At 48.0% G+C, this 57,671-nt stretch carries 51 protein-coding genes and 2 tRNA genes (1 of these 53 cut by a window edge); 15 read left to right on the top strand and 38 right to left on the bottom strand.

What is annotated here, in order from left to right; translation table 11 throughout:
* The 12 genes from pseG to DW096_RS00945 all read right to left on the bottom strand — a co-directional run.
* Positions 1-612: the beginning of a UDP-2,4-diacetamido-2,4,6-trideoxy-beta-L-altropyranose hydrolase gene (gene pseG, locus DW096_RS01000; protein ID WP_118930821.1), read on the bottom strand. It extends 855 nt beyond the left edge of the window; the window shows 612 of its 1,467 coding nt (coding positions 1-612); the start codon lies at positions 610-612; the stop codon falls past the left edge of the window.
* Complete coding sequence (pseF, locus tag DW096_RS00995; RefSeq protein ID WP_118930822.1) at positions 593-1,276, bottom strand: pseudaminic acid cytidylyltransferase; 684 nt, start codon at positions 1,274-1,276, stop codon at positions 593-595. The genes pseG and pseF overlap by 20 nt, the downstream gene beginning before the upstream one ends.
* Positions 1,273-2,436, bottom strand: coding sequence for a UDP-4-amino-4,6-dideoxy-N-acetyl-beta-L-altrosamine transaminase (pseC, locus tag DW096_RS00990; RefSeq protein ID WP_118930823.1), 1,164 nt, complete (start codon positions 2,434-2,436; stop codon positions 1,273-1,275). Before pseC ends, pseF begins: the two co-directional genes overlap by 4 nt.
* On the bottom strand, positions 2,433-3,455 hold the full coding sequence (pseB, locus tag DW096_RS00985; protein ID WP_118930824.1) for a UDP-N-acetylglucosamine 4,6-dehydratase (inverting): 1,023 nt from the start codon (positions 3,453-3,455) through the stop codon (positions 2,433-2,435). The genes pseC and pseB overlap by 4 nt, the downstream gene beginning before the upstream one ends.
* A 14-nt stretch (positions 3,456-3,469) precedes the next feature.
* A complete protein-coding gene (locus DW096_RS00980) occupies positions 3,470-3,958 on the bottom strand; it encodes a UpxZ family transcription anti-terminator antagonist (RefSeq protein WP_117887275.1) in 489 nt (162 codons plus the stop codon).
* A 35-nt stretch (positions 3,959-3,993) separates the two neighbouring features.
* The gene (locus DW096_RS00975; protein WP_118930825.1) at positions 3,994-4,530 is read right to left on the bottom strand and encodes a UpxY family transcription antiterminator; all 537 of its coding nucleotides are present in this window, start codon (positions 4,528-4,530) and stop codon (positions 3,994-3,996) included.
* Positions 4,531-5,071: 541 nt separating this feature from the next.
* Positions 5,072-6,181, bottom strand: coding sequence for a PspC domain-containing protein (locus DW096_RS00970; protein ID WP_044468510.1), 1,110 nt, complete (start codon positions 6,179-6,181; stop codon positions 5,072-5,074).
* Positions 6,182-6,263: 82 nt separating this feature from the next.
* Positions 6,264-6,590, bottom strand: a complete 327-nt coding sequence (locus DW096_RS00965; RefSeq protein WP_005825341.1) for a PadR family transcriptional regulator — start codon at positions 6,588-6,590, stop codon at positions 6,264-6,266.
* A gap of 222 nt (positions 6,591-6,812) precedes the next feature.
* A complete protein-coding gene (hydF, locus tag DW096_RS00960; protein ID WP_118930826.1) occupies positions 6,813-8,003 on the bottom strand; it encodes a [FeFe] hydrogenase H-cluster maturation GTPase HydF in 1,191 nt (396 codons plus the stop codon).
* 11 nt (positions 8,004-8,014) lie between these two features.
* Entirely contained in the window at positions 8,015-9,433 is a 1,419-nt protein-coding gene (gene hydG, locus DW096_RS00955; RefSeq protein ID WP_118930856.1) for a [FeFe] hydrogenase H-cluster radical SAM maturase HydG, read from the bottom strand.
* 52 nt (positions 9,434-9,485) lie between these two features.
* Positions 9,486-10,544 (bottom strand): [FeFe] hydrogenase H-cluster radical SAM maturase HydE, encoded by a 1,059-nt coding sequence (hydE, locus tag DW096_RS00950; RefSeq protein WP_120028636.1) that lies wholly within the window; start codon positions 10,542-10,544, stop codon positions 9,486-9,488.
* Positions 10,541-12,001, bottom strand: coding sequence for a monomeric [FeFe] hydrogenase (locus DW096_RS00945; RefSeq protein ID WP_120028635.1), 1,461 nt, complete (start codon positions 11,999-12,001; stop codon positions 10,541-10,543). Before DW096_RS00945 ends, hydE begins: the two co-directional genes overlap by 4 nt.
* Positions 12,002-12,108: 107 nt before the next feature.
* Here DW096_RS00945 and DW096_RS00940 point away from each other — a divergent pair, with 107 nt between their 5' ends.
* Positions 12,109-12,606 (top strand): GNAT family N-acetyltransferase, encoded by a 498-nt coding sequence (locus tag DW096_RS00940; RefSeq protein WP_008663324.1) that lies wholly within the window; start codon positions 12,109-12,111, stop codon positions 12,604-12,606.
* A gap of 89 nt (positions 12,607-12,695) precedes the next feature.
* Here the strand turns inward: DW096_RS00940 and DW096_RS00935 are convergent, their stop codons facing one another.
* The 3 genes from DW096_RS00935 to uvrA form a co-directional block, all read right to left on the bottom strand.
* Positions 12,696-14,216 (bottom strand): peptide MFS transporter, encoded by a 1,521-nt coding sequence (locus DW096_RS00935; protein ID WP_118930827.1) that lies wholly within the window; start codon positions 14,214-14,216, stop codon positions 12,696-12,698.
* A 117-nt stretch (positions 14,217-14,333) separates the two neighbouring features.
* The gene (gene ybaK, locus DW096_RS00930) at positions 14,334-14,813 is read right to left on the bottom strand and encodes a Cys-tRNA(Pro) deacylase (RefSeq protein ID WP_034523398.1); all 480 of its coding nucleotides are present in this window, start codon (positions 14,811-14,813) and stop codon (positions 14,334-14,336) included.
* Between the two features lie 24 nt (positions 14,814-14,837).
* Positions 14,838-17,672, bottom strand: a complete 2,835-nt coding sequence (uvrA, locus tag DW096_RS00925) for an excinuclease ABC subunit UvrA (RefSeq protein ID WP_120028634.1) — start codon at positions 17,670-17,672, stop codon at positions 14,838-14,840.
* A 189-nt stretch (positions 17,673-17,861) separates the two neighbouring features.
* Here uvrA and DW096_RS00915 point away from each other — a divergent pair, with 189 nt between their 5' ends.
* Both DW096_RS00915 and DW096_RS00910 read left to right on the top strand, forming a co-directional pair.
* A complete protein-coding gene (locus tag DW096_RS00915; protein ID WP_120028633.1) occupies positions 17,862-19,652 on the top strand; it encodes a LysM peptidoglycan-binding domain-containing protein in 1,791 nt (596 codons plus the stop codon).
* A 73-nt stretch (positions 19,653-19,725) separates the two neighbouring features.
* Positions 19,726-20,427 carry a porin family protein gene (locus DW096_RS00910; protein ID WP_016273570.1) on the top strand — a complete coding sequence of 234 codons (702 nt, stop codon included), beginning with the start codon at positions 19,726-19,728 and terminating at the stop codon, positions 20,425-20,427.
* 170 nt (positions 20,428-20,597) lie between these two features.
* Here the strand turns inward: DW096_RS00910 and DW096_RS00905 are convergent, their stop codons facing one another.
* The 5 genes from DW096_RS00905 to DW096_RS00885 all read right to left on the bottom strand — a co-directional run bounded on the left by DW096_RS00905 (position 20,598) and on the right by DW096_RS00885 (position 24,195).
* Positions 20,598-21,059, bottom strand: coding sequence for a DUF4293 domain-containing protein (locus DW096_RS00905; protein WP_005825355.1), 462 nt, complete (start codon positions 21,057-21,059; stop codon positions 20,598-20,600).
* Positions 21,059-21,394 (bottom strand): DNA-directed RNA polymerase subunit omega, encoded by a 336-nt coding sequence (locus DW096_RS00900; protein WP_005825356.1) that lies wholly within the window; start codon positions 21,392-21,394, stop codon positions 21,059-21,061. Before DW096_RS00900 ends, DW096_RS00905 begins: the two co-directional genes overlap by 1 nt.
* Before the next feature lie 24 nt (positions 21,395-21,418).
* Complete coding sequence (locus DW096_RS00895; RefSeq protein WP_005825357.1) at positions 21,419-22,237, bottom strand: outer membrane protein assembly factor BamD; 819 nt, start codon at positions 22,235-22,237, stop codon at positions 21,419-21,421.
* Positions 22,238-22,426: 189 nt separating this feature from the next.
* Complete coding sequence (locus DW096_RS00890; RefSeq protein ID WP_061411883.1) at positions 22,427-22,852, bottom strand: amino acid-binding protein; 426 nt, start codon at positions 22,850-22,852, stop codon at positions 22,427-22,429.
* Between the two features lie 44 nt (positions 22,853-22,896).
* A complete protein-coding gene (locus DW096_RS00885) occupies positions 22,897-24,195 on the bottom strand; it encodes a phenylacetate--CoA ligase family protein (protein ID WP_057087770.1) in 1,299 nt (432 codons plus the stop codon).
* Positions 24,196-24,311: 116 nt separating this feature from the next.
* Between DW096_RS00885 and uvrB the strand changes: the two genes are divergently transcribed.
* The 4 genes from uvrB (at position 24,312) to DW096_RS00860 (ending at position 33,882) form a co-directional block, all read left to right on the top strand.
* The gene (gene uvrB / locus DW096_RS00875; protein ID WP_117962377.1) at positions 24,312-26,372 is read left to right on the top strand and encodes an excinuclease ABC subunit UvrB; all 2,061 of its coding nucleotides are present in this window, start codon (positions 24,312-24,314) and stop codon (positions 26,370-26,372) included.
* Between the two features lie 87 nt (positions 26,373-26,459).
* Positions 26,460-27,515, top strand: a complete 1,056-nt coding sequence (locus DW096_RS00870) for a linear amide C-N hydrolase (RefSeq protein ID WP_044467629.1) — start codon at positions 26,460-26,462, stop codon at positions 27,513-27,515.
* 132 nt (positions 27,516-27,647) lie between these two features.
* Positions 27,648-30,947 (top strand): exodeoxyribonuclease V subunit beta, encoded by a 3,300-nt coding sequence (locus DW096_RS00865; RefSeq protein ID WP_117962376.1) that lies wholly within the window; start codon positions 27,648-27,650, stop codon positions 30,945-30,947.
* Positions 30,948-30,990: 43 nt separating this feature from the next.
* A complete protein-coding gene (locus DW096_RS00860) occupies positions 30,991-33,882 on the top strand; it encodes a PD-(D/E)XK nuclease family protein (RefSeq protein ID WP_005836564.1) in 2,892 nt (963 codons plus the stop codon).
* Between the two features lie 121 nt (positions 33,883-34,003).
* Here DW096_RS00860 and DW096_RS00855 read toward each other — a convergent pair whose 3' ends face one another.
* From DW096_RS00855 to DW096_RS00835, 5 genes are all read right to left on the bottom strand, one after another.
* Positions 34,004-35,131, bottom strand: a complete 1,128-nt coding sequence (locus DW096_RS00855; protein WP_118940785.1) for a response regulator — start codon at positions 35,129-35,131, stop codon at positions 34,004-34,006.
* A 41-nt stretch (positions 35,132-35,172) separates the two neighbouring features.
* Entirely contained in the window at positions 35,173-36,108 is a 936-nt protein-coding gene (locus DW096_RS00850) for a UDP-glucuronic acid decarboxylase family protein (protein ID WP_005825375.1), read from the bottom strand.
* A 165-nt stretch (positions 36,109-36,273) separates the two neighbouring features.
* Positions 36,274-36,807 (bottom strand): ParB/RepB/Spo0J family partition protein, encoded by a 534-nt coding sequence (locus tag DW096_RS00845; RefSeq protein WP_016273566.1) that lies wholly within the window; start codon positions 36,805-36,807, stop codon positions 36,274-36,276.
* Entirely contained in the window at positions 36,804-38,093 is a 1,290-nt protein-coding gene (locus DW096_RS00840) for a DUF3440 domain-containing protein (protein ID WP_087332529.1), read from the bottom strand. Before DW096_RS00840 ends, DW096_RS00845 begins: the two co-directional genes overlap by 4 nt.
* A 5-nt stretch (positions 38,094-38,098) precedes the next feature.
* Positions 38,099-38,491 carry a hypothetical protein gene (locus DW096_RS00835; protein ID WP_087332530.1) on the bottom strand — a complete coding sequence of 131 codons (393 nt, stop codon included), beginning with the start codon at positions 38,489-38,491 and terminating at the stop codon, positions 38,099-38,101.
* Positions 38,492-38,683: 192 nt separating this feature from the next.
* On the opposite strand from DW096_RS00835, the gene DW096_RS00830 reads away from it, so the two are divergent.
* Positions 38,684-39,235, top strand: coding sequence for a chromate transporter (locus tag DW096_RS00830; RefSeq protein WP_005825383.1), 552 nt, complete (start codon positions 38,684-38,686; stop codon positions 39,233-39,235).
* Positions 39,232-39,756 carry a chromate transporter gene (locus DW096_RS00825; RefSeq protein WP_005825387.1) on the top strand — a complete coding sequence of 175 codons (525 nt, stop codon included), beginning with the start codon at positions 39,232-39,234 and terminating at the stop codon, positions 39,754-39,756. Before DW096_RS00830 ends, DW096_RS00825 begins: the two co-directional genes overlap by 4 nt.
* Here DW096_RS00825 and fucP read toward each other — a convergent pair.
* Positions 39,748-40,965 (bottom strand): L-fucose:H+ symporter permease, encoded by a 1,218-nt coding sequence (gene fucP, locus DW096_RS00820; protein WP_057087781.1) that lies wholly within the window; start codon positions 40,963-40,965, stop codon positions 39,748-39,750. The two genes, DW096_RS00825 and fucP, sit on opposite strands and share 9 nt — an antisense overlap.
* Positions 40,966-41,118: 153 nt before the next feature.
* Between fucP and DW096_RS00815 the strand changes: the two genes are divergently transcribed.
* Together DW096_RS00815 and DW096_RS00810 are read left to right on the top strand one after the other, a co-directional pair.
* The gene (locus DW096_RS00815; protein ID WP_005836553.1) at positions 41,119-42,003 is read left to right on the top strand and encodes an AraC family transcriptional regulator; all 885 of its coding nucleotides are present in this window, start codon (positions 41,119-41,121) and stop codon (positions 42,001-42,003) included.
* 94 nt (positions 42,004-42,097) lie between these two features.
* Positions 42,098-42,517 (top strand): pyridoxamine 5'-phosphate oxidase family protein, encoded by a 420-nt coding sequence (locus tag DW096_RS00810; protein ID WP_009038621.1) that lies wholly within the window; start codon positions 42,098-42,100, stop codon positions 42,515-42,517.
* On the opposite strand, the gene DW096_RS00805 is transcribed toward DW096_RS00810, so the two are convergent.
* The 6 genes from DW096_RS00805 to DW096_RS00780 form a co-directional block, all read right to left on the bottom strand.
* Positions 42,494-43,663, bottom strand: coding sequence for a MalY/PatB family protein (locus tag DW096_RS00805; RefSeq protein WP_117866400.1), 1,170 nt, complete (start codon positions 43,661-43,663; stop codon positions 42,494-42,496). The two genes, DW096_RS00810 and DW096_RS00805, sit on opposite strands and share 24 nt — an antisense overlap.
* Positions 43,660-44,526 carry a DUF3737 family protein gene (locus DW096_RS00800; protein WP_009038623.1) on the bottom strand — a complete coding sequence of 289 codons (867 nt, stop codon included), beginning with the start codon at positions 44,524-44,526 and terminating at the stop codon, positions 43,660-43,662. The genes DW096_RS00805 and DW096_RS00800 overlap by 4 nt, the downstream gene beginning before the upstream one ends.
* 16 nt (positions 44,527-44,542) lie before the next feature.
* Positions 44,543-45,106 carry a sugar O-acetyltransferase gene (locus DW096_RS00795; protein WP_009038624.1) on the bottom strand — a complete coding sequence of 188 codons (564 nt, stop codon included), beginning with the start codon at positions 45,104-45,106 and terminating at the stop codon, positions 44,543-44,545.
* Positions 45,107-45,301: 195 nt separating this feature from the next.
* On the bottom strand, positions 45,302-46,117 hold the full coding sequence (locus tag DW096_RS00790; RefSeq protein WP_009038625.1) for a carboxymuconolactone decarboxylase family protein: 816 nt from the start codon (positions 46,115-46,117) through the stop codon (positions 45,302-45,304).
* An 11-nt stretch (positions 46,118-46,128) separates the two neighbouring features.
* Entirely contained in the window at positions 46,129-47,124 is a 996-nt protein-coding gene (locus tag DW096_RS00785) for a flavin reductase (protein WP_009038626.1), read from the bottom strand.
* 283 nt (positions 47,125-47,407) lie between these two features.
* A tRNA-Asp gene (locus DW096_RS00780) sits at positions 47,408-47,481 on the bottom strand.
* 165 nt (positions 47,482-47,646) lie between these two features.
* Here DW096_RS00780 and DW096_RS00775 point away from each other — a divergent pair.
* Complete coding sequence (locus tag DW096_RS00775) at positions 47,647-48,963, top strand: pyridoxal phosphate-dependent aminotransferase (RefSeq protein WP_009036966.1); 1,317 nt, start codon at positions 47,647-47,649, stop codon at positions 48,961-48,963.
* Positions 48,964-48,993: 30 nt separating this feature from the next.
* On the opposite strand, the gene DW096_RS00770 is transcribed toward DW096_RS00775, so the two are convergent.
* Both DW096_RS00770 and DW096_RS00765 read right to left on the bottom strand, forming a co-directional pair.
* Positions 48,994-50,574: a SusD/RagB family nutrient-binding outer membrane lipoprotein gene (locus tag DW096_RS00770; protein ID WP_005824658.1), complete on the bottom strand. Its 1,581-nt coding sequence runs from the start codon at positions 50,572-50,574 to the stop codon at positions 48,994-48,996.
* Positions 50,575-50,594: 20 nt separating this feature from the next.
* Positions 50,595-53,702: a SusC/RagA family TonB-linked outer membrane protein gene (locus DW096_RS00765; RefSeq protein WP_057087852.1), complete on the bottom strand. Its 3,108-nt coding sequence runs from the start codon at positions 53,700-53,702 to the stop codon at positions 50,595-50,597.
* Between the two features lie 125 nt (positions 53,703-53,827).
* On the opposite strand from DW096_RS00765, the gene DW096_RS00760 reads away from it, so the two are divergent.
* On the top strand, positions 53,828-54,436 hold the full coding sequence (locus tag DW096_RS00760; RefSeq protein WP_016272660.1) for a YqgE/AlgH family protein: 609 nt from the start codon (positions 53,828-53,830) through the stop codon (positions 54,434-54,436).
* Here the strand turns inward: DW096_RS00760 and DW096_RS00755 are convergent.
* Genes DW096_RS00755 through recR form a run of 3 tightly spaced genes read right to left on the bottom strand, consistent with a single transcriptional unit; the run spans position 54,429 to position 56,103 of the window.
* Entirely contained in the window at positions 54,429-54,965 is a 537-nt protein-coding gene (locus DW096_RS00755; RefSeq protein WP_057256007.1) for a GNAT family N-acetyltransferase, read from the bottom strand. The genes DW096_RS00760 and DW096_RS00755 overlap by 8 nt on opposite strands.
* 13 nt (positions 54,966-54,978) lie before the next feature.
* Positions 54,979-55,437, bottom strand: coding sequence for a hypothetical protein (locus DW096_RS00750; RefSeq protein ID WP_016272662.1), 459 nt, complete (start codon positions 55,435-55,437; stop codon positions 54,979-54,981).
* Positions 55,438-55,485: 48 nt separating this feature from the next.
* Positions 55,486-56,103 (bottom strand): recombination mediator RecR, encoded by a 618-nt coding sequence (gene recR, locus DW096_RS00745; protein WP_035448317.1) that lies wholly within the window; start codon positions 56,101-56,103, stop codon positions 55,486-55,488.
* 175 nt (positions 56,104-56,278) lie between these two features.
* Here recR and yihA point away from each other — a divergent pair, with 175 nt between their 5' ends.
* Both yihA and DW096_RS00735 read left to right on the top strand, forming a co-directional pair.
* Entirely contained in the window at positions 56,279-56,887 is a 609-nt protein-coding gene (yihA, locus tag DW096_RS00740; RefSeq protein ID WP_009036961.1) for a ribosome biogenesis GTP-binding protein YihA/YsxC, read from the top strand.
* Between the two features lie 11 nt (positions 56,888-56,898).
* Positions 56,899-57,495 carry a DUF4923 family protein gene (locus DW096_RS00735; RefSeq protein ID WP_087332535.1) on the top strand — a complete coding sequence of 199 codons (597 nt, stop codon included), beginning with the start codon at positions 56,899-56,901 and terminating at the stop codon, positions 57,493-57,495.
* Positions 57,496-57,567: 72 nt separating this feature from the next.
* Here the strand turns inward: DW096_RS00735 and DW096_RS00730 are convergent.
* Positions 57,568-57,640: transfer RNA gene (locus tag DW096_RS00730), tRNA-Gly, on the bottom strand.
* Positions 57,641-57,671 lie beyond the last annotated feature (31 nt).

The following is a 57,671-nucleotide window of genomic DNA, read 5'->3' as shown; positions in this document are numbered from 1 at the left end:
TATCGCAATTATCTGTTTCACAGTCTTTTCTTTTTGCAAAAAAGATACAAAGCGAGTGGTCAAATCATTCTTGTCGGAACCACCAAAACAGACAATGGCTTTTTCTATCTTTCTATTTTTCCGCTGTATTTGTGGCAATTGTAGAAACGGCAAGCGCAACAGTGCCCAAGCATAACCCAAACACAACTGCGTGTAAGGTTCTGTACTAAATAAATTTCCATTGGTTATTCCGTGATTAATCACAACATCGGCCACATAGTGCTTGTCGTGCATATCGTCAATGCACACCAGGCGACAACCTTTTTGCTTAATGGCACGCTGGTAATCGGTAGTGAAGAAATAATTGTCGAGCACCACGATTTCATCACCTTGCAGATGGGAAAGGAAATCATCATAATGCGATTCTTCCTGCAAGGGGATGAAAGGACATACCTTCTCCATCTCACTCACCTGATAAGGGGTAGGATGGCAAGTAAAGAAGGTACAATCAAAATCGTCCTTCAACATATCGGCCAAAGCCAGAGTACGGATAAAGTGACCGTAACCGATGGTAGCGCTTGCGTCGGCACGGAAATAGATTTTCTGCATTACATCATCTATGAAGTAACTCATACTTCATTTCCGCCAATGTCCAGTCGGTCAGCGTATCGAGGTCCTGCACTTCGAGTTCGGAAAGTACCAGTCCGGCTGTGTTCTTCCCCCAAAAAGTCCGGCTCTCCACAAAAGGAGCAGTACGAGAGAAATAGAATTGGCCGGCATCATGATAAATCGGCTCTAAATCTTGGGAACGTGCATTCATGTATTCGGGATAAACCATACCGATTCTCCCGTCTACAATATGAAGGCTACGCTGTATAGGATAGGAATAAGCCACACAAGTGAAAACAGAATCAATCTCCGAATTCATTTTTCCGTATGCTTCCCGAAGCCTTTCAGGAGTGACAAAAGGAGCTGTCGAGTAAATGCAACAAACTGTATCAAATTCCCTGCCTCGCTCTTTATACATCTCTAAAACTTCAAGAATTACATCGGCCGTGCCGGCATAATCATTCGAGGTCTCAGCACTGCGCATAAAAGGAACTTTGGCCCCGTATCCGCAAGCTATCTCCGCTATCTCTTCATCATCGGTCGAAACCATTACTTCGTCAAAAAGTCCGCTCTGCAAAGCCGCCTCAATGGAGTATGCAATAATAGGCTTGCCCATAAAGGTTTTGATATTCTTACGCGGAATACGTTTACTGCCGCCACGTGCAGGAATGATTGCTATATTTTTCATTTCGCTACAAATTCTATAACCTTGTTAATCACATACTCCTGTTCCTCGTTCGTCAGCGTGGGATACATCGGAAGACTCAGACAATGTTCGTAATACTCTTCTACTATAGGTAAATCGCCTTTCCTATTGCCCCACTGCTGATAGTAAGGCATCAGATGAAGCGGAGCATAATGAACCTGCGCATAGACATTGTTCTCGTGCAGATAATTATAAAGACCCAAGCGGTCAGCCACTTGAATGATATAAAGGTGATAAGCATGATAGACATCGGCAGCATTGAATGGAGTCTTGATGCCATCTATTCCGGAAAATGCTTCATTATAGCGTCTTACGATTTCATGGCGGCGTTCAAGACCTGCTTTCGCACGCTCCAGCTGAGAAATACCCAGGGCAGCCTGAAAATCAGTCAGACGGTAATTGTAGCCTAACTCCTGCATCTCGTAATACCAGCCACCATGATGCTCGTGCAATAAAGCAGGGTCTTTCGTAATGCCATGCGTACGGTAAAGACAAAGCTTGTCATAGAGCTCCTTGCTGTTGGTGGTCACCATGCCTCCCTCACCCGTAGCGATATGTTTCACGGGATGGAAAGAGAATACGGCACAGTCGGCAAAACAACCGTTACCACAATGTTGTTTCTTGCCTTTACTGTCCATGAAATAGCCGCCGGGAGCATGGCAGGCATCCTCTATAATCCACAAGCCGTACTCGTCGGCAAGCTTTCTGAACTCTTCCAGATCCAAAGGATAGCCTGCAAAATCAACCGGAACAATACCTTTGTAAGTACCGCGGGGAGAAGCTTTAAGCATGGCTTCAAGTTTACGGATATCCATGAGGTAAGTATCCTTGTCAATATCACAGAATACCACCTCGCCGCCACAATAGCGGATGCAGTTGGCACTGGCTGCAAAGGTCATGGGAGTGACAATCACCTTGTCGCCCGGCTTTACATTCAGTGCGGTAGCTGCAAGATGAAGCCCCGAAGTGGCATTGTTCACTGCTACGGCATATTGTGCACCTACATATTCGGCAAATTTCGTTTCAAATTCCCTAATTTTGGGACCTTGTGTCAGGTAATCGCTTTTCAGGGTATCGATGACTGCCCGGATATCCTCATCTGTGATATGCTGACGACCGTATGGAATAGGCTTGCTTATCATTTCACCTCGAAATTAGGGTCAACGTATTTCTTTATATTCTCGCGCATAGTCTCTACTGTCTCCCACTCCGTATTGTTGTCACTGCTGTAGTGGAAACCGTCGGGAACGGGTACTGCATTGTGATGTCTGATGAACTCTTCGCGACTGTGCTTGAAAGATACGGAAGGAAGAATGACATAATATCTGCCCAAATCGATTGTATCAAGAGCATCGGTTACAGTAATCATCTCCTCGTGCAGTTTCTCTCCCGGACGGATGCCCACTTCCACCTGTGGCAGATTGGGTGCAATGGCGGTAGCCACGTCCTTGATATGATAGGAAGGAATCTTTGGAATAAAGATTTCACCACCCAGGTGATGTCCGATGGCATACATGACCAAAGCGACACCGGCTTCCAGTGAGATGTTGAAACGGGTCATGCGCATATCGGTTATGGGAAGTTCCTTCGCCCCGTTGTCACGCTTGTTGATAAAGAAAGGGATTACGGAACCGCGGGAACCCATCACATTGCCATAACGGACCACGGAGAACCTGATGTTCTTGGAACCGCTGATATTGTTGGCGGCAGTAAACAGCTTGTCGGAAGTGAGCTTGGTGGCGCCATAAAGATTGATGGGGGCACAAGCCTTGTCGGTAGAAAGGGCCACCACATGCTGTACACCGGTGGCAAGAGCAGCCTTTATCACATTCTGCGCACCGTGTACATTGGTTTTGATGCACTCTTCGGGATTGTATTCAGCGGTATCCACCTGCTTGATGGCAGCTGCATGGATAATCACGTCCACTCCTTCGCAAGCCCGCGTCAGACGTTCGAGGTCACGGACATCACCGATAAAGAAACGCAGTTGCGGATACTTATGACCGGGATATTTCTGTTTCAGCTCAAATTGCTTCAGCTCATCGCGGGAGTAAATAATGATTTTCTTTACTTGCGGATAATCACGGAGAATGGTTTCCACAAACTTCTTTCCGAAGGAACCCGTTCCTCCGGTAATCAATACGGATTTATTGTTAAGCATTATAATGAAAAGTTTTATTCATCGATATATTCCCACGGATAGGGATTGTCTGTCACATTCTGAAACTCATCAACCGCTTCCTGCTGTTCGGGAGTAAGTGATAAGGAATCCCAAGAGGCGATGATGGAACGGCCTTCGTCGGCCAAAGACTCGTCGAACACTTCACCGTAGCAGGCGGTAAGCAGACGGAGCTTCAGTAAGGAAGCGGGAAGGGCATCGAGCACATCCCAACAACAGTCCAGCACTTTCTGGACATGCCGCTGCTTTTCGCCATGATCCACAAAAGAGGCGCTGTAACCCATAAGAAGGGCAAGACAGACATTTGCCTGCTCGTCGATGGTAGTGCCTTTTACACCCGACCGGTACAAAGCCATGGTAAGACGGTAGACCTCACCGTTCCGCCGTGACAAGTCATCGCTATAGACGGGACTGCCGTCCATACCCAAATACATCAGTTCGTGCGCAGCACGCTGAAGAGTGATTGCTTCTTCGGAAAGAGACATAAGCAATTATAGAATTAAAAATTAAAAATTAAAGTTCAGCCGATTACTTCTATAAGATCGGGATGGATAGTGGCCATGGCAACAGCTATGACACCTTGTATTTCGATAACCACGCGACGGTCACGTGCGCCTTTCACCTTCAGAAATATACCCTCTTGCCCCTCAAATTCACCGCCGGTAATCCGGACTTTGGTACCTTTGGACAAGTTCAATTCATCCGGTTGAAAATAAAGAAGATGATCATCGTAAGTGCCGGACACGGCAATGAAACGCTGCATCTGACTGTCGGGGACAATAATCTTCTGTCCACTGCGGGTATCAGTGATATATTGCAGATAAGTGACTTGAGACTTTACACGCTGCACATCGGAAGGACGGGCATGGACAAAAAGCAGATTATGAACGACCGGAACCAGAGCACGGACTTTTTTTCCTTTTTTTATACTTATCTTGTATTGCATAGGAATGAAACAGCCCAAATTTTCTTTCTTTAGCAGACGCATGGCATCCGGTTCTCTGCGGTAGGTGGCACGCATAGCATACCAGATTTCGGCCTCTTTCTCTATTCCCATTTTATGCTTTTGTTCAGACAAGGGTGTTCTCCTGGGGCTTTGAACCTCTTGCATACACTTGAAATTCAATTACTTGCGGACACTTTATGTAGAATACGACAAGCTTTATGCCCTTCTTGTCAACAGATTTTTTGCAGTCATTCATTACCTGACAGGTAAAATGCTGTAAACGAATCTATTGCAAGCAAAAAGCGTTCAATAGACGTTCGTTTTTTGAACGTCAATATTTAAGAAAATTAAAGAGGGAAGATTACTTAAAAATTAGTAAAAGGAAGAAGTTAGAGAAATACAATGCAATAGGCTTACTGACAAAGTATTATACTCACTAAAAAGAAATTTATAGAATATTTTTATTAAACATTTTGCGAGATTCAAAAATACACGTTATCTTTGCGTTCATTAAACGAACGTTTAAAAAACGCCTTTTCCAAACGCAATATTTCACTGTATAACAACCAATTACACCCAATAAAAAAATATCGTGTTTATAGAAATCTGATTTCCACAAACACGATATCAATTAAAAAAGAAATTACTATTCTCAGAAATTAAAGATACCCAATTCCGGGAAAGTAGCCCCCTGCACTGCAAAACAGATTCCGAAGCAAGCTGCACTTACAATCCAAAGGATAACCAGCGTCCACTTCAAGCCGGAGTTCATCGGCTGCCACTTGAATATCTGGCTAAAGATGGCCCACACAAGGCTGACCAAAGGAATTCCTACCAACAAGATACCTGCAATGTACATCACAATGGCAGACAGCGGAGAAGTAGGCAGTACCACATCAGCCATCGGGAAAAGGGAAATGAGAGCTGCACCACCACCAACAGCCACCGCTATCGCAGCAAACAACAGCGCCACGAATACCACTCCAAACACAAACAGTATCGGACTGCAAATAATGGCGAATATCACCAGACAGATTTTCAAGAACCAGCCGACAATCATCACCAATGCATCTCCCAACTTCTGCAAGAAAGTACGGGGTTTATCCGACCTCATATAATCATTCACCCCATTGGCAACCTTCTCAAAACCGTCCGTCACCGTCTTTCCGATATTCTCCACCGTAACGGCCTCGCCACGCATACTCAACTTCTCGGCTGCTGTGCGGGCTTCCGGTATAACCAGCCAACACACGATATAGACCGGTATCAATGTCCCTACCCCACAAATCAAGATGACAAGCAGTAACAGTCGAAGTAAAGTTACATCCCATCCCAGGTAGGCAGCCATTCCACTGATGACACCACCCAGCATTTTGTCATCCGGATTGCGGTATAGACGACGGCGTGTAGTGCCATAAGCGGTATTGCTGTTCCAAGCACCGGCACCATAGCCGCCCCCGGCACTCGTGCTGCCGGAATCGGCACTAGCACTCTCTCCTTCCGCCTCCATATCTTCCGGCTTTCCCATGCGGGCAATCACCTCTTCCACATCGGCTATCGTGATTACTTGCGAACCGGCCGACAATTTCTCGGCAAAGAGTTCGGAAATACGGCGTTCAATATCATCTACAATCTCGTCGGCACCTGCTTCCTTGCGGAAGTGCATCTTGAGATTACTCAGATAATTATCCAAAAGACGGTATGCGTCATCATCAATATTGAAAACGGTTCCACCTAAATTTACAGTTAATGTCTTTTTCATAACACACTATTTATTTACAATTTGACTATTTACGATTTACTATTTACCATTCGGCGAATGCGGCATATTCTCTGTGGTCATTTCAAGAATTGCTAATGTGATTCACCGTCTCGTTCAACTCTTTCCAGGATGTTTCCAGTTCACCGAGAAAGACTTCTCCTTTTTCCGTCAACCGGTAATATTTACGGGGAGGACCTTGTGTAGACTCAATCCATTCATACCCCAAAAGGTCGTCGTTCTTCAAACGAGTGAGCAACGGATAAAGTGTACCTTCCACCACAATCAGTCTGGCTTCTTTCAACTTCTGAATGATATCCGAAGCATAAGCCGGCTCTTTGTGAAGCAGCAGCATGATGCAATATTCAAGCATGCCCTTGCGCATTTGCGACTTTACATTGTTTACATCCATAATGGTATTTACTATTTGACAATTTACGATTTACTATTTGGCTGCGCAATAGAGTAATGAGTGTCCTTATTCATTCTATTGTTGTTCCTTGTATGGCACAAATATATGTATTATACCAGTACCTTGCATTACAAAGTACTTTATATTAAACATTATTAACAAGAAAAGTAGTTCACGCTACTCTATAACATCAGTAACGTGAACAGAGAGGAAGAGGGATATTTACCGATGGATAACAATTTTATCCAATATACCGGTCAGACTCGCAATTGCTACTCCGTAGTTGGTTATGGGGATGTGCTGTGCGTGGGCATGGGCTATACGATTGAGAACGTACTTCCGGTTGAACATGCAAGCGCCGCAATGGATAATTAAATCATATCGGAACAAGTCTTTGGGAAAGTCATTTCCAGATACAAAGTCTATCTGCAATTCCTCGCCGATGCGCTTTCGTAACAGGCGGGGAATTTTGACGGTGCCGATGTCCTCGGTCAGCGGGGCGTGGGTGCAGGCTTCGGCTATCAGTACACGCGATTGGGGTGTCAGGCTATGAATAGCGGCAGCTCCCTCTACAAAGGCATTGATGTCTCCTTTGTAACCGGCAAAAAGAACCGAGAAGGAAGTAAGACTACTCTCGGCAGGCTTTTGTTGATAGACGATGGGGAACACCTGAGAGTCTGTGATTATCAGCTTAGGCGGACGGACAAGGGCTTGCAGGGAGGCTTGCAGCTTGTCGGTGGTGCAGCTCATCACTAAGCACTTTTTATCCAACAGTTCGCGGATGGTCTGCACTTGCGGAAGAATGAGACGACCTTTGGGGGCTTGTATATTCTGGGGCATCACCAGCAGGACGACATCTCCTTCACGCACCAAATCGCCCGTGATAGTCTGCTCACCAAAATTCTCGGGAAGCTTTTCGAGGATAGCATCGAAGATACCTTGAATGCCGGTACCCTCTTTGGCACTGACCACAACGGGAGCCTGCCCGCACTCCTTTTCAATCCGAAGCACCACGGAAGCGGTGTCTTGACGGGAATCGGCTTTATTCAGTATCAGTATCACGGAGATTTCGCGCGCTGCCAGCAGCTTTAGCCATTGCTGTTCCAGCGTTCCGTCAGCTTCATAAAGCAAGAGGGCGATGTCCGCTTTCTCCACCGTCTTTAAGGTACGCTCCACGCGCATACCGCCCAGTTCGCCTTCGTCGTCATCAAAACCGGGGGTATCGATAAAGAGGCACGGGCCCAAAGGATATACTTCCATGGCTTTGGTTACGGGATCGGTAGTAGTGCCGGGCGTTGCGGATACCAATGCCGTGTCTTGCCCGGTCAAGGCATTGACAAGGCTGGACTTTCCGCTGTTCCGTCGTCCAAAGACGGCAATGTGCAGGCGGTTGGAACGAGGTGTATTATTCATAAATCCGAAATCTAAAATCTAAAGTCTCTTTTCCCCTCCCCTATCTCCTGAAGATTACGTTCGGCTATCGCCCGTATCTTTGGGTTCGGGATATGCTCCATCTCCTCACGAATCAGCCGCATGCCCTTCTCCTTGGTTTCGGAGGAGGCATAGTCCTCCAGATATTCTTTTAATGTCATCAGTGCATTGGGCTGGCAGCAGTTTGCTATCTGTCCGCGCTTGACGAGCGACATGAAGCGGTCTCCGGTACGTCCCTCGCGGTAGCAGGCGGTGCAGAAACTGGGGATATGCCCCAAGTCGAGCAGCCAGCTCACCACTTCATCCAGCGTGCGCCGGTCGCTCACATCGAATTGGGAGGAATCTTCCTCTTTGGCTTCCGGCACGGCATAACCTCCTACGCTGGTGCGTGAACCGCCGCTTATCTGCGAAACACCCAGTTCGAGTACCCGACGGCGTACGGCTTCCGACTCACGGGTGGAAATAATCATTCCCGTATAAGGCACCGCAATACGCGCCACTGCCACAATACGGCAGAACATCTCATCCGAGATGGCATCGGGAAAATCCTCGGTCGAAATATCATCTGCCGGACAGATACGCGGCACGCTGATGGTATGCGGACCCACGCCAAAGGTAGCTTCCAGATGTTCGGCATGCATCAGCAGTCCTACGAAGTCATAACGATAGGTGTTCAGACCGAACAATACGCCGATACCTACGTCGTCGATGCCACCCTCCATAGCACGGTCCATCGCTTCGGTGTGGTAGGCATAATTACTTTTCGGTCCCGTGGGATGCAAGGCTTCGTAATGCTCTTTGCTGTAAGTCTCCTGAAAAAGGATATAAGTGCCGATGCCTGCCTCTTTCAGCAACCGATAGTTTTCCACTGTAGTGGCGGCTATGTTGACATTCACCCGGCGGATGGCTCCATTCTTGTGGTGGATGCTGTAGATGGTGCGGATGGACTCTAAGATATAGTCGATAGGGTTGTTTCGAGGGTCTTCTCCGGCTTCCAGGGCAAGGCGTTTATGCCCCATGTCCTGTAAGGCGATAACCTCGCGGCGTATCTCCTCTTGCGAGAGTTTCTTGCGGGGAATGGTACGGTTCTTGGCATGATACGGGCAATAGACGCAGCCGTTCACGCAATAGTTGGAAAGGTAAAGTGGGGCAAACATCACGATGCGGTTGCCATAGAATTTCCGTTTGATTTCACGTGCCAGATGATAGATGCGCTGCACCAGTTCCGGCTCGTCACATTCCAGCAGCAGGGCCGCCTCCCGATGGGAAAGTCCCTGGCACAAAGCAGCCTTGTCAATCAAACTTTCGATGAGCGGACGGTTGTTGCGGTTTACCTGCGCATACTCCAATGTATCCAATATCTCCTGGTGATTGATGAATTCTTCTGCTTGTCTTGACTTTATGTTATACACTTCGTAAATTGACAATTGGTAATTAAAATAAAGAATGAAGATTTGAAAATTATCAATTATCAACGGTCAATTCTCCATTCTCATAATCTCCTCTCTCTTTTGATACCTCGTAGCCTATCCCTTTCAGTTGTTCCTCCAATTTTTGCAAACCTTCTGCCGCTTCGGCACCCACAGAAGCTTTGTTATCATAAAGGGAGTACTTCGTCCGCTGATGAGAAGGCGAAAGATTAGGCATCACGACATTGGCGCCAGCCAATATTCCCCGTTCCCGTCCGTCCGGAGCAAGTGTGGCCAGGGCAGTGGTAGCAGGTATCAGTGCCGCGGGATGCATCAGCCGGAAGATAGAAAGCAACTTCAGCGTCAACTCCATATCTCCCGGCGGAAAAGAGGCAAACGGAGTATCGTGATGCGGAAGAAAAGGTCCCATGCCTATCATCTCCGGCTGAAACCGTTCGATGAAGAGAATATCTTCTACCAGATGGTCCACCGTCTGGTAAGGACTGCCTACCATGATTCCGGTTCCCACTTGATAGCCTATCTCTTTCAGCCAGTCCAAGCATTGCAACCGATGGGAAAGGGACATCTCAGCAGGATGAAGCCGGTGATAATGCCCTTCGTTGCAGGTTTCGTGCCGCAACAGATAGCGGTTGGCACCTGCCAGGAAGAAACGTTCGTAGGCTTCCCGCGATTTTTCGCCCAAAGATAAGGTAATGGCACAATCCGGGAAGGATTGCCGGATGGCGGCAACTGTCTCCACCATCCCCTCATCCTTCACCGCCGGCGCTTCGCCCCCTTGCAGCACAAAGGTACGGAAGCCCAACCGATAGCCTTCATGGCAACACGAAAGAATCTCCTCCTGCGCCAGCTCATAACGGACTATGTTCCGGTTCTCCTTCCGTATGCCGCAATAGTAGCAGTTATTGCGGCAACGGTTGGTTATCTCAATCAGTCCGCGAATGAAGATTTTATTGCCAAAGCGGGCAAGCGTTTCTTCCCGAGCCTGCCCCTGCAAATAGGCTGCAAGTTCTGTGTCCCGGCAAAGAAGCAAGGCTTTATACTCTTCGGCATCCAGCCTGCGATTGCTCCGCAGTTTGTCAATCAAATATTTCAATACGTTTCCTCTCTCTTAGCCAACTCTTGTGTCAACTGACGCTTTCCGGCAGCTATCTCATTGTGTGCACACGGTCCGGTGATGCAACCACCCTCGCATGCCATCACTTCGATGAACTGTCCCGGAGCCTTACCGGTTTTGGCATAAGCACGCAGCGAACCGATAGCCTTCTTATCCAGATTAGCCACCTGCACGGCATTGATTTTATCCGCTTCTTCTTTCAGATAAGCCTTCACAGCACCCATCACACCGCCTGCCTGGGCAAAGCCATGTGCCTCGCGCACGGAAGTGAAACTCATGGAATAGGGCTTCGCCTGCTCCATCTGAATATCCAGTCCGGCAAACACGGAAGCCATCTCCTCGAAAGTCATAATGAAATCCACCGCTTCGTCACGCTGCGCCTCTTTACGCTTGGCTACGCACGGACCGATAAAGACCACCTTTGCATCCGGATACTTCTCCTTGGCAATGCGTGCGGCATAGTACATCGGCGAACCGGTGCCCGACACGTAGGGCTTCATGGCAGGAATATGCTTGTTCACCAGTTCTATATAAGACGGGCAGCAGGAAGTCGTCATAAACTTCTGTCCCTCTTCCAACTTCTCAATCAGTTCGTGCGCCTCGTTGCTGACGGTATCCATCGCACCTTGCGCCACCTCGATGACATCCGTAAAGCCCACTTGTTTCAGTGCGCCATACACTTGTTCAATAGTCGTCTTGAACTGCCCCAGAATGGACGGAGCCACGATAGCCACCACCTGCTCACCCTTACGGATTCTGTGCAACACGTCGAACACTTGCGATATTTCGAAAATTGCTCCGAATGGACATGCATTGAGACACTTTCCGCAATAGATACATTTGCTTTCGTCAATATGCTCTATCCCCTTCTCATCCTTACTGATGGCTTTCACGGGACAAGCCTCCTCACAAGGTACGGGAATATAAACAATGGCATGGTAGGGACAACTCTTATGGCAGATGCCGCAACTGATACACGCATCATGGTCAATCCATGCCTGCCCGCTCTCCTTGACGTGCACTGCCTTCTTGGGACAATTCACCTGGCAACTGCGTGCCGTACATCCGCGGCAGAGGTTCGTAATCTCGTAGTTAATCTGCACACATGCCGAACAAGCTTCGTCAATCACACACATGATGTTGTCTTTCGGCCTGCCATTTTCCGCTCTGTCCAATGCACGGGCAGCGTACTCCGACAAGGGGGTCAGCTCATCCGTCTCGTCCTCCATATCGAGTCCCAGAAGCGGCAATGACTTGTACTTCCACACCGCGCGCTCTTTGTGCACACAGCAGCGTCCCGCGTGCTTGGACCTCTTCGGACTCAGCTCGATGGGCAGCCGGTCTATTTTATCCACAAGTTCGTTGTTATTCCACAGCTTTACCAGTTCCTTCAGCAATCTGTGGCGGACAATCATAATGTTGCTCGTAAATGCCATAATTTTTAAAATCAGAATTAGTTAGTTCGGTAACGGTCTGCAAAGATAACGATTGTTTCACAAAAAAGGCTTAACTTTACACCCCAAACAGTATAAATACAACCGATATGTTTACCATAAGAAAAGCAACGACAGCAGACTGCGCACTGATTCAGAAACTTGCGCAGCAAATATTTCCCGTCACGTATAAGGATATCCTTACTCCCGAGCAGACCGACTACATGATGGAATGGATGTATTCATTGGACAATATCCGTAAACAAATGGAAGAGGAAGGCCACGTCTATTTCCTGGCTTACGAAGAATGTGAAGCGGCGGGCTATGTGTCCGTACAGCAGCAAGGAGAAGATTTATTCCACCTGCAAAAGATTTATGTGCTCCCCTATTACCAGGGTGCACATTGCGGCAGTTTCCTCTTTCGCGAAGCCATCAAGTACATCAAGAAAGTGCATCCCGGCCCTTGTCTGATGGAATTGAATGTGAACCGTAACAACAAGGCACTGCAGTTTTACGAACATATGGGAATGCGGAAACTCCGTGAAGGGGATTTCCCGATAGGAAACGGATATTACATGAATGACTACATCATGGGACTGGAAATCTGAGTCCCGGCATTAAAAGCCCTCCAAAAACTAAAGGCTGCGCAGTTCATTACGAACATTGCGCAGCCTTTAGTTTTATCTTTCGTTTCCGATTACTTCGCCACCTTTTCAAGCCATTTCAGCATGAACAGCATGGTGAACATGGAAATGCAGCACGCTACTACAAATACCGTCCACGTCATCCAGATAGGGATACTTTCGTAGAGGATAGCACCGATAACAAGCAACTGGTTACCAATGGCAGTAGCACCCAGCCAACCGCCCTGCATGATACCCTGGTATTTGGGAGGAGCCACCTTGGACACGAATGAAATGCCCAACGGAGATATGTACAACTCGGCAACGGTCAATATCAGATAAGTAACCATCAGCAACAGCGGAGTCACTTTCACCGGAGAGGTACCCAGAGCGATAATATCCTTGTGCATCGGCAAGTTGCTTACATAAGAACCGATAGCCATTATAAGGAAGCCAGTGGCAGCAATACCCATACCGATGGCAATCTTCCGCGGAGTGGAAGGCTCTTTACCTTTGGCACGCTGTGCTGCAAAGACAGCCATGATAACCGGCGTCAGAGACACCACGAAAATCGGATTCAAAGACTGGAACAGCTCAGCGGAAATAGCCATGCCGAACAAATTCAAATCTGTATATTCCTTGGCAAAATACGTCAGTGTCAACCCATTCTGATGGAACGAGAACCAGAAGAAAATTACCACACCGAATACGGCAAACAATGCATACATGCGCTGTCTTACCTCTTGTGCGCTCATCTCCACTATAGTGGCGTCGCCCGCTTTTGCAGCCACCTTCTTGCTGGGATCGGGGAATTTCTTTCTGTTGATGACGAAAATTACCAAAGAGAGAACCATAGCCAGGATAGCTACACCGAACGCATAGTGGAAACCGGTGGTAAACACGTTCAGATATTCATTGGCAAATACCGTCATATCCGTTACGGGCGTTCCGGAAATAGTGGCTTTGGCTGCCAGTGCACTATAAGTGTCCATAGCTTCGGGAGTCAGCGTTCCTGCCAGATGTCCGTGGCAAAGGGCAGGCAGGTCGGCATCATAATTGTAGCCGAATGTGGACAGCCACCAGTTACGTACGCCTACTGCGGCAAACGGAGCAAAGATGGCACCTACATTGATGAACATATAGAATAAGGAGAAACCGGAATCACGCATGCTGGAATATTGGGGATTGTCGTACATCTGCCCTACCAGCGCTTGAAGATTTCCCTTGAAAAGACCATTTCCGAAAGCAATGACAAACAAGGCCGCACAAGTAATCACCAAAAACAAGGTTTTATTGGCAACCGGTGTAGGAGACGGGATGGCAAGCATCAAGTAGCCTACCGCCATCAGGACAATACCGGCAAAAATGGTACCTTTGTAATTACGGGTTCTGTCGGCAATAATACCACCTATCAATGCAAGAATGTAAATAGAAAAATAAAATGTTGAGTAGATCAAACCTGCCTCTTTTCCATCCAGTCCGAACTTGGCTTGCAAAAAAAGTACAAGAATGGCCATCATGGTATAAAAGCCGAAACGCTCGCCCAAATTAGCAAAGGATGCGGCAATCAGACCTTTAGGGTGTTTGTTGAACATAAAAATTAGTTTTTAGAATTAGTAATTGGATTGATTTCTTGAATAATTCCTGCAAATATATAAATTCTATTGAATATTTCCTTATAAAATTAAAATATCTCGGCAGAAATAGAAGATTTATTCATTAAAAAGAACACAAACTTCTGCATGCACTTCTTTTACCAAATCCTTCGGGTCCAGTTTAAGCTGCAAACCGCGTTGTCCGGCACTGATATAGATATACGGAAACCGCAGGCACGTTTCATGGATATAGGTAGGGAAAGGCTTCTTCATGCCAATGGGCGAACAGCCTCCGCGGATGTAACCCGTCAGAGGTAAAAGTTCCTTAACCGGAATGAGGTCGCACTTCTTGTTGCCCGATGCCTTTGCCGCCAATTTTAAATCCACTTCGTGCTCACCCGGGATGACGCAGACAAAGTAACCGGATTTATCGCCGTGAAGAATCAGTGTCTTGAACACGCAGTTGATGTCCTCGCCCAAACTGGCGGCTACATGTACGGCGCTCAAATCGTTCTCATCCACCTCGTAGGGAATGAGTTCATAGGCTATCTTGGCTTTGTCGAGCAGCCGCGCTGCATTCGTCTTATTAATTTTCACCATAACAAGTTACAAAATTAGTAATTAGTAATTATCCCCCAGCTCTTCACGCAGGAATTTCGGAGTATAGCCTTTCTCGCTCTTCGCCACCTCTTCGGGTGTTCCGCAGGAGAGGAGTTCCCCTCCCCCCTTGCCACCTTCGGGACCCATATCGATGATGTAGTCCGCCATCTTGATGACATCGAGATTATGCTCTATGACGATGACGGTGTTTCCTTTGTCAACAAGTTTGTTCAGTACATTCATCAGTACGCGGATATCTTCAAAATGAAGTCCGGTGGTAGGTTCGTCGAGGATATAGAGTGTCTTGCCCGTATCACGCTTGGAGAGTTCCGTAGCCAACTTCACGCGCTGGCTCTCACCTCCGGAGAGCGTGGTGGAGGACTGTCCCAGCTTGATATAGCCCAATCCCACTTCCTGGATAACCTTAATCTTATTCAATATCTGAGGCACATTCTCGAAGAACTCCACCGCACGGTTGATAGTCATATCCAGCACATCGGCAATAGACTTGCCTTTAAAGCGCACTTCCAGCGTCTCGCGGTTATAGCGTTTGCCGTGGCACACCTCGCAAGGCACATACACATCCGGCAGGAAATTCATCTCAATACATTTGTAGCCGTTGCCCTGGCAAGCCTCGCAGCGTCCGCCACTGACGTTGAAGGAGAAGCGTCCCGGCTTATACCCGCGTATCTTCGCTTCGGGCAGGCCGACAAACAGATTGCGGATATCCGAGAACACACCCGTATAGGTGGCAGGATTGGAACGCGGCGTACGTCCCAAGGGAGACTGGTCCACATTCACCACTTTGTCTATATGCTCCAGTCCTTCAATGCTGTCATACTCCAAAGGGTCTTGAAGGGAGCGGTAGAACTTCTGCGAAAGAATAGGCTGCAACGTCTCGTTGATAAGCGTGGACTTGCCACTGCCAGACACACCAGTAACACAAATCAGCTTGCCCAACGGGAACTCCACATCCACATTCTTCAGATTATTGCCCCTGGCGCCTCGCAACCACAGGCTGTACCCATTGCCCTCGCGACGCTTGGCAGGTACCTCGATGGCACGTTCTCCATTCAGGTATTGGGAAGTCAGCGTATGCGTCCGGAGCATTTCTCGGGGAGTGCCGGCAAAGACGACATCCCCTCCCAGGCGACCGGCTTTCGGACCCATATCAATGACGTAATCGGCAGCCAGCATCATGTCCTTGTCATGCTCCACCACAATGACGGAGTTGCCAATGTCGCGCAGGTCCTTCAGGGAGTGTATCAAGCGCTGGTTGTCACGCTGGTGCAGGCCGATACTCGGCTCGTCCAATATATAGAGCACATTCACCAGCTGAGAGCCTATCTGCGTAGCCAGGCGGATACGCTGGCTCTCTCCACCGGACAGGCTGACGGAGCTGCGGTTCAGCGACAGATAATCCAGACCGACATCGAGCAGAAACTTGAGCCGCGTACGGATTTCCTTCAGAATTTCACCGGCAATCTGCTGCTGCTTGCTGCTGAGGTGCGGGTCTACGTTTGCCAGCCAGTCATACAGCTCATTGATGTCCATCGTGGACAATTCGTAGATGTTCTTGTCGTGGATGCGGAACGAAAGCGCTTCCTTGTTCAGCTTGGCGCCATGGCACTCCGGACAAACGGCAGTCTTGGCAAACTGGTCCGCCCACTTCTGCGCCGTGGCGGAAGCATCCTTCTCTTGCAACATCTGAATGTATTTGATGACACCCTCAAACGTCACGAAGTAGTCGGAAGAGGTGCCTATCAGCGAACTCTTTATCTTGATGCGCTCGTCCGAGCCGTAGAGCACCTCGTCCAGTGCATCCTCCGGCAGCTCCTTCACCGGAGTTTTCAGCGTTGCCTCATACTTCTCCAGCAAGGCGGTAATCTGCCAGAAAATCATGCTGTTCTTGGCTTTCCCCAAGGGTGCGATGGCACCTCCGGCGATGGAGAGCTCACAGTCGGGAATCACCTTGTCGATGTCAATCTGGCTCACCACCCCCAGCCCTTTGCACTTGGGGCATGCGCCCTGCGGGGAGTTGAAGGAGAAGTTGTGCGGTGCCGGTTCCCGATAGGACAAGCCCGTCACGGGACACATCAGCCGCTTGCTGTAATGGCGCACGCTGTCGGTCTGCGCATCAAGTATCATCAGCAGCCCGTCGCCCTGGCGCATGGCGGTGGCTACGCTGTTCTTCAGGCGCGTGTCGTCCTTATCTGCCACCACAAGCTTGTCTATCACTACCTCCACATCGTGGTTTTTGTAGCGGTCCAGCTTCATACCGGGCAGGGCTTCGCGCACCTCGCCGTCCACACGCACGTAGAGGTAGCCCTTCTTGCGCACCTGCTCGAAAAGCTCCTTGTAGTGTCCCTTACGCCCCCGCACCAGCGGGGCAAGGATGTAGATGCGCTTTCCTTTATAGTCTTTCAGAATGAGGTCCAGTATCTGCTCTTCGGTGTACTTCACCATCTTCTCGCCCGAGAGGTAGGAGTAGGCGTCGCCGGCGCGGGCATAGAGCAGACGCAGGTAGTCGTACACCTCGGTGGTGGTGCCCACAGTGGAGCGCGGATTCTTGTTCGTGGTTTTCTGCTCGATGGAGATAACCGGGCTCAGTCCCGTTATCTTGTCCACGTCCGGACGCTCCAAGTTTCCCAGGAAGTTGCGGGCGTATGCCGAAAAAGTCTCGATATAGCGGCGCTGCCCTTCGGCAAAGATGGTATCGAATGCCAGCGAGGACTTGCCGCTTCCGCTCAGTCCGGTAATCACCGTCAGGCTGTTACGGGGAATCTCGGCATCGATATTCTTGAGGTTGTGCACGCGCGCACCATATACATTGATATATTCAGTTTCTTCTTGCATGTTGATTTATCCTATCGTTTTAACTGCAAAAATAACTGTTTCCCCCCGAATATCAGCCGAAAAGCGCTATTTTTCAGTTTTGAAATGCACAATATTATTTCTTAACGCAATCCTTTGGCAGAAATGCCACAATATTCGTACCTTTGCAGCTACTTTGGGAAATTGTAAACATAAACCAACGATTACTGAATGAAAACGATTAACCGCATTATCTGCTCCCTGCTGCTTGCCGGCGCATGCACGCTGGGTGCAGTGGCACAAGAGAACCAATCTTATTTTCTGCATACCATCGAAAAAGGACAAAGTCTCTACTCTATCGCCAGCATGTACGGCGTCAGCCAGGCAGACATCATCAAACTGAATCCCGGCAGTGACGAGAAAATATTCATCGGACGCACGCTGCGCATCCCCCGCAGTGCCGCCAACGCACAAAAAGAAACATACCACACCATCGCATCCGGCGAGACCCTCTACAGGCTGACCGTGAAATACAATGTATCTGCCAAAGCCATCTGTGACGCCAACCCAGGACTGAGCGCCGAGAATTTCCGTATCGGACAAGTAATCCGTATCCCTTCCACAACCGAGATCCAAACCATGGTCCCGGCTGAGACACAAAGCAGCACTGTGGTTGCCAACAACAATATTCTCGGCCCTGTAGAGTCACGATGCCGTGACATGCATAAAGTGAAGCGGAAAGAAACCGTATTCAGCATCAGCCGCGAATACGGCATCAGCGAAGCCGAACTGATTGCCGCCAATCCGGAGCTGAAAGGCGAGAACAAAATAAAGAAGGGAACCTTCCTCTGCATTCCCTATCCCAAAGCACAGACGGAGCAGAGCACGCAGTTGCAAACCACGCCTACCGACAGCGAGCTGTTCCGCGAAAACAGAAAAGAGACAGAGCGTTTCAGCACCATCAAAGCTGCCGTCATCCTCCCCTTCCTGGACGGGGTATCAAAGAGCGAGTCTTCCCGTATGGTGGAATACTACGAAGGCCTGCTGATGGCCGTAGACAGTCTGAAACGTACCGGCACTTCCATTGACTTGTACACTTACAATTCTGGTCCCGAAAGTGCCTCGCTGAACTCCATCCTGGGCAAAAGCGAGATGAAGGACATGGACATCATCTTCGGGCCTCTGTACCAACAGCACATCAAACCTCTGGCCGAGTTTGCCAAGAAACAAAACACACGCCTGGTGATACCATTCACATCGAAAGACAACACGGTATTCCAGAATCCGGCGGTCTATCAGATAAATACCCCCCAATCCTATCTGTACTCCGAGGTGTACGACCACTTTGTGCGCCAGTTCCCCAATGCCAACGTCATCTTCATTGAAGCCAGCCAGGGCACCAAGGACAAGGCAGAATTCATCAAGGGACTGAAAGACGAACTGCGCAACCGTTCCATCCCGATGAAGAGCCTGAAAGAGGATGTCACCGTAGAATCCCTGAAAACAGTATTACGCACGGACCGTGAGAATATCTTTATCCCCACATCCGGCAGTAACCTAACATTGATTAAGATACTTCCCCAATTGACCTTATTGGTGCGCGAGCAACCCGAAAGCCGTATCCATCTGTTCGGCTATCCGGAATGGCAAACCTACACCAAAGACCACTTGGAAGCCTTCTTTGAACTGGACACCTATTTCTATTCCTCTTTCTATACCAACAACCTGCTGCCTGCCGCCATCAACTTCACCAAAAACTACCGCAGATGGTATGGTAAGGAGATGGACGAGCGCTATCCCAAATTCGGAATGCTGGGCTTCGATACCGGCTATTTCTTCCTGAAAGGACTTGCGCGCTATGGCTCTTCTTTCGAGAAGAACATGCAGGGACTGGATTTGATTCCCATCCAGACCGGCTTCAAGTTCCAACGGGTAAACAACTGGGGAGGCTTCATCAACAAGAAGGTGTTCTTCGTGCACTTCACCAAGAACTTTGAGCTGGTGAAGTTGGACTTTGATTAATGATTAATCATCTGATAATCCACTATATAACTATTAACTCGTAGCTTGTAGCTTGTAACTTATAACTTATAGCATGAACCTGAGAACAATCATCATATTCGCCCTGCTGATGTGTGCATGTATATTGCCCCTGCATGCGCAGGTGGGCGAGCAACGCCACAACTTCGCTGTGGGCGTCAATGGAGGCATCAATCTGAATAGCGTAAGCTTCTCTCCCTCTATCAAGCAGAAGAATCTGATGGGCATCAACGGTGGTGTGACAGCCCGATATATCTCCGAGAAATATTTCAGCATGATTTGCGGTGCACAAATCGAGCTGAACTTCTCGCAGCACGGTTGGGACGAGTACTATGAGGACTATCCCACACTGAGCTACACACGCACCATGAACTATGTGGAAATACCCTTCCTGGCACATCTGGCCTTCGGCAAGGACCGCGGTCTGCAATTCTTCATCCATGCCGGTCCGCAGATAGGCTTCCTGCTTGGCGACAGCGAAAAGATAGACGGCGACTGGGACGGCACTGTAGCAGACTCCTACACCAACATCACCGTGGAACAGCACGGCAAAGCCATAGACAACAAATTCGACTACGGCATTGCAGGTGGAGCAGGCATAGAACTACGCACCAAGGCAGGCAATTTCATTGTAGAAGGAAGATACTACTATGCTTTGTCCGATTTCTATGGCAGCACCAAGAAGGACTTTTTCTCGCGCTCCGCACACGGAGTCATTACGGCCAAGGTAACTTATCTCTTTGACTTGAAGAAGTAATGCTTATAGGAAACACCCGTTTCCACACGTAGGAACGACAATTTCCTCTAATGGGAACAGTATAATGGAAACGGCTGTACCCCCAAGCAGAAACAATACAAAAGGCAGACCACGTATCCCGAATGAAATACGTGGTCTGCCTTTTGTTATTATCAAGTAGATAAACCTTCTTATCTTCTTAAACGATCTGCAGCCTTCACCATCACCTCATCTTTGTAGATGGCACGGAAGGCCAGATAGTTGAGGATGATGGCTACCACCGGAAGGCAAAGCGCCCATCCCAACTGGAAAGTCATTGCATCCAAATCACCCTTCAAAATAAACATAAATACACAGAAGGCTATGTAGTAGCCTATCAGCAGAATGCTGCTGAAAATCGTCATGCGTATTTGCAACATACGGTTACGGAAAAGGAATATCGTACAGAAGGCAACAAGTGCACTGAGCAACAATATCCCGAACAAGCCCCAAGTAGACTGAAATCCTCCGTCGGCCAAAGCCACTCCCAGAGGTTTGAAAACATGTGCTGTCACTCCGTCCGCTCCGATGAACTGTCCTACAGGCATGCAAATTGCCACAACCAACAGGATAGTTACCAACAACAAATAAACAGATTGAATACGTTGTATCATTACTGTAATTTTTCTTTTTCCTTAGCCGGGTTACGATAGTAAATCTTACCCTCCACATACTCTTGCGTTGCAATCAATGTCGGCTTCGGCAGTTTTTCGTAATAGCGGGAAATCTCAATCTGTTCCCGGTTTTCGAACACTTCTTCCAAATTATCATTGTAAGAGGCAAACTCAGCAAGCTTTTTGGAAAGGTCATTCTTGATTTCCACACTAATCTGGTTGGCACGTTTTCCGATAATCGCTACGCTTTCGTATACATTACCGGTATCCTCACACAACTCCATCATATCACGGGTCACCGTAGTAGTAGGAGCATTTGTCTTTCTGTAATCCATAAATTTATCTATTGTATTATTATATTATTGCTCTTCACTTCCTTCTCCCAGCATTTTCTGTGCTTCCTTAAAGATTCGGTCGACTTCCTTCATATACTTACTTTCGGGGAACTCATTTTTAAAGGCATAACATTCATCCACCGCTTCACGGTAACGTTCGGCTCTTCTATCTTCCACACTATACACAGCCAACTCATACTTGGCACGCAAGATAAGAATGGATAAATCTTCACGTAGGTTGGTATAGGGATAATCCTTCAAAGCATTCTGCGCAGTGATAACGCAAGCCTGATAGTTGTTGCCCAGATAATTACCCATATTATAATAAAGTTTTGCAGACAGATACTCCTTCATCACCAGCTTGTCCTGCAAGGCAAATATCATGTTCTGCGCTTCTTCTTTCTTGGAGCTTTGCGGGAAGTATTCCATAAACATCTGCAACTGCTGGATGGCGCTATACGTACCGGATTGGTCCAAACGCGGCTCCGGAGTATCCAAATATAGAGCTTTACCGGCATGGAAACGTGCCAGTTCAGTGAATGTGCCGCGGGGATAAACGTTGTAGTATTGAATGAAAGTCTGCGCAGCAGTCTGATAATCCTTTTGGTTATAGTAACTCATGCCCAGCATATAGAGGGATTCCTCCGCCTTATCAGTACCTTTGAGAATGGCAATCAATTCATTGAGCAAAGTAGCAGCACGGTTGTACTGGCCTTTTGCGAAGTAATTTTTTGCCGCTTCGTACTTGTATTCGTAATCTGTGCTTTTCAGCAATTTGTTGTATTCTCCACACGAGGAGAGCAGCAATGCTGCAAGCAGAGTTATTAGGATGTTCTTCTTCATTACTTTTGTTCAAATAATGCGCAAAGATAGAGGTTCGCATCGAATAAAGCAACGATACGAGCCTTAATTTTTCAAAAACCAGACGAACGGGCAGGAATTAGGGATGAATGGTGAAGGATTAGGGATTAGTGACTGTGCTATCAACTGCATAGTCCTCATCCCTAATCCTTCCTCCCTAATCCTTCGTTTTCACAGTTTATAGAGTTCGCTTGCCGCCAGCAAATCGACCTTTTTTTCTGTCAATACACGGATACAGTTATCCATGTCGTTGGGACGGATGATGACATTGGCCGTTTCACCATTGGCAAAGGAATACATGTACTCGATGAACACGCCTTCATCGGAGAGGAAACGGAGCACTTTCGCCAATGAGCCGGGGATATTGGGACAACTGATGCCTACCACATCCGTTACGTTCACAGCGAAGTGATTATTTTTCAAAGCCTTATATGCTTTATCCGGTTCGGAAACAATGCCACGAAGGATACCGAAATCGGCATTCTCTGCAATACATAGAGCAGAAAGGTTGACACCTTCTTTTGCAAGAACTTCAGTCACCTCTGTGAGGCGGCCGGACTTGTTCTCCAGAAAAATGGAAAGTTGTTTTGCTACCATAGGTTCATTTACTATTTGACAATTTACAATTTACAATTTGGCAATTACAATTTGCGGTTGTCGATGACGCGCTTGGCTTTGCCTACGCTGCGCTCAATACTGCGTGGTTCTACCAGACGAACATCTACACCGAGACCGAGTACGCTCTGCAGGCGGGCTACGAGCTTCTTCTTCAAAGCCAGCATCTTGTTGATTTCGTCGGAATAGTATTCAGGACGAACCTCAACCTGCAACTCCATGGTATCGGTATTGTTCTTGCGGTCTACCAGCAAGAGGTAGTGAGGCTCGAACTCCGGCATTTCGAGGATGACGGACTCTATCTGAGTGGGGAACACGTTGACACCACGGATAATCAGCATGTCATCGCTACGTCCCAAGATGCGGTCCATACGAACCAGTGTACGTCCGCAGGAGCACTTATCGTAGTGCAGGGCGGTGAGGTCCTTGGTACGGTAGCGCAACAGCGGCATCCCCTCTTTGGTAAGGTGAGTGAACACCAATTCGCCGGTCTGACCAGGAGCAACCGGCTCGAGGGTCTTCGGGTCTACAATCTCGGGGAAGTAATGGTCTTCATTGAGGTGGGTACCGTGCTGGCACTCGCATTCGTAACCTACACCGGGACCGGCAATCTCACTAAGCCCATAAATATCAAATGCCTTGATACCCAGCTTGGTTTCAATATCCCGACGCATACTTTCGGTCCATGGCTCGGCGCCGAAGGCTCCCACTTTCAACTTAAACTCTTCACGGGGAAGACCGGAGTCTTTGATGGCATCTGCCAGATAGAGGGCGTATGAGGGCGTGCAGCAAAGTACGGTAGAACCGAAATCATGCATCAGTGTAATCTGCTTCTCCGTATTGCCGCTGGACATCGGGATGACGGAAGCGCCGATATTCTCGGCACCGGCATGCGCACCCAGTCCGCCGGTAAAAAGTCCGTAACCGTAGGACACCTGGAAAATATCCGAGCTACCGGCACCATAGGCGGTAAAGGCCCGTGAAAGGCATTCGGACCATGCTGAAAGGTCTTTTCGGGTATAGCCTACCACAGTGGGTTTTCCGGTTGTGCCGGAAGAGGCATGAATACGCACAATCTGGCTCATAGGTACGGCACAGAGGCCGAAGGGATAATTGTCCCGCAAGTCGTACTTGGTAGTAAAAGGCAGTTTTACAATATCATCTATACTGTTTATGTCATCGGGAGTAACTCCCAGTTCCTGCATTTTCTTACGATAAAAAGGAGTGTCATGATACACACGCTCCACAGTCTTTTTGAGACGAATGCTCTGGATTTTACGAAGGCTTTCGCGATCCATGCATTCGATGCTTTCATTCCAAATCATGTTCTTCGTTGTATTACAATTATTAATGGTTGTTATCAATATAGCTGCAAAGTAAACAAAAAAATTTTGTTTATCTCAAAGATTTTACCGAATATTGCCACTCCTAAGAAGAGAAAATGAACAAATTCGAACTGACATCCGCTTACCAGCCCACCGGTGACCAGCCGGAGGCCATCGCACAGCTGACCGAGGGCGTGCGCGAGGGACTTCCCGCACAGACACTGCTCGGTGTCACCGGGTCCGGAAAGACATTCACCATAGCCAACGTCATCGCCAACATCAACAAGCCAACGCTGATATTGAGCCACAACAAGACGCTGGCTGCCCAGTTGTACAGCGAGTTCAAGGGATTCTTCCCGAACAATGCCGTGGAATACTATGTGTCCTACTACGACTACTATCAGCCCGAAGCCTACCTGCCATCATCGGACACCTATATAGAAAAAGACCTCGCCATCAACGACGAGATAGACAAGTTGCGCCTTGCCGCCACCTCTGCCCTGCTTTCGGGCAGGAAAGATGTAGTGGTGGTATCCTCCGTTTCGTGCATATACGGCATGGGGAATCCGGCGGACTTCTACAACAACGTCATCGAAGTACAGCAAGGCAAGAATTTCAGTCGCAATGTCTTCCTGCGATGCCTGGTGGACAGTCTTTACGTACGCAACGACATTGACCTGAACCGCGGCAATTTCCGCGTGAAAGGCGATACGGTGGACATTTATCTGGCTTACGCCGACAACCTGCTGCGCGTCACCTTTTGGGGAGACGAGGTGGACAGCATTGAAGAGGTAGACCCTCTGAGCGGCGTAACTGTTGCCAAGTTCGACGCTTATAAGATTTATCCCGCCAACCTCTTCATGACCACCAAAGAAGCCACGTTGCGTGCCATCCACGAAATAGAGGACGACCTTCACAAGCAGGTGCAATGGTTTGAAAACGAAGGTCGCCCATTCGAAGCCAAACGCTTGCAGGAACGGGTGACCTACGATATGGAAATGATACGCGAATTGGGACATTGCTCCGGCATTGAGAATTATTCGCGCTACTTTGACGGGCGTGCTGCCGGTACCCGCCCCTACTGCCTGCTGGACTTCTTTCCCGAAGATTTCCTGATAGTCATTGACGAAAGCCACGTCAGCGTCCCGCAGATACGTGCCATGTACGGAGGTGACCGCGCCCGCAAGATAAACCTGGTGGAGTACGGATTCCGGCTGCCGGCAGCCATGGACAACCGCCCGCTGAAATTCGATGAATTCGAAGAGATGGCCAAACAAGTGATTTACGTCAGCGCCACACCGGCAGATTACGAACTGATGAAATCCGAAGGCATCGTAGTAGAGCAGGTCATCCGTCCGACCGGGCTCTTGGACCCTATCATCCAGGTACGTCCCAGCCACAACCAGATAGACGACCTGATGGAAGAGATACAGCTGCGCATCGAGAAGAACGAGCGAACTCTCGTCACCACCCTCACCAAACGAATGGCTGAAGAACTGACGGAATATCTGCTGAACAACAACGTGAAGTGTAATTATATCCACAGCGACGTAGACACTTTGGAACGTGTGAAAATTATGGGTGACTTGCGCGAGGGCGTTTACGATGTACTTGTCGGTGTCAACCTGCTGCGTGAAGGACTCGACCTGCCTGAAGTCTCTCTCGTTGCCATTCTCGATGCAGACAAGGAAGGTTTCCTTCGTTCCCACCGCTCACTGACACAGACTGCCGGACGTGCCGCCCGTAACGTGAACGGTATGGTCATCATGTATGCCGACAAAATAACGGACAGCATGCAACTGACCATCGACGAGACCAACCGCCGTCGCGAGAAGCAGTTGAAGTACAACGAAGAGCACGGCATCACGCCACAGCAAATCAAGAAAGCAAAGAACCTCAATGTGTTTGCCACCAACGAGGCTTCCGGCGAAGCCGTCCTCAGCAGCGAGAAGTTCACTTCCAGCACTCCCCGCCCCTATGTGGAACAAGAAAGTACATCTACGATGGCTGCCGACCCTATAGTACAGTACATGAGCCGCAAGCAACTGGAAAAGAGTATTGAACGTACCAAGAAGCTTATGCAGGAGGCTGCCAAGAAACTCGATTTTATCGAAGCCGCACAGTATCGGGACGAGGTGCTGAAGATGGAGGAATTGCTGAAAGAAAAAGACGAGTAAGGGATTTCACCTCTTTTTCTCAAACTATACTCCCCTCCTTTTGTTATTCTATGAAACAGAGTATTAATTCATAAAGACAAAAGCGAGATGAATAAACCAATAAAGACAATAGCTGTTGCACTGGCTGCCATAGCCTCCATGAGTGTGCAACAAACAGAAGCGTGTACCCGAGCCACCTACATCGGTCCTGACAATACAGTCATTACAGGACGTACGATGGACTGGAAAGAAGACCTTATGAGTAACATCTATGTATTCCCAAGAGGCATGCAAAGGGCAGGCTACAACAAAGGGAATACAGTGAACTGGACTTCCAAGTACGGTAGCGTCATTGCCGCCGGTTATGACATAGGTACCTGCGACGGTATGAACGAGAAAGGTCTGGTTGCCAGCCTGCTCTTCCTTCCGGAGTCCGTTTACCACCGCCCGGGAGACAACCGCCCGATTATGGGCATCAGTATCTGGACGCAATACGTACTCGACAATTTTGCAACCGTACGCGAAGCTGTGGATGAACTGAAAAAAGAATCCTTCCGCATTGATGCACCAGACCTGCCCAACGGAGCCGCTTCCACCCTGCATCTGGCCATCACAGATGAAACCGGAAACACGGCTATCCTGGAATACATAGACGGAAACCTTGAGATACATGAAGGCAAGCAGTATCAAGTAATGACCAACTCTCCCAAATATGAACTCCAGCTGGCTATCAACGACTATTGGAAAGAGGTAGGCGGACTGAATATGTTGCCGGGAACCAACCGCTCCAGTGACCGCTTTGTACGCGCATCGTTCTACATCAATGCCATTCCGCAAACAGCGGATGCAAAGATTGCTGTACCCAGTGTATTGAGCGTAATGCGCAATGTTTCTGTACCGTTCGGTATCACCACACCGGACAAGCCCCATATCTCCTCCACCCGTTGGCGTTCTGTATCCGACCAGAAGAACAAAGTATATTATTTTGAGTCCACACTGACCCCTAACTTGTTCTGGCTCGACTTGAAGAAAATCGATTTTAGCCCGAATGCAGGAATCAAGAAACTCTCACTGACAAACGGAGAAATCTATGCCGGAGATGCCATAAAGGATTTGAAAGACAGCAAAGGATTTGTATTTCTTTTCCAGACGCCGGTAATGTAGCACAGCCCCTACACATAGCCCCTCAATAATGGATGCTTCCCACTTCTTTCTATAAGAGAAAGCAGGGAAGCATTTATTTTTCTCATTATTTTTGTGTACGTTTGCAGATACATACTCAATGCAGCAATTTACATGGAATTATTAGTATACAAAGCCTCTGCCGGCTCAGGCAAGACCTTTACGCTGGCTGTGGAATACATCAAGCATTTGATAATCAATCCACGCGCCTACCGGCAGATACTTGCCGTAACCTTCACCAACAAGGCTACGGCAGAGATGAAGGAGCGCATACTGACACAGCTTTACGGTATCTGGAAGGGAGCACCTTCTTCCGAAGCATACTTGGAGAGAATTAAAAATTATAAATTAAAAATTAAAGAAGAAGGCGGGGACAGATTGACGGACGGGGAGATTCGTCAACGGGCCGGCATGGCACTGCAATACATGCTGCATGACTACAGCCGTTTCCGCGTGGAAACCATCGACTCCTTTTTTCAATCTGTGATGCGCAACCTTGCCCGCGAACTGGAACTGAGTCCTAACCTGAACATAGAGCTGAACAACAGTGAAGTGCTGAGTGATGCCGTAGACAGCCTCATCGAGAAGCTTACCCCCACTTCTCCCGTGCTGGCATGGCTCCTGGACTACATCGACGAGCGCATCCGCGACGACAAACGCTGGAACGTATCGAATGAGGTGAAAAGTTTCGGACGAAACATCTTCGATGAAAGCTACATAGAACGCGGCGAAAAACTACGGCAATGCCTTCGTACTCCGAACACGTTGAAACTCTACCGGGATGTGCTGCGCGATATGGAAACCGAGGCTCTGGAACAGATGAAAAGTTTCTACGACCAGTTTGAAGGCGAACTGGAAGGGCATGCCCTCACTCCCGAAGACTTGAAAGGAGGTGCCCGAGGCATCGGCAGTTACTTCCGCAAACTGCGCGACGGCAGACTGTCTGACAAAGATGTGCTGAACGCCACCCTGCAAAACAGCCTGGCAGATGCAAAAAACTGGGCAACGAAAACATCCTCACGGAAGGACGACATCATCTGTCTGGCAAAAACCAGCCTGATACCTCTACTGCAGGAAGCCGAAAGAATGCGTCCGCAACGCAACCGCACCCTGAACAGTTGCCGTCTCTCGCTCCAGCATCTCAACAAACTACAACTCCTCAACCATATTGACGAAGAGGTACGTACACTGAACCGAGAACATAACCGCTTTCTACTTTCGGACACCAACGCCCTGCTGCACAAATTGGTGCGCGAGGGTGACTCTTCGTTCGTCTTCGAGAAAATCGGCGCCAACATACGCAACGTCATGATTGACGAATTCCAGGACACCAGCCGCATGCAATGGGACAACTTCCGTCTGCTGTTGCTCGAAGGACTTTCGCAAGGAGCCGACAGTCTGATTGTGGGAGATGTGAAGCAGTCCATCTACCGCTGGCGGAACGGGGACTGGGGAATACTGAACAGCTTGGGAAATAAAGAATTAAACTTAAACTCCTTCCCCGTCCGTGTGGAAACCCTAAAAACAAACCGGCGTAGCGAAACCAACATTATCCGTTTCAACAACCAGGTATTTACCGCTGCCATAGACTACCTCAATGCATTACACCTGAACGAACTGAAAGAGGATTGCCTACCCCTGAAACGCGCTTATGCCGACGTAGTGCAGGAATCGCCCAAGAGCACGGAGTACGGCTACGTAAAAGCCACCTTCCTGGAACCGGACGATGAACACAACTATACAGAGCAGACCCTTCTCGCTTTAGGAGAAGAGGTGCAACGGCTGCTGGAAGAGGGCGTAACACTGAATGATATCACCATCCTTGTCCGCAAGAACAAGAATATCCCGCCGATAGCCGACTATTTTGACAAAGAACTGCATCTTTCTGTCGTGTCCGACGAAGCTTTCCGTCTGGATGCCTCCCTTGCCATCTGCATGCTGATGGATGCCCTGCGCTGCCTATCGAATCCGGAGAACAAGATTGCGGAGGCTGCGCTGATGAAGAATTACAAATTACAAATGACAAATGACGAGCAGTCGGGATTCATCATAGCCACTCCCCTGCCCGAAACCTTTACCTCCCGACGGGAAACGCTGCGCTTGATGCCTTTGTATGAGTTACTGGAAGAACTGTTCAGCATCTTCGGCATGAGCCGCATTGAAAAGCAGGATGCCTACCTCTTCTCCTTCTTCGATGCTGTGACGGAGTATCTGCAAAGCAATTCTTCCGAACTGGCCAGCTTCATCCGCTACTGGGACGAAACCCTTTGCAGCAAAACCATCCCCAGCGGTGAGATGGACGGCATACGCATCCTCTCCATCCACAAGTCCAAAGGACTGGAATTCCATACCGTACTGATTCCCTTCTGCGACTGGAAGCTGGAGAACGAAACCAACAACCAGCTGGTGTGGTGCGCCCCACCGGAAGAGCCTTATAATGCCATCAGCTTAGTACCGGTGAACTATTCCACCACCATGGCGGAATCCATATATCGGCAGGACTATCTGCACGAACGTCTTCAGCTGTGGGTAGACAATCTGAATCTGCTGTACGTGGCCTTTACCCGTGCCGGCAAGAACCTCATCCTCTGGAGCCGGAAGGAACAGAAGGGAACCATATCCGAACTCCTTGCCAACACCCTGCCCCACATAGCCAAAGACGGAGCAGGCAGTTGGGACGAAGAGGCTTCCATATATGAGAACGGCAAGATTTGCCCTTCCCCCGTCCCCGTCTCACAGCATGACGCAGACAACCCTGCTAACGACGAAGCTAAACCTCTATACTACGAACAGAAACCTCTATACTGCGAACGTAAACCTGAGGTTTACGAACAGCAACCAGTCAACAGACTTTCGCAAAAGCCGGTCAAACTGCCCGTCCACATGGAGAGCATGCTCCACGACATCGAGTTCCGGCAATCCAACCGTTCGGCAGACTTCATAGCAGGAGTGGACGAAGCAGAGTCCAGCCAGCGCTTCATCAACCGGGGACGTTTGCTGCATACCCTATTCTCTGCCATCGAAACGGAAAAAGACATTGACAATGCCATCAGCCAGCTCGTCTTTGAAGGTGTGATTGGACGGAGTGAGACGGAAGAAGAAATACGCAATCTCACCCAACGCGCTTTCTCCCTGCCTCAAGTCAAGGACTGGTATTCAGGAACGTGGCAGCTATTCAATGAATGCGACATCATCTGGCAGGAAAACGGTGAACTGCGGACACGCCGCCCGGACCGCGTGATGATGCGTGGCGAAGAAATCGTAGTGGTGGACTTCAAGTTCGGAAAGCCAAACAAGAAGTACAACAAGCAGGTGCAGGGATACATGCAACTGCTGGTCCGCATGGGGTATGTCGCAGAAAATATACGGGGTTACTTGTGGTATGTAGAGGAGAACAACATAGAACCGGTATAACTCACTCCCCATCCACTATTAATTATCAATTATCAACTAAATCATGGAAACATTCCTCCAACTGGTCGCCCGCGACCTTTACGCCAAAATAGGAAACGACCTCTCGCGCACCGCCATCGTTTTCCCCAACAAACGTGCCAGTCTGTTCTTCAACGAATATCTGGCAACTGAAACGGACCGCCCTTTGTGGTCGCCTGCCTACGTCAGCATCAGCGAACTGTTCCGGCAACTCTCTCCATTGAAGTCCGGTGACCCTATCCGTCTGGTATGCGAATTGTATAAGGTATTCCGCGAAGAGACCCGCAGCGAAGAAACTCTGGATGACTTCTACTTCTGGGGAGAACTGCTCATCAGCGATTTCGATGACGTAGACAAAAACCTTGTAGATGCCGACAAACTCTTCAGCAACCTGCAAGAACTGAAGAACATTATGGACAATTACGACTTCCTCGACCAAGAACAAGAAGAAGCCATCCGCCAGTTCTTCCAGAACTTTTCCATAGAAAAGCGCACGGAGCTGAAAGCCAAATTCATCTCCCTCTGGGATAAACTGGGCGACATCTACCGCCACTACCGCCGCAATCTTACAGAACTGGGCATCGCCTACGAAGGCATGATGTACCGCAATGTCATGGAGCAACTCGACACCGACCGACTGCGCTACGACCGCTATGTATTTGTCGGCTTCAACGTGCTAAATAGAGTAGAAACCCGTTTCTTCCAGCTCTTGCAGGATGCCGGGAAAGCAATGTTCTATTGGGATTACGACGTGTTCTACACCCGTCTTCCCCTTGAGCAAAAGCCGCCCTATACCCACGAAGCAGGCGAATTCATCCTCCGCAACCTAAAGCTGTTTCCCAACCAACTGCCCGAAACTTCTTTTGATGTACTGCGGAAACCCAAGAACGTACGCTTTATCTCCGCTTCTACCGAAAATGCACAAGCCCGCTACTTGCCGCAATGGATTAGGGGGAATGAAGAATTAAGAACCCCTTCTTCATTCAAAGACACTGCCGTTGTCCTTTGCAACGAATCCCTACTGCTTCCCGTCCTCCACTCCATTCCGGCAGAGGTAAAGAACGTCAACATCACAATGGGATTTCCCCTTGCCCAAACTCCGGTGTACAGTTTTATCAACGCCCTTGTAGAGCTACAGACTACCGGCTACCATGCAGGTACCGGACGATACATCTACGAAACCGTAATCACGCTGCTGAAACACCCTTACACCCGGCAACTTTCCCCCAATGCCGAAACACTGGAAAAACAGCTTACCCGGGACAACCGCTTCTATCCCCTTCCCTCGGAGCTGAAGCAGGACGCATTCCTTGAACAAGTCTTTACACCACAGAACGGCATCGCCGCCCTATGCAGCTACCTCACCGAACTGCTTCGCGAAGTGGCCGTCCTCTACCGCCAGGAAAAAGACGTGGAAGACATCTTCAACCAGCTGTACCGCGAGTCTCTGTTCAAAAGCTACACCCTCGTCAACCGCCTGCTCAGCCTGATAGAGACCGGCGAATTGAGTGGTGTGCGCACAGACACGCTGAAGCGACTGCTGAACCGCTTGCTTACCTCTGCCAACATTCCCTTCCACGGAGAACCCGCCATCGGCATGCAAGTAATGGGGGTGCTGGAAACGCGTAACCTCGATTTCCGTAACCTCATCATGCTCTCCCTCAACGAAGGGCAATTGCCCAAAGCCGGAGGCGACTCCTCCTTCATTCCCTACAACCTGAGGAAGGCCTTCGGCATGACCACCATAGAACACAAGAATGCCGTCTATGCCTACTACTTCTACCGCCTCATCCAACGGGCAGAAAACGTCACCTTATTATATAACATCTCTTCGGACGGACTGAACCGCGGGGAGATGTCCCGCTTCATGCTGCAATTCCTGGTAGAGTCGCCGCACAACATCTCCCTTGAGTACCTTGAAGCCGGACAATCTCCACAACAAGCCCTGGAAATTGAGATTCACAAGACACCGGAGATGTTGCAACAGATGTTCGACGCCTACGACATCCACCGACGTCCCAAAGCGTTCTTCTCCCCCTCTGCCCTCAATGCCTATCTGGACTGCCGGCTGAAATTCTACTACCGATACGTAGCCGGCCTGAAGGCTCTCGATGAAGTAAGCGCCGAAATAGACTCCACCCTCTTCGGCACCATCTTCCACCGTTCTGCCGAACTGGTGTACAACGAACTGACAACCAACGGACGGGAAATACGTAAAGAAGACCTGGAACAGTTACTGAAAGACGATGTCCGCCTGCAAGCCTATGTGGACAATGCTTTTAAAGAAAAGTTCTTCCATGTGCCCCTTACGGAGCAACCGGAATATAACGGTACGCAGCTTATCCATTCCAAAGTCATTGCCTCTTACCTGCGCCAGCTTCTGCGCAATGACCTGCAATATGCCCCGTTCCGTATGGAGGGTATGGAACAGGACGTCAGAGAAATGATGGAAATAGATACTCCGCAAGGAAAGCTTGCCTTACAGATAGGCGGTACCATCGACCGCCTGGACAGCAAAGGAGACACGCTACGTATCGTGGACTACAAGACAGGCGGTACTCCCAAGACTCCTGAAAATATAGAACAACTGTTTACTCCCGCCGACAACCGTCCCAACTATATTTTCCAGACGTTTCTGTACGCCGCCATCCTCTGCCGCAAGCAATCGCTGAAGGTAGCCCCTTCCCTACTTTACATCCACCGGGCAGCTTCCGAAAGCTACTCCCCGGTCATCGAAATGGGAGCGCCGCGACAACCCAAGGTACCGGTCAACAACTTCGCTTTCTTCGAAGACGAGTTTCGCGAACGGCTGCACGGACTCCTGCAGGAGATATTCAGCCAAGAAGAAACATTCAGCCAAACAGAGGATACCCGGAAATGTGAATATTGCGATTTCCGCAGTCTGTGTAAGAGATAAAAAAACAGACCATCCGTTCATAAGAAACAGATGGTCTGCACGACCGTAACAGACGGTCTATTTGAGTCTGACGGATGGTCTGTTTTACTTCAACGGACCATCCGTTCTATTTTCTTCGTTATCACTTCTTCACCGGAATAGAGAAGCTGAATATGGAGCCTTCGCCTTCCTTGGAAGTAAACCACAGTTTACCGCCATTCTTCACGACAAAATCCTTGCATAGCAACAAGCCCAGTCCCGAGCCTTCTTCGTTGTTCGTGCCGAACGTGCTGAAATGCGTATCAGTATGCAACAACTTCTTCTGCCCCTCCTCGCTGATGCCACAGCCATGATCTTGAACACTGACAACTGCCATACCATCTACTTCCTCCATCTTCACCAGTACCTCTGAATTCTCCTTACTGAACTTAATGGCATTACTCAACAAGTTACGGACCACTGTCTTCAGCATGTCAATATCAGCGTTGACCATCATTTTTTCCGGTTTCATCTCGCGGATTCTTATCTTCTTCAGGCTTGCCACCATACTGAAAATCTCAATGACACCGTCTGTCACTTCGACGAGGTCCACATCCTGATAAACCACGTTCAACTTACCGATTTGACTCTTTGTCCATTTCAGCAGGTTATCCAGCAATGAAAACACATCCTCCGTAGTCTGATTAGCCATCGTCAGAAGCTCGTACATTTCGGCGCCAATTTTCTCAGATGGCAAGTTCAATATCAGCATATTCAGCACCATTTTGATGGATCCCATCGGAGAACGTAAGTCATGGGCAATCACCGAATAAAGCTTGTCACGCCCGGCAATAGTACGTTGCAGTTCTTCCGTCTTACTCAAAATCAACCGTTTGGCAGCTACCAAAGATATTTGGTGGGTAACACGGATAATCAATTCCTCCTTATTGAAAGGCTTAGAGATGAAGTCATTCGCGCCAACCTGAAACCCCTTCACAATATCTGCCGTACTATTCAGTGCGGTCAGAAAGATGATTGGAATATCAGCTGTATTCGGATTTGACTTTAAATGTTGAGCTACTTCAAAACCACTCATGTCCGGCATCATTACGTCAAGCAAAACCAAATCAGGATTTTCCTTTTCCACCTGTTCCAACGCTTGCCGCCCGTTACTTGCAGTAGCAATCGCGAATTTCTCATTTGTCAAAAGCACTTTCAACAATAAAACGTTTGACATCACATCGTCAACGATGAGAATCTTGTATTCGGAAGGATTTATTTCCATGTTCATCTTTCTATATTGTTTTTCCCGTTATCAAAATTACTATTTAGTTAGGAACGATATTCCTTAAAATACTCTATTATATACTGTAAACCCTCTTCCAGCTCTATAGTCGGTTCCCAGCCCAACTTTTCCTTTGCCAGAGTGATGTCCGGCTGACGCTGTTTGGGATCATCATGAGGCAGTGGCTTGAAAATCAGTTTCGACTTGGAATTCGTCAGCCTAATGACCTTTTCCGCCAGTTCCAATATGGAGAATTCATTCGGATTTCCCAAGTTTACCGGACCGATAAAATCGTCCTCCGTGTTCATCATCCGCACCATACCTTCTATACAGTCATCTACATATTGGAAACTTCGCGTCTGATTACCCGAACCGTATATTGTAATATCCTGGTTCTGCAATGCTTGAACCACGAAATTGGAAACCACCCGTCCGTCATTCGGCAGCATCCGAGGACCGTACGTATTGAATATACGGATAATCTTGATCCGCACTCCATTCTGGCGGTGATAGTCCATAAACAATGTCTCGGCACAACGCTTCCCTTCATCATAACAAGAACGGAGGCCAATTGGATTTACATTTCCCCAATAACTTTCCACTTGGGGATGAATAACGGGGTCACCGTACACTTCGCTGGTAGAAGCCTGCAATATCTTGGCATTCGTCTTTTTGGCCAGTCCCAGCATATTGATGGCGCCCAATACAGAAGTCTTGATGGTTTTAATGGCATCATATTGGTAGTGGATGGGAGAAGCAGGACAAGCCAGATTATAGATTTCGTCCACATCTGCCTCATAAGGGGTTTCCACATCATGCAGTACAAATTCAAAGCGGGGATTGCTCTTCAGATGAGTGATATTTCCTTCCGAACCGGTGAAAAGATTATCCAGACAAATCACCTGATGCCCGTCGTTTATCAATCGGGTACAAAGATGAGAACCTATAAAACCAGCACCGCCACTAACCAAAATTTTCTTCATGTAATGTTTTTTATAGTGCCTTAAAGCACATAGGACCTATTCTGTTTGTTTTGATGCTGACAAATGTAGGCGATTTGACTAAATTATGCAAGTTTGCAACGAAATATTTCACTTGTTAATGAATATAAAGAGGCAGATTAAAAAATCCACCCCTGAAATATTCATTTATTTATCCGCCACATACTCTTCTTTCTTATCCGGAATGCTGAAGTTCTTGTTCGCAAACAAGTCTGCCAGACCCGAAATTTGCTTTAAACGCAACACTTCGTCGCGATCCATTCCGATATTCTTCATTATCCATTCATCAGACATACCGGCTCTGTCCAATTCCGCAACAATATGGCACATCAACTCGATATTATGCGTACCACGGGCACGATTATGACGGATAGTGGACGCCATACGGTTGGAAAGTTCCTTGTCAATCACGACCACGGGAAGCAACCCGTTTTCGCGCTGATAAATTCTTTTGGATGTCTTCAACACCTGATAACGGTGGTAACCGTCCACCAGGATGTAGTTATCCTCTTCCTCATCATAGTAACAGACACAAGGCATGGTGAAACCATCTTCCCAGATGGAAAGCTCCAGAAGCTTCATTTCGGGCGGTGCCACTACATTCGGATTGTAATCGTTTGCTTGTATTTTCTCTATTGGAATTGCCTTTACATTATATACCGGACTTTTATCTACGCTCATAACATCATATTTTTGAATTGTTCCATTATCTTGTCTCTTTTGTATGCCTCTTCCTTGTTCAAGGCAAAACCCATGTACTTGCAGGCATGGTCATTCTTCAGGATGCATATGCACATCCGCTTATAAGTGGGAATTTCCCGGAATTCCGCGATGTCAATATCATCCAGATAATCCATGCGCACCGGCTTCTTGTTTGTCTTGTAATTCGTGGTATTTATCACTTCAATGGACACTCCTGCATCCCTCAGCTTCTGGATGGTCTCGTCAGCCAGACAGCCCCCTTTTGTACGCCAGAATTCAATGCTGACGGTAAGCTTTTTCAAGTAGTTCCTCCGGGTCTCTTCCGGCAAGGTGGAAAGCAGGAACTGCATAAAGCCTTTCCACGTATACCCTTCGGGCAGTCGGACCGTCTGCCACCCCATAGCACGCGTCCCTCCGTAAATACCGGTAAAGTTCACCCCGTTGACCCGCCCTATCATTCTTCCCCAAGTATTCGGGTCGATGACACGATACAGCTTCAGGCTCTCTTGTGCCTCACAAAGAAAAGGGCTTGCCACACGCTGGCGTTCGATATTGACTCCGGCTTTATAATATAGGTCATACAAATGGTTATAGTCAAAGCCGAATTTGCCATTGGCCGTCCAGATATCCGTCGTCTTCCAATCATAAATGGGATAAGCATTGAAAATGTCATTGCCTATCTTCGAGGTCCAGCGGTAATTGTGGTACATCTGATACTTCCGGTTCAGATGGATGCTGCGCCAGCGGTTAAAACTCTCTTGCGTACGGATGCCTATGAGAAAGCAGGCACGCACTCCATCCTTCTTCTCATGCAGCCATTTGGCAAAGTGCATCTGGAACTCATAATCCCACATTTCGGGAGTGTAGAAAGGAAACGTCTCTTTAGTGAGGCAGCCTTTCGGCATCTTCCTTACCCAAATGTCCTCCAAATCCTCCTGCCACGGACGCCAGTAACTCTGGTACATCGACGTACAAGTCGTTACACGGAAAGGCACACAAACACGATACACCTCCAATATATCCTTATTTGCCTCCAATACCCGGTCCACATAATCAATGGTCATGCTGTACTGTATCTCATAGTCCATATGGAATACACACAGTTTACGGTTCAGCCGGTTCCGGCGGATATAGTCTATGCACAAATTCAGCAACACTCCACTATCTTTTCCTCCCGAAAAAGAGACGCATATCGTGTCAAATTCCCTAAAAATCACATCAAGACGTTCTTGCGCCAGTTCATACACATTTTTGGGTGCAGCCATAATTATCAGTTTTTCTTCATTTTCACATAACGGGTCCATACCTTGTCTTCCAAAAAGCCCAGCTCGCTGAAGACATCCCTATCTTCAACAAAGCTAACAGCCGTCAGACTACTCTCCTCGCCCTGCTTCTCAAGTACCTTTTCCAGAAGCAATTTTAGCGTGTCAACATTCCTTTCCTTAATATAATAGTTGTTGATGACACATTCATACTTCTTGTGCTCCACCGGCACAAAACCTACAACATGTTTATTATCCAGAGCAACAAACCACTCGTACTCTTCCGATGTCCGGAAAGGGTAATTGTAGTTCTGTTTCAGCACTTCCGGGCTCATAACCAAAGGGGCTACAAGCTCGTACAGCTTTTTATCCGTACCATGTAATTGCACTATCTGTATCATATCTACATTTATATTATTTGTAATTACGTGTTAAAGATAAAGCTTATTTACGACGGAATATTCTCCTTTTAAATAGATTTAAGAATATAGCCCTGCAATATAAAATATTAATAAATAAATATTATCCCCCTAATTTGTATATGTTGATTAATTTGGGTTTCTTTGCAAAAGAAAGTCACCCGAAGAGAAATAATGAAATATTTACTGCTTTTTATGACCTTTGCCAAGATAGGAATGTTCACTATCGGTGGCGGATACGCTATGATACCTCTCATTGAACGGGAAATCGTAAAAAAGAGATGGATGAGTAAAGAAGATTTCATGGAAATGTTTGCGTTGACCCAGTCACTTCCCGGTGTTTTTGCTGTCAATATATCCATATTCGTCGGCTACAAGCTGCATAAAGTAAAAGGTAGCCTGGTGTGTGCACTTGCCACAATCCTCCCCTCTTTTGTCATCATGATGCTGATAGCCATGTTCTTCGCTCATTTTCAGGACAACCAGGTGATGATACGCATCTTTAACGGTATCCGTCCGGCAGTAGTCGCACTGATTGTGATACCCTGCATTTCGGCTGCACGGGCACTGAAGCTGAAGTATTGGCAACTGGTGCTTCCAGCCATCGCCACCATACTCATCTGGCAATTCGGGCTATCCCCCGTATACATTGTCCTTGCAGGAATTGCAGGAGGAATGCTCTATACATTATGGTTAAAAGATAAACTGAGAAAATTACAGATATGATTTATTGGCAGCTGATATTGGTATATCTAAAAATCGGAATGTTCGGTTTCGGAGGCGGTTACGCCATGTTGTCCCTCATCCAATATGAGGTGGTGGACCACCATCACTGGCTCACCCTACAACAATTCACGGACGTAGTGGCCATCTCGCAGATGACGCCTGGTCCGATAGGCATCAACAGTGCCACCTATGTGGGCTATGCAGTTACTCAAAGCGTGTGGGGAGCTGTCGTGACCACCATTGCAGTATGTCTTCCCTCGTTCATCCTGGTATTGCTCATCTCTTACTTCTTCGTGAAATGCAAGGACAACAAATACATCAAGGCGGCAATGTCGGGACTGCTGCCCATGTCCGTATCATTGATAGCTGCTGCTGCCCTATTGCTGATGAACAAGGAAAATTTCATAGATTACAAAAGCATACTTATCTTTGCAGCCGCTTTCGGCGTGACGTGGAAGTGGAACCTCCACCCTATCTTACTGATAATCCTTGCCGGAGTCGCAGGCTTCCTTCTATATTGAAGAAGCGGTAGAGACGGACACCATCTTGCGGGCATATGCCCACACCACGCAATAGGCAACCAGCGGTACGATGAACGCCCACACCATCGTCGTATGGTCTGCCACCAGTCCCATCAACAGCGGACCTACCACGCCTCCCACGGGAGACATCATCAGGAAAGAGGAAGCCCTCTTGGTATGGTTGCCCAGCCCGCGCAAGGAAAGTGCAAAAATCGTGGGAAACATAATAGCCTCAAATGCATATCCGCACAACAGAGCTGCAAGCGACACCATTCCTACATCCAGCAACACCAACAAGGTAGTCATCACAGTGCCCGTAGCACACACCAACAACATTTTCTCGGCACGCACACGTCCCATAATCCAGCTACCGGCAAAACGTCCCAACATAAATAATCCCAGTCCACCGAAAGAAAGCACTACGGAAGCTTCGCGGGCATTCATCCAATTCTGCTCCACCACGTAGTTGATGAAGAAGCTGTTGATGGAAATCTCGCCGACCTCATAGGCAAACAAGGCTATCAGCCCGAAAATGAAAAGCCGGTGTGACCACAATCCGACCTTATTACCAGCTTCGTCCACCTCCACACTATGTTCAATCTCGGGCAACTTGATTCTTGAAAAGACCAGCGCTACCAGCAACACAATTACCCCCATGCAGATATAGGGCAATGCGACATTACCCGAGCCCGTCTGCCCATCCTTCGAGAAGAGTAGCAGTCCAGCCAGTACCGGTGCACAGATACATCCCAGACCATTGAAGGATTGTGCGAAATTCAGTCGGCTGGCAGCAGTTTCCTTTGCGCCCAATTCTGTGGCATAAGGATTGGCGGCAGTTTCAAGAAACGTCAGTCCGCAACCTATCACGAACAATGCAAACAAGAAAAGATTAAAAGACAGATAATGCTGCCCGGGGATAAAGAGCAGCGAACCGATGCCGTAGAGCAACAGACCGAATACCACACCCCGGCGATATCCGAAGCGACTGATGAAAAGTCCTGCAGGAATGGCCATGATGAAGTATCCCATATACATCGTCATCTGTATAAAGGCCGAATGTGTCTTCGTAATATCCAGTATCTCTTGAAAGTGCTTGTTCAGTACATTCAGAATGGCATGGGCAAATCCCCACAAAAAGAAAAGAGAGGTAATCAAAATGAAGGGCACAAGGTATTGTCCGCCCACCAATGGTATTCGTTTCTGTTTCATAATATGATAATTCCAGACAATCGTTGCAAGGCGATTGATAATTGCGGGTGCAAAGATAAACAAAACTCCCGGTCTTTACCCAACATTTTCCTATTCGCTATTGTACGGAGCAACTTTTTCTCTAACTTTACTGCCATCATACAATGTTAAGCCATGAAAAATGCCATCCCACGATACAATTTCTACAAAACTAAGTACGGAAGCGAACTTCTGATAGATGTCGTTGATTTGCAGTATACCCGGAAATTCTTGACCCAGGGAAAAGTACATATTCTGACCTACTATGACATCACCTTCATCACAGAAGGAGAAGGAGAATTCACTATCGGTAACCGGACACACTTGGCAGCTCCCGGTGATGTATTCTTCTCCAAACCAGGTGAGGTGCGCAGTTGGGACACAGACCGTATCGGCAACGGTCATGCTCTAATTTTTGAGGATACCTTTTTGACCTCTTTCTTCAAAGACCCACTATTCGTGCAGCACCTCCCATTCTTCCGAATGGGAAAAATGGTAGACAAACTCCAACTGCCGAACGGGCTCTATGCACGAATACTCCAACTTCTGCACGACATAAAGGTCGAAATCGACTCTTTCCACCCACACGATACGGGCATATTACGCGCCTTACTTTACGAAGTCCTCATGCTACTCAACCGTGCCTACCGCACCTCTATCCCTCCGGAGACGGGTAAGGAGCCACATAAAGATATCAGCAGCTTCCACCTCAGCCGATTCTTCGAATTGGTTGGGGAGCACTTCCGGGAGCAGCATTCTGTACAATTCTATGCCGATAAACTATGCATCACTCCCAATTATCTGAACGAAATCCTCTCTTCGGCCATAAACATCAACGCCAAGCAGTACATACTCAACAAGGTTACAGACGAAGCCCAGCGTCTGCTCACCTACACCGACCTCCCCATTTCAGAAATAGCCTCCGAACTCCATTTCTCAACCGTCTCCTACTTTGTACGTAGTTTCCGACAATGTATAGGGTATACTCCCCTCGCCTACCGGAAAATGGAGAAACCGTGAAAAGTGACATATCCTCCTTCTTTTTTATTGTACAAAAGTTCCACTTACCGGCTATCTTTGCCCTTGAAACAATAACCCATAAAAAAAACAAACAATGAGAGATGCAGAAAAAACAGTAGGAAACATGATTGACAAGGAAAAAACCATCTTTGTCGGTTCGGTGGATGCCGAAGGCTTTCCCAACATCAAGGCCATGTTGCAAACCCGCAAAAGGGAAGGGCTCAAACACATTTACCTATCAACGAACACCTCGTCGATGCGCGTTTCGCAATTTCTCAAAAATAACCGGGCATGCCTTTACGTCTGCAACACACGCTTCTTCAAGGGCGTAATGCTGCGCGGCACGATGGAGATACTGACGGACAGCACCAGTAAGGAAATGATATGGCAGGAAGGCGACACTATGTACTACCCCGAAGGAGTGACTGATCCCGATTATTGTGTCCTGAAGTTCACCGCCTTCGCCGGTAGGTATTACAGCGGATTTAAATCAGAAGACTTCACGATAGAATAAACGGGCCATCCGTTCCAGTCCATCAGCAAGCAGAGCCCGGGGACAAGCGATATTCAGCCGGATAAAGCCCTCTCCACCGGGACCGTACATCGTACCGGAATTGACCATCAGATGCTGTTGTTCTTGCAAACGCAAGGCGACAGCATCTGAGCTGATACCGGAGGCACGGCAGTCTATCCAAACCAAATAAGTTCCTTCGAGTGGCAGCACGGGATATTGTGGTAACCGTTCTCCGAAAAAGCAGCGGAGGTATTCGTAATTCCCCCGCAGATATTTCCGCAAGGCATCGAGCCATTCCCCACCTTCGTTATAAGCTGCCATTGTGGCGATTACGCCGAACGGATTGACGTCGCATACCTCGTTGATATTGATGGCTCTGTCAATACGGCGGCGCACCTCTTCATCGGCTGCGATGATATTGGCGATTTGCAACCCGGCAAGGTTGAACGCCTTGCTCGGCGAAACGCAAGTGACGGAATTTTGCAAAAAGCGTTCGGACAAGGAGGCAAAGGGTGTGTAGTCATATCCTTCGTAAGTCAGTTCACAATGAATCTCATCCGCCACGACAAACACCTCATTCCGTAAACAAATATCACCTATATGCTGCAGTTCTTCCAGAGTCCAGACCCGTCCGACCGGATTGTGAGGATTGCACAGCAGCAGGATTTTTGCTTTCGGATCGGAAGCTTTCCTTTCAAGATCGGCAAAGTCGATTACGTAGCGGCCATCCTGATAAATGAGATTATTGGCAAACAACTCGCATCCGTCATTACGGATAGATGAGTAGAAACAATTATAGGCAGGAGTCTGAACGATGACTTTATCACCCGGCATGGCCAAGGCTTTGATAATGGCTGACAGAGCCGGCACGACACCACTCGTATAGATAATCCACCGGGAATCAACCTGCCAGCGATGCCGGTCATCGAACCACCGGACAACCGCATCATAATAGGCTTCGGGTACTTTTGTATAACCGAAAATACCGTGCGCCACCCGCTTTTGTAAGGCATCGATAATAGCGGGTGCTGTACGAAAATCCATATCCGCCACCCACATGGGCAGTACATTCTCCTCTTCGGGAGTATCCCATTTATAAGAATTCGTCCCGCGACGCGAGATGATTGTATCGAAATCGTATTTCATAATTTATAAATCCAGTTACCATCCCAAAGCCTCAACTCACAATCGGCAGGCGCCTTTATATTTTCGTCGAGAATGATTTCCCCATAGCTTTCGGCAGTGATACAGCCTGTCCGTGGATTCTTCACCCCGCCTATTGTTCCTTTGATGGTTGCCTGCACCGAACTATATTCAAAAGCCCGGTCGCAGTCGGGACCAAAGGTGCAATTCTCCAGTACGAGGTCGTGGGCATAGCAGAGCGGTTGCTCACCGGTTATATGGCAATTCACCAACCGGAGATTGTGCGAATGCCAGCCGAGATATTCGCCGTTGAGTTCAGAATCGTAGATTGTCACATTCTCCACCTCCCAGAAGGCATCCTTCGTAGTGATTTTGGCATTGCGCAACTCCACATTCTTCACATACTGGAAAACGTACTTGCTGTCGCTTTCCAATCCGTCTATGCGGATGTCGCTGCTGAACATGAACGGATAAGTTCCTCCATGCAGTTTCAGATTTTTGATATTCAGATTTTTACAACGCCAGAACACCTCATTGGCATCGTTTATCTCTACATTCTCTATTTCGATGTCATGCATCTCGCGAAACATTTTGGGTGCATCGATACGCGTATCAGTCATTTTCAGATGGTCGGAATACCACAGTGCCGAACGCCCGCCGACATCGAAAAAACAACGGTCGATAACAAATCCGTGAACATGCCAGAAGGGATAATTTCCTTCGAACCGACAATCAACAGCTTCGATGTTGCTGCATTCCTTGATGGCTGATTCTCCAGCACGGATAACTACATTCTCCATACGTAAGTCATGCAATTCGAACAAAGGTCTTTCTCCGCCAAATGCTGTATTTGATATTATTTTCATCTTGTTTTCAATTTTATTATTCTATTCTCTTTATCAATTTTGCGGGGACACCACCTACTATTGTATTTGCTTCCACATCTTTCGTCACGACCGCTCCAGCTCCCACCACAGCATTGTCACCAATTGTCACTCCTTGAAGAATCGTTGAATTAGAACCTACCCAGACATTCTTGCCTAGTACAATTGGTGCCGGATAGGTAGTTTGGCGTTCAGCCGGAGGCAAACCATGATTGAGCGTTGCAAAGACTACATTATGCCCAATTTGGCATCCGTCGCCGATTATCACACCACCATGGTCTTGAAAATGACAGCAGGCATTAATAAATACGCCTTCGCCCACTGTTATATTCTTCCCGAAATCGGCATAAAACGGCGGAAATACCCGGAACGATGACGGAACTTGATAACCGAACAATTCGGATAGCAACTCACGTACTTCGTCCGGCGTATAGTATGCGGTGTTCAGCCGGAAAGTGATACGCCTGGCTTCACTGCTCATTTCGTCCATAAAACGGTGTATCTCCTCCGTATTAAGCGCTTGACGCGTCTTTACATATTCTTTAAATTCGTTCGTAGTCATAATTTCTCCTATTTAATTTTTATTACCAAATTAATGATAATGCAAAAATAGGCGGTATCCGTCATATGCCGTGTAGATAAATCCCCGGTATCTATACCCAAATTACGGATTATGCTGTCCCCTCCAGCTACTAAATCATAGCTCCATAAAACAAAAACTCCCGTAATCGCTTGAATTACGGGAGTGTGGGTGGTGTTATTTAAGTTTATCGTATTCTTCATCCGTCACCGGCTCTAGCCATTCATTAGAAGTATCCTCACCGGGAACTTCGAAAGCAAGATGGGCAAACCAACCATCAGAAGCAGCACCGTGCCAATGCTTCACATTTGCAGGGATATGGATAACCGTACCGGGTAGAATCTCTACTACCGGCTTGCCTTCTTCTTGATACCACCCACGACCGGCAACACCGATAAGCATCTGTCCACCGCCTTTAGTAGCACGGTGTATGTGCCAGTTATTGCGGCAACGAGGCTCGAAAGTGACGTTAGAGACGGAAACCTGCTCACGTGAAACGGGAGCAAGATAGCTGTTACCTATGAAGTACTGTGCGTATGCTGTGTTCGGTTCTCCAATGGGGAAAATCATTTCACGCTGGAACGCGGCTTTGGTATCTTCACCGGCGGTGTCCTCTGCCCATACGCCTTTGGCCAGATTAAACGCTGCCCACGCTTTGGGCCAACCGGCATAGAATCCGATATGGGTGATGATTTCAGCAATCTCCGTACGGGTGATGCCGTTCTTTTTTGCCGACTGAAGGTGGAACACGAGCGAATTATCCGTGATTCCTTGACTGATAAGAGAAGTTATAGTTACCAAACTACGGTCACGCAGACCGAGTTTGTCGGTGCGGCTCCAGACCTCGCCAAAGAGGACATCGTCGTTTAGTTCCGCAAATTTAGGAGCAAACTCACCCAACTGGGTGCGTCCTGCTGTCTGTACTATCTTTTCTTGTGCCATAACATTGAGTGTTAAAATGCTGAATACTGAAATTAAAAAAATCTTGTTCATAGTCGTTCTATTTATTGCATGAAGTTATTGAGCTTGTTAGCCGGATTAAGTGGCGTCTGGTCAGACAAGACCAATGATTTGACCATGTGCAACGTTCCTTGCTTGTATTTCTGAAAGTGTTCTGATGCAATATGTTTTTCATAAGCCGCATGGCTCGCATAGGTTTCGAGAATAGTCACCTTACAGGGATTCTCCTTCTCGCCGACCGCATACATAGTCAGTACGCCCGATTCGGTACGCAGAGAGATTTCGCCTACTTCGGTTGCGTATTTCATATACTCGTCGAGATACTGCGGATAAACCTCGATTTTCGACAACCGCACGATACCGTCAGCACTCATCGGCTCTTTGGCGCACATACCCGGCTGCTTATCCAGATTCAGGCATTTGCCGATAATCTCTCCCGTGGCAAGGTAGGAATAGGTCGGAAATTCAAACAATACGGGTTTCAGCTTCGTATAGTCAAGTTTCCCGTTATTATCAAGCACTTCAGGAGCAGCGTATGTATTGACTATCGCACAAATGAAATTGTCGAAACCTTCAGTTTCATAGATGTCTACCACCTCACACTCCATGGTGAGGGGTGATGCGTCTATAACGGGGGTACCGTTTTCGCCAATATGGTAGGCAAACACCTCCGACTTATCGACCGTCGCACCGCTTACACTTCCCACATAGTCAGCTTTCGGCAATATTTCACGACTCACTAGATTGACGGAAAGTCGTTTTGAGTCCTTTATCCCTTGATTAGTGTAATGGCTTTTACTCATGCTGATGAGTATCCGCTCATGTCCAATAACACCCGTATGCCCTACCACTAGCCAGTTTACTTTCCCTTCAACCTCCGCCCCAACAACCGTCATCGGCTTGGGATAGAGCGCCAACAGATTTCCGAGATTTTTCTTGTTCGTTTCCATTATATTGGGTTGAACGGTGTTCTCCTTTACGGGAATACTGCACGACATTATGACAAGCAGTGACAGAACTCCTAAAATTGTTTTTGCCATACGCTATATTACTCTATTTTTCTTGTTAAACTTCTGATGACAAAGGTACCGCGATAGCACAAGCGAAGGTGTATATGATTTACGGATATTTGTACCCGAATTCCCGATTATACCGCAAGAAAGTTCAAGTTCATCAGATGAGTATAGTAAGACTGGCAGAAATCCCACGAATAATCCCACGCATGATTTTTTTTTAATCGTTATTCTTGCCGATACAGAAAACAAAAAAAGCTCTGAAATCCTTGAATTTCAGAGCTTTGCTTTAATTTATTATTTACTTTCGCGGTGCGTACGGGACTCGAACCCGTGACCCCATGCGTGACAGGCATGTATTCTAACCAACTGAACTAACGCACCATTATTTCATTCTTTCGTTGCTATCTCTCTCGATTGCGGTTGCAAAGGTAGACAAAATTCTTATATCTGCAATAGCTTGAAAGAAAAAAAATCATCTTTTTTTTAACATAGCTTGATTATAAGAGATTTATGTTACCTTTGCAAAACTAAATTAATATTGAAATCATGAGAAATACTCCTATTGAACGTAAGTTGATAGATGAAACTATCGCAGATTTTCATATCACAGACTTTGCCAAAGCAACCATCCGTGAAGTAAAAGCCATTGCAGCCAATGCCGAAGCGGCATCGGGTGTGGAATTCATAAAAATGGAAATGGGTGTACCCGGACTCCCCCCCTCAGCCGTCGGCGTAAAGGCCGAGGTGGAGGCATTGCAGAATGGTATTGCCAGCCTCTACCCGGACATTAACGGACTTCCCGCCTTGAAAGAGGAAGCAGCACGTTTTATCAAAGCCTTTATCAATGTAGATGTAGCCCCCGAAGGTTGTGTACCAGTTACCGGCTCCATGCAAGGAACTTTCGCTTCATTCCTCACATGTAGCCAGTGCGATGAGAAAAAGGATACCATTCTCTTCATCGATCCCGGTTTCCCGGTACAGAAGCAGCAGTTGGTCGTGATGGGACAGAAATATGAAACCTTTGACGTATATGACTACCGTGGCGACAAGTTGAAAGCGAAGCTGGAAAGTTACCTCAGCAAAGGCAATATCTCTGCCATCGTCTATTCCAATCCCAACAACCCCAGCTGGATTTGCCTGAAAGAAGAAGAGTTGCGCATCATCGGCGAACTGGCAACCCAATATGACGTCATTGTGTTGGAAGACCTCGCCTACTTTGCCATGGACTTCCGCCAAGACTTGAGCAAACCGTTCCAAGCGCCTTACCAACCTTCTGTGGCACACTATACGGACTATTACGTGCTGCTCATTTCCGGTTCCAAAGCTTTCAGCTATGCCGGTCAACGTATCGGTGTCAGCTGCATTTCGGACAAACTGTATCACCGGGCCTATCCCGGGCTGACACAACGCTACGGCGGCGGCACCTTCGGCACAGTATTCATCCACCGCGTACTCTATGCACTCTCCTCCGGCACCAGCCACTCTGCTCAGTATGCTCTTGCCGCCATGCTTAAAGCAGCTAATGAAGATCAATACAACTTTCTTGATGAAGTGAAAGTATACGGTGAACGTGCCCGCCGCCTGAAAGAAATCTTCTTGCGCCACGGTTTCCACTTGGTATACGACAATGATTTGGGTGATCCCGTTGCCGACGGTTTCTATTTCACCATCGGTTACCCGGGCATGAGTAGCGGAGAACTTGCGCGGGAACTAATGTACTACGGTGTAAGCGCCATTTCACTGGTGACCACCGGAAGCCATCAGGAAGGATTACGTGCCTGCACTTCCTTTATCCAAGACCATCAGTACGACCAGTTGGACGAACGTATGGCAATTTTTGCCGAGAATCACCCCATCCAATAAAAAATATCCCTATATAATAATAAGGTATCTCTACCAGTTGATGCCGGTATCCCACCACAATCGGGTACCGGCATTGTCATCTCCACCCAGTGCCTCTACCAAAGCGGCATACTGCTCGGCATTCTCCGTCTTCAGTCCGCCGGGAAAGTTCAGACGGCGAATCATTGTCTCAGTATCTATACACCCGTCTTTACTGTGATTAAAGCGCACGGGGAATAGCCGGGGATACCCCGTCCGGCGCTGTTCCGCCCAAGCTTCACACCCTTCAGGAAACATGGCAATCCATTTTTGGGTAATAATCTTCTCCAGTTTCGTATCCCTATCCGCTGACTCCAGCCAGCGTGGCGAAACCTGACAACGGGCGGTAATATCATTCTCCATATCGTAGGTATCCACAAAATCGGCAGGCAACAAGTCGCTCTCCAGATAAGCATCGGACTGCAAGATGCCATACTGACGGAAAGAAGCCATTACCCCTTCTTCATAGCAGGTTTTCACCGACTCATCGGTCCATCCCCGTAGGGCAGCCTCGGCACGCAGGAACCAGACTTCTGCTGCCGGCATCAACACTGCATCAGTCTGCTGGGTAACTTTCAATTTTGAGAGTGTATTATAATAGTTATGTGCAAAGCATGTACCCTGACGAATGCCGCGATACTCGCCTGCAAACTGTTCATCCTGGCAAGTGGCAAAATAGATTTCACGACGGGGATCTTCATATCCGTTCAGTATGGACTCCATCGGCGCTCCCATATAAGCTTCATTCCAAACAAGGTTTATCTCGCCCAACGGATTGGTATATCCACTCGCCGTGGAAACCGCCACCGACTCGTCCGCCTCCCGAATGACTCCGTATTCATTATCCATCGCTTTACGGAATTCCGTTTTTGCCTTCTCCGGACTGGCTACCGCAATGCGCATGGCAAGCCGCATCCTCAACGAGTTGGCAAACTTTATCCAAGAGTCATAATCACCGTCCAACAACATATCGAAACGCGCAAACTCCGAAGCTCCCGGATGCTCGACAATATAATCGGAAAGTACAGCTACAGCCGTATCAAGTTCACAGAAAAATGCATTATAGACCTCTTTCTGCGTGTCGGGCATATAACGGGCTTCGAGATCGGCAAAATGACTATACACAATAGGGCCGTAATAGTCCGTGACACGGTGCATCACTTCCACCTTCAGTATCTTGGTAATGCCGAAAAAGGCAGGCATGCGATCACGTGTGGCATTCTCCGACTGATATATCTGCGGGAAAACATACTCATAGGTATGTCCCCACATGGCGCTGTTCCATCCATCCTGCAAGTTGTAGTCCGAATTGTGCGAACCTCCATTCAGAGGCTTGGCATCGTGCATGTAACCGCTGAACATGTCGGCATTCAAATTCTGGGTCAACTGAAAAGGCCAGTTCTTCCCCTTTCCGTAGTCGTAATTGAAATAGATGCCTTGCTGGATGATTCCAAGACGGATGCCATGTTCGTTATAGTCGGCCTGCAAGTCCTCGTCCGTCACGCCGGACTTGTCCGTATTGATTTCCTTAAAGTCTCCCGTACAAGCCAGAAACACGAAAACCATGCCAATCAGTACTATAATCCTCTTCATATCAAGTCTCCCTCCCCCTCTTAAAATTCACACTTCAAAGAAAATCCCCAACTACGCGTGGTAGGCATACCGTAGACTTCAATTCCCTGGTTATCGTTGCCCGTAGAGAGTACCAGGTCAGGGTCGAAAGGCGCCTTTTTGTAGAAGAAGAACAAGTTGCGTCCCGAAAAGGACAGTTGTGCCCGCTTGAGGACTTTGGTCTTTTCCATCCAGGCAGCAGGCAGTTGGTAGCCCACGGACAGCTCACGCAGCCTGATGTTCGTGGCATCATACATATAATATTCCGTCACCCCGGCCCGTCCGCCTACAACATTCTTATAAAATCCTTTCACATTATCTATCCGGTTACCTTCAAGCATTACATAACCTTTGTCTCTGGCCCGGGCCGTGACTTCAGAAACGCCATACATATCCATATCCGCCTGCGTCTGGGACAAAATATCGCCTCCAAAGCGACAATCCACCAGAAAATAGAAAGAAAAATTCTTGTAAGACAGCATATGATTCCAGCCCAGCATCAGTTTTGGATTGGCATTGCCCACTTTCACCGTATTGCCATCACCTTCCACCAAAGGCATGCCGGTATTGTCTCCTTCCGTGCCGTAAACGATATTGCCCGCATCGTCACGTACAAAAGCTTTTCCGTAGATGTCACCGATAGAGCCCCCTTTCACCAATTTCATGGCATAACTGGACGAGAAGCTGGTAGGACCGTAAAGAAACTCCTTCAGCGCTTCGTGCAGTGAAATTATCTTGTTGCGGTTGGTGGAGAAGTTCACCTCTGTTTTCCACTTGAAATGGTTTGTCAGCAAAGGAACGGCATCCAATGAAATCTCCCACCCCACATTCTGTATATCACCCGCATTGACATAACGGTAGGCATATTTATCGCCCGACAGAGTAGGAAGCTTGAAGAACTGGTTCCGGGTATTCGTCTTATAGAAAGTGGCATTCAAACCAATGCGGTTCTTTAAAAAACGCGCTTCTATACCCGCCTCAAAGGAGTGCGTCATCTCCGGTTCCATATCCTTGAACGGCGCGGCATCACTTGCCAGGAACTCTCCGCCCGCCGTGATATGCGAGGAAGGATTTGTGATGAACATGGGAATATCATTGCCCACCATGCTGTATGCCCCCCTTATCTTTGCCAGTGACACCCATTGGGGTAAAGTCATCAGCTTATTGAATATCAGCGAAAATCCCACGGAGGGATAGAAGAACCCGCTTTTCTCATGAGATGTATAAGCCAGCGTGGAAGACCAGTCATTACGGGCCGACAAATCAAGATAGACAAACTCGTTGTAGCCCAGTTGTGCCGTCGCAAACAAGGACTGCAATTGGCGCCGCGCATCAATCTTCTGGTCCAGCCCGGCAGAACCATTCATGATGATATTGGCCAGATTGAACACATTGGCATATTTCAGCGAAGCTGTTTTAGAGTCATAGCGGGTGGAGTTCACAGTCTTGTCATTGATACTGACACCGAGCGCCGCGTTGAGAGAGAATGCATCCCACTGCTTTTTCATCATCAGTATGGCGTCTCCGTAATATTGGGTTTCCTGATAGTCCATCTCGATATAACGCCCATTGGCTCCCGCCAACGCCGGAGCGGTAGAGGCATAGAACTGCTGGCGCACCTTGTCGTTAATATAGTCTACATTGCCACGGGCCTGCAGGCTTAACCAATCGTTTATCTTCAGATTGGCGGATAAGGAGACTATGACATGCATGCGGTTCTCCTTGCTCAATATGCGATTGGTAATCCAGTAGGGATTCTGCTCAAAATCCTCGTAGGAGGTATGCCAATTCTGTATGTTCAAGTTTCTACCCTCATCATAAACCTCGAAGTTCTCCTTATAATAAGCAATATCCTCACCCCGTGGAAAACGGTAGAGCCCCACCAAAGGATTCATGTAGAAACCACCCACGGTAGGCTTGTTCTTCACCACCTGGCGCATCAGGTTCATACTGCCATCTAACTTCAGACGGGAATTCAATAGAACGGAAGTCTCTCTGAAAGTGAGGTTGTGCTTCGAAAGGTTATGTTTCCCAATGATGCCATGCCCCGTAGTATTAGCATAGGAGAAATAGTTCTGCAACTTCTCATTGCCGTGACTCAAGGAGATGGAAGTTATGGAGGTGACACCAGTAGAGAAGAAGTCTCTCAGATTATCGTATTCGGGAAGGTTTGCCCGTTCTCCCCAACTGTCCACACCGTCACTTACTCCATAGCGGTTCTGCATCTTGGGTAGCGCAAAAGCATTGTCGAACATTAGGCTCGTCGAGAAAGAAACACTGCGCTGCCCGTGCGACTGCCCCTTCTTTGTAGTAATCAGTATCACCCCATTGGCAGCCTGGCTACCATACAAAGCTGCCGCGGGAGCTCCTTTCAGGATACTGATACTCTCTATATCTTCAGGATTCAGATTGGAAATGCCGTCTCCTCCGTCACGGTTGCCGGCATTGGCCGTTCCGCCTATGGCAGAGTATGCTTGCTCGGAAGTGGAGTTCAGAATGGGAACACCGTCTATCACATACAGCGGTTGGTTGTCACTCGCCACCGAACGGATTCCACGGATACTGACTTTGGCTGAGGCTCCCAGACCGGAAGAAACCTGATTGACACGCACACCTGCCGACTTGCCGGTCAACGAAGTAATTAAGTTGGGCATTTTTACTCGCGTCAACTCCTCGTTTTTTATTAAATCTGTGGCGTAAGAAAGAGAATTTTCTTTCTTTTCGATACCCAAAGCGGTAACAATAACGTTATCCAGCTCTATCATATCTTCTCTTAGTGTGATATGAAAGGTCGAATGTCCTTCCACCTCAATATCCTGGGACATGTAGCCGATAAACGAAACACGAAGCACTGCATTATCGGCAACCACCAGAGTGAATTTTCCTTCCGAATCCGCTATCGCACCATTGGCAGTTTCTTTCTCTTGAATAGTGGCACCGGCCAACGGAAACCCGCTTTCATCCAGCACACGGCCACTTATCGTCACTTTAGAAAGCTGTATTTCAGAATGTCCCGGACGCTGCATACGCTCCATAAAATCCTCCGGGCAATCCGTCCATCCTATAGAAAACAGCCCTAAAATTAACGTATATAATGTAGTATATTTCATTGCATTAAATTGCCAATTACTTGCAAACTTAAGTATTTTCTCCGAATAAAAAAAGCCATAAAATCTGAGAAAAGAAACTTTTAAAATGAAAAACAGCGAAGAACTTTGGTTTATTGTGGAATATTATGTATATTAGGGGCATGTATAGCAATATAAATCTATTCAAGATAGAAACAAACCATGTGGTTCCTGCCCAGGGAAAGGTCTTGATTTCCGAACCCTTTTTGTGTGACCATATGTTTGGACGATCCGTCATTCTACTGGTGGACCATACACATGACGGCACAATGGGACTGGTTCTGAACAAACCGCTCCCCCTATTCTTGAATGATGTGCTGAAAGACTTCGACTGCCCGGAAAGTATACCTATCTATAAAGGAGGACCACTCAGCACAGATACATTGTTCTATCTGCACACGCTCGAGGGTATTACCGGAGCGCTGTCCATCGGCAAAGGCTTCTACCTGAACGGTGACTTTGAAGCCATTAAAAACTACATCATGCAGGGAAATCCCGTTCAAGGCAGAATCAGATTCTTCTTGGGATACTCCGGCTGGGAGTACGAACAACTGGGCCGGGAAATTGAAGAAAACACCTGGCTGGTAGGCAAAGAAAACATCAGTTCGCTAATGAACGAGGCGGCCAGCGGCACACTCTGGAAGAAGGCATTGTGCAAGCTGGGAGCAAAATATGAAATATGGTCGCGTTTCCCTCAGATTCCAACGCTCAATTAGTGCTTCGGAGAAGTTGCAACAGCACGACATCCTTATAGCATCCTCCTACGCGCCACCACTCCTTCAAAAGCCCGCAACGCACAAAACCGCAGGATTCAAAAAGGCGGATACTTGCCTCATTATCCACCGAGATATGGACTATCAACTGTTTCAGATACAAGAAACTGAAAACATAGTCGCACAGCAAACGCAGCGCTTCCTTGGCATAACCATTGCCCTGATACTCCTTCCGTATGGCAATGCCCACCTCTCCCCGGGCATGCATGGGAGAAAACTCTGTAATATCGATGGTACCTATCACCACATCATCCTCTGCACGTACAATCATCATACGCAGCTGGCGGTCGGCAAACATATCGCACTCGGAATTCTCAATATATTGTTTCAAGACAAATCTGGAATAGGGCACGGTGAAGTTCGTCACATCCCAAGTCTGGGAATCATTCTCCATGGCATACATCACTTCCAGGTCTTCCGGCTCCATAGCACGGAGACGCACCCTTTCACTGCAGAAATAAGATTTATTCATATCTTCCAGTCGGTTACATTTCTTCTTCTTTATTGATATGCAGTTCTTTACGCAGGCGTCCCTCACCCGGCAGGCAGAACAGAGAAGCCGTCAGTCCTATCAGTGCACACAGTGCACCCGTACTGCTCAACATGATATAATAGGTGAAAAAGCCTGCAAGCACCGGTATGGCAAGCAATGCCAGCCGCACGCCACTCCACAGCGCATAGAGGCGGAGGGCTTCGGGAAGCGTCACTACATCTATTTTCCGGATTAATACCCATGAAAAGAGTTTCAAGGCTATGGGTACGCAAGAGGCAGCCAGCAGAATGGTTACCGTCTCAGCCATATAGGTGACACGTACATCTCCGGCATACATACCTACCCATCCGCCTCCGGTTTCTCCAAGTAGAACGAGCAGGATGGGAAGCATCCAGAAATAGGCAAAAGTTGTTCGGACACGCGCTGCGGTCTTCTTTATTTGTTCTTCCATTTAGTAAATTGATAGTGGATAATGAATAATTGATAATGGCCCAAACAATCAGGCAGTTCCGGAAAATGGAGTGCGGTTCACAATACTGCGTCCCAGAGTCACTTCATCCGTATACTCCAATTCGTCGCCGATGGAAATGCCACGGGCTATGACAGAGAGCTTCACGCCCAGTTTTTCCAGCTTGCGGTAGATATAAAAGTTGGTGGTATCTCCCTCCATCGTCGTGCTCAGCGCAAGAATCACTTCATTGATGCCGCCGGCGGCTACCCGCTGCACAAGGCTTTCTATCTGCAAGTCTCCGGGGCCAATGCCATCCATCGGCGAGATGACACCTCCCAGCACGTGATACAAACCACGGAACTGTTGTGTGGCTTCCACAGCCATCACATCGCGGATGTTCTCTACCACACAAACCACAGAAGCGTCCCGTTGCGGACTGGAACAGATGCGGCACGTCTCCGTATCTGATATATTATGGCATACCTTGCAATATTTCACTTCATGCTTCAGCGTCACGATGGCATTGCCGAACGCTTCCACCACTGCCGTATCCTGGCGGAGCAGGTGAAGAACCAGCCTCATAGCCGTCTTGCGTCCCACTCCGGGCAACTTGGCAAACTCATTTACCGCCTTCTCCAATAATGTAGAGGGAAACTGTCCATTCATACTTAAAATTCTCCTATTGGCCACAAAGATAGTGCAAACCGAATGCAGAATAAAATGAACTCGTTCATTTTTTATGCTGAGGTGCAGCCTATCTTCGCTTTCTGGGCAAAGATAGTGCAAACTTATGAAATTAGTGCTACCTTTGCCACACGTAAAACCCCAAAAAGGCAACAAAATGGATATTACAAACGCTGAATTCGTCATCAGTAACACAGACGTGCGGAAATGCCCCGCAGGCACATTTCCCGAATATGCTTTCATCGGACGCTCCAACGTAGGAAAATCCAGTCTCATCAATATGCTGACCGGGAGAAAAGGGCTTGCCATGACCTCTGCCACACCGGGAAAGACCATGCTCATCAACCATTTCCTCATCAACAAGAGCTGGTACATTGTAGACCTTCCGGGATACGGCTATGCCAAACGGGGACAGAAAGGGCAGGAACAAATCAAACGTATTATAGAAAGTTATATACTGCAACGCGAACAGATGACTTGTTTGTTTGTTCTTATAGATAGCCGGCTGGCTCCCCAAGCCATCGACCTCGAGTTTACGGAATGGCTGGGCGAGAACGGCGTACCCTTTGCCATCGTCTTCACAAAGGCCGACAAACTGAAAGGCGGCAGACTGAACACCCACATCAACGAATACCTGGAACAGTTGAAGGAACAGTGGGAAGAGCTGCCTCCCTACTTCATCACCTCTTCTGAAAACCGCATGGGACGGAAAGAGCTGCTGGACTATATCGAAAGTATCAACAAAAGCCTGAATAGCAAACAATAGACATAAGTAAAATGAAAAGATTAGTTTTTTGGCAACTGTTTGTTGCCGCACTACTGCTGACCGGCAATAGTCATGCACAATCCATCAAGGATTTGTTCAACAAAGAAAATATAGAGAAGGCGGTAAATGCCGTGACCGGCAAGTCAACAGCGGATATGACCGGCACTTGGTCGTATACCGGCTCCGCCATTGAATTCGAATCGGACAACCTGCTGCAGAAAGCCGGCGGTGCCGTTGCCGCCACAGCCGCAGAAAAGAAACTGGACGAACAGCTTGCCAAAGTAGGCATCAAAGCCGGGCAAATGTCATTCACATTCAACGCCGACAGCACATTCAGCGCCAAAGTAGGGCAAAAGAGCATGAAGGGAAGCTACTCCTACGATGCATCCACCCAAAAGGTCAACTTGAAATTCGCCAAGCTGATAGGTATGAATGCCAAGGTCAACGCTACCTCCACAACTATGGACCTGCTGTTCGAATCGGACAAGCTACTGAAACTGATAACCTTCCTCTCCAGCAAAAGCAGCAACTCCACTCTGAAGAGTATCGGCTCGCTGGCCAACAGCTACGACGGAATGATGCTCGGATTCTCATTACAGAAACTGTAACAACAACTTCCATACAACAAAAAAATCCCGCAAGCACCGAACAATGCTTGCGGGATTTTTTTATCTGAAAAGAGCGGAAAACGAGACTCGAACTCGCGACCCTAACCTTGGCAAGGTTATGCTCTACCAACTGAGCTATTTCCGCATGGGATGACTCTCCTTTTTTGAGGAGTAAA

Source organism: Bacteroides sp. AM07-18 (assembly GCF_003602695.1).
GTDB lineage: Bacteria > Bacteroidota > Bacteroidia > Bacteroidales > Bacteroidaceae > Bacteroides > Bacteroides uniformis.
This window is presented reverse-complemented; position numbering and strand designations above follow the sequence as displayed.

Coding starts and splice junctions, on each gene's coding strand:
- DW096_RS00845 (WP_016273566.1), bottom strand. CDS start 36,807: ATGAGCGTAGATAAAAGTCCGGTATATAATGTAAAGGCAATTCCAATA.
- DW096_RS00770 (WP_005824658.1), bottom strand. CDS start 50,574: ATGAAGAGGATTATAGTACTGATTGGCATGGTTTTCGTGTTTCTGGCT.
- DW096_RS00835 (WP_087332530.1), bottom strand. CDS start 38,491: ATGATACAGATAGTGCAATTACATGGTACGGATAAAAAGCTGTACGAG.
- pseF (WP_118930822.1), bottom strand. CDS start 1,276: ATGAAAAATATAGCAATCATTCCTGCACGTGGCGGCAGTAAACGTATT.
- DW096_RS00840 (WP_087332529.1), bottom strand. CDS start 38,093: ATGGCTGCACCCAAAAATGTGTATGAACTGGCGCAAGAACGTCTTGAT.
- DW096_RS00790 (WP_009038625.1), bottom strand. CDS start 46,117: ATGAACAAGATTTTTTTAATTTCAGTATTCAGCATTTTAACACTCAAT.
- DW096_RS00890 (WP_061411883.1), bottom strand. CDS start 22,852: ATGGTAGCAAAACAACTTTCCATTTTTCTGGAGAACAAGTCCGGCCGC.
- DW096_RS00810 (WP_009038621.1), top strand. CDS start 42,098: ATGAGAGATGCAGAAAAAACAGTAGGAAACATGATTGACAAGGAAAAA.
- DW096_RS00940 (WP_008663324.1), top strand. CDS start 12,109: ATGTTTACCATAAGAAAAGCAACGACAGCAGACTGCGCACTGATTCAG.
- DW096_RS00760 (WP_016272660.1), top strand. CDS start 53,828: ATGTATATTAGGGGCATGTATAGCAATATAAATCTATTCAAGATAGAA.
- uvrB (WP_117962377.1), top strand. CDS start 24,312: ATGAACAAATTCGAACTGACATCCGCTTACCAGCCCACCGGTGACCAG.
- DW096_RS00905 (WP_005825355.1), bottom strand. CDS start 21,059: ATGATACAACGTATTCAATCTGTTTATTTGTTGTTGGTAACTATCCTG.
- DW096_RS00895 (WP_005825357.1), bottom strand. CDS start 22,237: ATGAAGAAGAACATCCTAATAACTCTGCTTGCAGCATTGCTGCTCTCC.
- DW096_RS00860 (WP_005836564.1), top strand. CDS start 30,991: ATGGAAACATTCCTCCAACTGGTCGCCCGCGACCTTTACGCCAAAATA.
- DW096_RS00830 (WP_005825383.1), top strand. CDS start 38,684: ATGAAATATTTACTGCTTTTTATGACCTTTGCCAAGATAGGAATGTTC.
- DW096_RS00870 (WP_044467629.1), top strand. CDS start 26,460: ATGAATAAACCAATAAAGACAATAGCTGTTGCACTGGCTGCCATAGCC.
- DW096_RS00765 (WP_057087852.1), bottom strand. CDS start 53,702: ATGAAATATACTACATTATATACGTTAATTTTAGGGCTGTTTTCTATA.
- pseB (WP_118930824.1), bottom strand. CDS start 3,455: ATGCTTAACAATAAATCCGTATTGATTACCGGAGGAACGGGTTCCTTC.
- DW096_RS00795 (WP_009038624.1), bottom strand. CDS start 45,106: ATGACTACGAACGAATTTAAAGAATATGTAAAGACGCGTCAAGCGCTT.
- DW096_RS00865 (WP_117962376.1), top strand. CDS start 27,648: ATGGAATTATTAGTATACAAAGCCTCTGCCGGCTCAGGCAAGACCTTT.
- DW096_RS00885 (WP_057087770.1), bottom strand. CDS start 24,195: ATGATTTGGAATGAAAGCATCGAATGCATGGATCGCGAAAGCCTTCGT.
- DW096_RS00755 (WP_057256007.1), bottom strand. CDS start 54,965: ATGAATAAATCTTATTTCTGCAGTGAAAGGGTGCGTCTCCGTGCTATG.
- DW096_RS00900 (WP_005825356.1), bottom strand. CDS start 21,394: ATGGATTACAGAAAGACAAATGCTCCTACTACTACGGTGACCCGTGAT.
- yihA (WP_009036961.1), top strand. CDS start 56,279: ATGGATATTACAAACGCTGAATTCGTCATCAGTAACACAGACGTGCGG.
- DW096_RS00970 (WP_044468510.1), bottom strand. CDS start 6,181: ATGAAAAAGACATTAACTGTAAATTTAGGTGGAACCGTTTTCAATATT.
- fucP (WP_057087781.1), bottom strand. CDS start 40,965: ATGAAACAGAAACGAATACCATTGGTGGGCGGACAATACCTTGTGCCC.
- DW096_RS00750 (WP_016272662.1), bottom strand. CDS start 55,437: ATGGAAGAACAAATAAAGAAGACCGCAGCGCGTGTCCGAACAACTTTT.
- DW096_RS00980 (WP_117887275.1), bottom strand. CDS start 3,958: ATGTCTCTTTCCGAAGAAGCAATCACTCTTCAGCGTGCTGCGCACGAA.
- DW096_RS00855 (WP_118940785.1), bottom strand. CDS start 35,131: ATGAACATGGAAATAAATCCTTCCGAATACAAGATTCTCATCGTTGAC.
- DW096_RS00800 (WP_009038623.1), bottom strand. CDS start 44,526: ATGAAAATAATATCAAATACAGCATTTGGCGGAGAAAGACCTTTGTTC.
- DW096_RS00910 (WP_016273570.1), top strand. CDS start 19,726: ATGAACCTGAGAACAATCATCATATTCGCCCTGCTGATGTGTGCATGT.
- DW096_RS00965 (WP_005825341.1), bottom strand. CDS start 6,590: ATGGATGTAAACAATGTAAAGTCGCAAATGCGCAAGGGCATGCTTGAA.
- DW096_RS00945 (WP_120028635.1), bottom strand. CDS start 12,001: ATGGCATTTACGAGCAACATTATGATTGTCCGCCACAGATTGCTGAAG.
- DW096_RS00815 (WP_005836553.1), top strand. CDS start 41,119: ATGAAAAATGCCATCCCACGATACAATTTCTACAAAACTAAGTACGGA.
- DW096_RS00775 (WP_009036966.1), top strand. CDS start 47,647: ATGAGAAATACTCCTATTGAACGTAAGTTGATAGATGAAACTATCGCA.
- hydF (WP_118930826.1), bottom strand. CDS start 8,003: ATGAATAATACACCTCGTTCCAACCGCCTGCACATTGCCGTCTTTGGA.
- DW096_RS00785 (WP_009038626.1), bottom strand. CDS start 47,124: ATGGCAAAAACAATTTTAGGAGTTCTGTCACTGCTTGTCATAATGTCG.
- DW096_RS00935 (WP_118930827.1), bottom strand. CDS start 14,216: ATGTTCAACAAACACCCTAAAGGTCTGATTGCCGCATCCTTTGCTAAT.
- DW096_RS00735 (WP_087332535.1), top strand. CDS start 56,899: ATGAAAAGATTAGTTTTTTGGCAACTGTTTGTTGCCGCACTACTGCTG.
- DW096_RS00975 (WP_118930825.1), bottom strand. CDS start 4,530: ATGGGAATAGAGAAAGAGGCCGAAATCTGGTATGCTATGCGTGCCACC.
- uvrA (WP_120028634.1), bottom strand. CDS start 17,672: ATGCAAGAAGAAACTGAATATATCAATGTATATGGTGCGCGCGTGCAC.
- DW096_RS00825 (WP_005825387.1), top strand. CDS start 39,232: ATGATTTATTGGCAGCTGATATTGGTATATCTAAAAATCGGAATGTTC.
- DW096_RS00915 (WP_120028633.1), top strand. CDS start 17,862: ATGAAAACGATTAACCGCATTATCTGCTCCCTGCTGCTTGCCGGCGCA.
- DW096_RS00805 (WP_117866400.1), bottom strand. CDS start 43,663: ATGAAATACGATTTCGATACAATCATCTCGCGTCGCGGGACGAATTCT.
- pseC (WP_118930823.1), bottom strand. CDS start 2,436: ATGATAAGCAAGCCTATTCCATACGGTCGTCAGCATATCACAGATGAG.
- recR (WP_035448317.1), bottom strand. CDS start 56,103: ATGAATGGACAGTTTCCCTCTACATTATTGGAGAAGGCGGTAAATGAG.
- DW096_RS00850 (WP_005825375.1), bottom strand. CDS start 36,108: ATGAAGAAAATTTTGGTTAGTGGCGGTGCTGGTTTTATAGGTTCTCAT.